The 57,671-nt window shown below is 43.1% G+C and carries 51 protein-coding genes (1 of these 51 running past the window's edge); 27 read left to right on the forward strand and 24 right to left on the reverse strand.

Features of this window, described 5'->3' with window-relative positions:
• Positions 1 to 91: 91 nt before the first annotated feature.
• From glgC to R7O03_RS12580, 4 genes are all read right to left on the reverse strand, one after another.
• A complete protein-coding gene (gene glgC, locus R7O03_RS12565; RefSeq protein ID WP_239938383.1) occupies positions 92 to 1,309 on the reverse strand; it encodes a glucose-1-phosphate adenylyltransferase in 1,218 nt (405 codons plus the stop codon).
• Positions 1,310 to 1,846: 537 nt separating this feature from the next.
• The gene (locus R7O03_RS12570) at positions 1,847 to 3,595 is read right to left on the reverse strand and encodes a formate--tetrahydrofolate ligase (protein WP_318131735.1); all 1,749 of its coding nucleotides are present in this window, start codon (positions 3,593 to 3,595) and stop codon (positions 1,847 to 1,849) included.
• A 236-nt stretch (positions 3,596 to 3,831) separates the two neighbouring features.
• On the reverse strand, positions 3,832 to 5,136 hold the full coding sequence (locus R7O03_RS12575) for an inosine/guanosine kinase (RefSeq protein ID WP_005376376.1): 1,305 nt from the start codon (positions 5,134 to 5,136) through the stop codon (positions 3,832 to 3,834).
• 233 nt (positions 5,137 to 5,369) lie between these two features.
• Positions 5,370 to 5,840, reverse strand: a complete 471-nt coding sequence (locus R7O03_RS12580; protein WP_005397614.1) for a CreA family protein — start codon at positions 5,838 to 5,840, stop codon at positions 5,370 to 5,372.
• 145 nt (positions 5,841 to 5,985) lie between these two features.
• Here R7O03_RS12580 and R7O03_RS12585 point away from each other — a divergent pair, with 145 nt between their 5' ends.
• Both R7O03_RS12585 and R7O03_RS12590 read left to right on the forward strand, forming a co-directional pair.
• Positions 5,986 to 6,495, forward strand: coding sequence for a hypothetical protein (locus tag R7O03_RS12585; RefSeq protein WP_005376378.1), 510 nt, complete (start codon positions 5,986 to 5,988; stop codon positions 6,493 to 6,495).
• Positions 6,496 to 6,689: 194 nt separating this feature from the next.
• The gene (locus R7O03_RS12590; RefSeq protein ID WP_047103569.1) at positions 6,690 to 7,358 is read left to right on the forward strand and encodes an HAD-IA family hydrolase; all 669 of its coding nucleotides are present in this window, start codon (positions 6,690 to 6,692) and stop codon (positions 7,356 to 7,358) included.
• Positions 7,359 to 7,788: 430 nt separating this feature from the next.
• On the opposite strand, the gene R7O03_RS12595 is transcribed toward R7O03_RS12590, so the two are convergent.
• On the reverse strand, positions 7,789 to 9,219 hold the full coding sequence (locus tag R7O03_RS12595) for a methyl-accepting chemotaxis protein (RefSeq protein WP_025767793.1): 1,431 nt from the start codon (positions 9,217 to 9,219) through the stop codon (positions 7,789 to 7,791).
• Positions 9,220 to 9,533: 314 nt separating this feature from the next.
• Here R7O03_RS12595 and R7O03_RS12600 point away from each other — a divergent pair, with 314 nt between their 5' ends.
• The 3 genes from R7O03_RS12600 (at position 9,534) to R7O03_RS12610 (ending at position 11,718) form a co-directional block, all read left to right on the forward strand.
• Positions 9,534 to 9,707 carry a hypothetical protein gene (locus tag R7O03_RS12600; protein ID WP_017820948.1) on the forward strand — a complete coding sequence of 58 codons (174 nt, stop codon included), beginning with the start codon at positions 9,534 to 9,536 and terminating at the stop codon, positions 9,705 to 9,707.
• A gap of 81 nt (positions 9,708 to 9,788) precedes the next feature.
• On the forward strand, positions 9,789 to 10,391 hold the full coding sequence (locus tag R7O03_RS12605) for an ACP phosphodiesterase (protein ID WP_085569047.1): 603 nt from the start codon (positions 9,789 to 9,791) through the stop codon (positions 10,389 to 10,391).
• A 67-nt stretch (positions 10,392 to 10,458) separates the two neighbouring features.
• The gene (locus R7O03_RS12610; RefSeq protein WP_005376383.1) at positions 10,459 to 11,718 is read left to right on the forward strand and encodes a DEAD/DEAH box helicase; all 1,260 of its coding nucleotides are present in this window, start codon (positions 10,459 to 10,461) and stop codon (positions 11,716 to 11,718) included.
• 27 nt (positions 11,719 to 11,745) lie between these two features.
• Here the strand turns inward: R7O03_RS12610 and R7O03_RS12615 are convergent, their stop codons facing one another.
• Complete coding sequence (locus R7O03_RS12615) at positions 11,746 to 12,534, reverse strand: EAL domain-containing protein (RefSeq protein WP_318131736.1); 789 nt, start codon at positions 12,532 to 12,534, stop codon at positions 11,746 to 11,748.
• 187 nt (positions 12,535 to 12,721) lie between these two features.
• Positions 12,722 to 13,354 (reverse strand): hypothetical protein, encoded by a 633-nt coding sequence (locus R7O03_RS12620; RefSeq protein ID WP_005376385.1) that lies wholly within the window; start codon positions 13,352 to 13,354, stop codon positions 12,722 to 12,724.
• A 183-nt stretch (positions 13,355 to 13,537) separates the two neighbouring features.
• Between R7O03_RS12620 and R7O03_RS12625 the strand changes: the two genes are divergently transcribed.
• The 3 genes from R7O03_RS12625 (at position 13,538) to R7O03_RS12635 (ending at position 15,060) form a co-directional block, all read left to right on the forward strand.
• Positions 13,538 to 13,780 carry a DUF2164 domain-containing protein gene (locus R7O03_RS12625; protein ID WP_042520836.1) on the forward strand — a complete coding sequence of 81 codons (243 nt, stop codon included), beginning with the start codon at positions 13,538 to 13,540 and terminating at the stop codon, positions 13,778 to 13,780.
• A 174-nt stretch (positions 13,781 to 13,954) separates the two neighbouring features.
• Positions 13,955 to 14,494: a cytochrome b gene (locus tag R7O03_RS12630; protein WP_318131737.1), complete on the forward strand. Its 540-nt coding sequence runs from the start codon at positions 13,955 to 13,957 to the stop codon at positions 14,492 to 14,494.
• A complete protein-coding gene (locus R7O03_RS12635) occupies positions 14,491 to 15,060 on the forward strand; it encodes a YceI family protein (RefSeq protein ID WP_017634178.1) in 570 nt (189 codons plus the stop codon). The genes R7O03_RS12630 and R7O03_RS12635 overlap by 4 nt, the downstream gene beginning before the upstream one ends.
• A 137-nt stretch (positions 15,061 to 15,197) precedes the next feature.
• Here R7O03_RS12635 and focA read toward each other — a convergent pair whose 3' ends face one another.
• The gene (gene focA / locus R7O03_RS12640; protein WP_318131738.1) at positions 15,198 to 16,649 is read right to left on the reverse strand and encodes a formate transporter FocA; all 1,452 of its coding nucleotides are present in this window, start codon (positions 16,647 to 16,649) and stop codon (positions 15,198 to 15,200) included.
• A 301-nt stretch (positions 16,650 to 16,950) separates the two neighbouring features.
• On the opposite strand from focA, the gene R7O03_RS12645 reads away from it, so the two are divergent.
• Positions 16,951 to 17,856: a LysR substrate-binding domain-containing protein gene (locus R7O03_RS12645; protein ID WP_005376369.1), complete on the forward strand. Its 906-nt coding sequence runs from the start codon at positions 16,951 to 16,953 to the stop codon at positions 17,854 to 17,856.
• 228 nt (positions 17,857 to 18,084) lie between these two features.
• Positions 18,085 to 18,567 carry a DUF1097 domain-containing protein gene (locus tag R7O03_RS12650; protein ID WP_017634175.1) on the forward strand — a complete coding sequence of 161 codons (483 nt, stop codon included), beginning with the start codon at positions 18,085 to 18,087 and terminating at the stop codon, positions 18,565 to 18,567.
• 153 nt (positions 18,568 to 18,720) lie between these two features.
• Here R7O03_RS12650 and R7O03_RS12655 read toward each other — a convergent pair whose 3' ends face one another.
• Complete coding sequence (locus R7O03_RS12655; RefSeq protein WP_017634174.1) at positions 18,721 to 20,355, reverse strand: ATP-dependent endonuclease; 1,635 nt, start codon at positions 20,353 to 20,355, stop codon at positions 18,721 to 18,723.
• A gap of 268 nt (positions 20,356 to 20,623) precedes the next feature.
• On the opposite strand from R7O03_RS12655, the gene R7O03_RS12660 reads away from it, so the two are divergent.
• The 3 genes from R7O03_RS12660 to R7O03_RS12670 all read left to right on the forward strand — a co-directional run bounded on the left by R7O03_RS12660 (position 20,624) and on the right by R7O03_RS12670 (position 24,479).
• Entirely contained in the window at positions 20,624 to 22,366 is a 1,743-nt protein-coding gene (locus R7O03_RS12660) for a bifunctional UDP-sugar hydrolase/5'-nucleotidase (RefSeq protein WP_318131739.1), read from the forward strand.
• 622 nt (positions 22,367 to 22,988) lie between these two features.
• The gene (locus tag R7O03_RS12665; RefSeq protein WP_154204355.1) at positions 22,989 to 24,008 is read left to right on the forward strand and encodes a TerC/Alx family metal homeostasis membrane protein; all 1,020 of its coding nucleotides are present in this window, start codon (positions 22,989 to 22,991) and stop codon (positions 24,006 to 24,008) included.
• Positions 24,009 to 24,287: 279 nt separating this feature from the next.
• Positions 24,288 to 24,479 carry a hypothetical protein gene (locus R7O03_RS12670; RefSeq protein WP_005376351.1) on the forward strand — a complete coding sequence of 64 codons (192 nt, stop codon included), beginning with the start codon at positions 24,288 to 24,290 and terminating at the stop codon, positions 24,477 to 24,479.
• A gap of 185 nt (positions 24,480 to 24,664) precedes the next feature.
• Here the strand turns inward: R7O03_RS12670 and R7O03_RS12675 are convergent, their stop codons facing one another.
• From R7O03_RS12675 to R7O03_RS12690, 4 genes are all read right to left on the reverse strand, one after another.
• Positions 24,665 to 25,222 (reverse strand): PhnA domain-containing protein, encoded by a 558-nt coding sequence (locus R7O03_RS12675; protein ID WP_005376350.1) that lies wholly within the window; start codon positions 25,220 to 25,222, stop codon positions 24,665 to 24,667.
• A gap of 289 nt (positions 25,223 to 25,511) precedes the next feature.
• Positions 25,512 to 25,721, reverse strand: a complete 210-nt coding sequence (locus tag R7O03_RS12680) for a YgdI/YgdR family lipoprotein (RefSeq protein WP_005376349.1) — start codon at positions 25,719 to 25,721, stop codon at positions 25,512 to 25,514.
• A 136-nt stretch (positions 25,722 to 25,857) separates the two neighbouring features.
• Positions 25,858 to 28,266 carry a VolA/Pla-1 family phospholipase gene (locus R7O03_RS12685; protein ID WP_318131740.1) on the reverse strand — a complete coding sequence of 803 codons (2,409 nt, stop codon included), beginning with the start codon at positions 28,264 to 28,266 and terminating at the stop codon, positions 25,858 to 25,860.
• A gap of 20 nt (positions 28,267 to 28,286) precedes the next feature.
• Positions 28,287 to 29,522, reverse strand: a complete 1,236-nt coding sequence (locus R7O03_RS12690) for an outer membrane protein transport protein (protein ID WP_262658326.1) — start codon at positions 29,520 to 29,522, stop codon at positions 28,287 to 28,289.
• Between the two features lie 422 nt (positions 29,523 to 29,944).
• On the opposite strand from R7O03_RS12690, the gene R7O03_RS12695 reads away from it, so the two are divergent.
• Positions 29,945 to 30,973 (forward strand): site-2 protease family protein, encoded by a 1,029-nt coding sequence (locus R7O03_RS12695; RefSeq protein ID WP_054575173.1) that lies wholly within the window; start codon positions 29,945 to 29,947, stop codon positions 30,971 to 30,973.
• Between the two features lie 76 nt (positions 30,974 to 31,049).
• On the opposite strand, the gene R7O03_RS12700 is transcribed toward R7O03_RS12695, so the two are convergent.
• Entirely contained in the window at positions 31,050 to 31,838 is a 789-nt protein-coding gene (locus R7O03_RS12700; protein ID WP_155487280.1) for a M48 family metallopeptidase, read from the reverse strand.
• 201 nt (positions 31,839 to 32,039) lie between these two features.
• Here R7O03_RS12700 and R7O03_RS12705 point away from each other — a divergent pair, with 201 nt between their 5' ends.
• The 5 genes from R7O03_RS12705 to cutA all read left to right on the forward strand — a co-directional run bounded on the left by R7O03_RS12705 (position 32,040) and on the right by cutA (position 35,085).
• Positions 32,040 to 32,474 carry a hotdog fold thioesterase gene (locus R7O03_RS12705; protein WP_005376340.1) on the forward strand — a complete coding sequence of 145 codons (435 nt, stop codon included), beginning with the start codon at positions 32,040 to 32,042 and terminating at the stop codon, positions 32,472 to 32,474.
• Positions 32,475 to 32,480: 6 nt separating this feature from the next.
• Positions 32,481 to 32,714, forward strand: a complete 234-nt coding sequence (locus tag R7O03_RS12710) for a DUF3389 domain-containing protein (protein WP_005376338.1) — start codon at positions 32,481 to 32,483, stop codon at positions 32,712 to 32,714.
• A 79-nt stretch (positions 32,715 to 32,793) separates the two neighbouring features.
• Positions 32,794 to 34,503 carry an SgrR family transcriptional regulator gene (locus R7O03_RS12715; protein ID WP_318131741.1) on the forward strand — a complete coding sequence of 570 codons (1,710 nt, stop codon included), beginning with the start codon at positions 32,794 to 32,796 and terminating at the stop codon, positions 34,501 to 34,503.
• On the forward strand, positions 34,487 to 34,738 hold the full coding sequence (locus R7O03_RS12720) for a hypothetical protein (protein ID WP_318131742.1): 252 nt from the start codon (positions 34,487 to 34,489) through the stop codon (positions 34,736 to 34,738). Before R7O03_RS12715 ends, R7O03_RS12720 begins: the two co-directional genes overlap by 17 nt.
• A gap of 14 nt (positions 34,739 to 34,752) precedes the next feature.
• Complete coding sequence (gene cutA, locus R7O03_RS12725) at positions 34,753 to 35,085, forward strand: divalent-cation tolerance protein CutA (RefSeq protein ID WP_318070869.1); 333 nt, start codon at positions 34,753 to 34,755, stop codon at positions 35,083 to 35,085.
• Here cutA and R7O03_RS12730 read toward each other — a convergent pair.
• A complete protein-coding gene (locus R7O03_RS12730) occupies positions 35,047 to 35,643 on the reverse strand; it encodes a DUF2238 domain-containing protein (RefSeq protein ID WP_005376330.1) in 597 nt (198 codons plus the stop codon). The two genes, cutA and R7O03_RS12730, sit on opposite strands and share 39 nt — an antisense overlap.
• 242 nt (positions 35,644 to 35,885) lie before the next feature.
• Here R7O03_RS12730 and R7O03_RS12735 point away from each other — a divergent pair, with 242 nt between their 5' ends.
• Both R7O03_RS12735 and R7O03_RS12740 read left to right on the forward strand, forming a co-directional pair.
• The gene (locus R7O03_RS12735) at positions 35,886 to 36,725 is read left to right on the forward strand and encodes an isopenicillin N synthase family dioxygenase (RefSeq protein ID WP_005376329.1); all 840 of its coding nucleotides are present in this window, start codon (positions 35,886 to 35,888) and stop codon (positions 36,723 to 36,725) included.
• 128 nt (positions 36,726 to 36,853) lie between these two features.
• Entirely contained in the window at positions 36,854 to 37,474 is a 621-nt protein-coding gene (locus R7O03_RS12740) for a DNA-J related domain-containing protein (protein WP_005386286.1), read from the forward strand.
• 79 nt (positions 37,475 to 37,553) lie between these two features.
• On the opposite strand, the gene R7O03_RS12745 is transcribed toward R7O03_RS12740, so the two are convergent.
• The 4 genes from R7O03_RS12745 to tesA form a co-directional block, all read right to left on the reverse strand.
• Positions 37,554 to 39,209: an ABC-ATPase domain-containing protein gene (locus R7O03_RS12745; protein ID WP_318131743.1), complete on the reverse strand. Its 1,656-nt coding sequence runs from the start codon at positions 39,207 to 39,209 to the stop codon at positions 37,554 to 37,556.
• A 71-nt stretch (positions 39,210 to 39,280) separates the two neighbouring features.
• Positions 39,281 to 41,191 carry an EAL domain-containing protein gene (locus tag R7O03_RS12750; RefSeq protein WP_213866348.1) on the reverse strand — a complete coding sequence of 637 codons (1,911 nt, stop codon included), beginning with the start codon at positions 41,189 to 41,191 and terminating at the stop codon, positions 39,281 to 39,283.
• 180 nt (positions 41,192 to 41,371) lie between these two features.
• Positions 41,372 to 42,571, reverse strand: a complete 1,200-nt coding sequence (gene fabV, locus R7O03_RS12755; RefSeq protein ID WP_258480279.1) for an enoyl-ACP reductase FabV — start codon at positions 42,569 to 42,571, stop codon at positions 41,372 to 41,374.
• An 82-nt stretch (positions 42,572 to 42,653) separates the two neighbouring features.
• Positions 42,654 to 43,256, reverse strand: coding sequence for a multifunctional acyl-CoA thioesterase I/protease I/lysophospholipase L1 (gene tesA / locus R7O03_RS12760; protein WP_005376324.1), 603 nt, complete (start codon positions 43,254 to 43,256; stop codon positions 42,654 to 42,656).
• Here tesA and R7O03_RS12765 point away from each other — a divergent pair.
• The 3 genes from R7O03_RS12765 (at position 43,255) to R7O03_RS12775 (ending at position 48,195) form a co-directional block, all read left to right on the forward strand.
• Positions 43,255 to 43,947, forward strand: coding sequence for an ABC transporter ATP-binding protein (locus R7O03_RS12765; RefSeq protein ID WP_047101137.1), 693 nt, complete (start codon positions 43,255 to 43,257; stop codon positions 43,945 to 43,947). The genes tesA and R7O03_RS12765 overlap by 2 nt on opposite strands.
• A complete protein-coding gene (locus R7O03_RS12770; RefSeq protein ID WP_318131744.1) occupies positions 43,947 to 46,403 on the forward strand; it encodes an ABC transporter permease in 2,457 nt (818 codons plus the stop codon). Before R7O03_RS12765 ends, R7O03_RS12770 begins: the two co-directional genes overlap by 1 nt.
• Positions 46,404 to 46,755: 352 nt before the next feature.
• On the forward strand, positions 46,756 to 48,195 hold the full coding sequence (locus tag R7O03_RS12775) for an FAD-dependent oxidoreductase (RefSeq protein ID WP_064376835.1): 1,440 nt from the start codon (positions 46,756 to 46,758) through the stop codon (positions 48,193 to 48,195).
• A 28-nt stretch (positions 48,196 to 48,223) separates the two neighbouring features.
• Here R7O03_RS12775 and R7O03_RS12780 read toward each other — a convergent pair whose 3' ends face one another.
• Genes R7O03_RS12780 through R7O03_RS12790 form a run of 3 tightly spaced genes read right to left on the reverse strand, consistent with a single transcriptional unit; the run spans position 48,224 to position 50,594 of the window.
• Positions 48,224 to 49,159 carry a biotin-dependent carboxyltransferase family protein gene (locus R7O03_RS12780; RefSeq protein WP_005376316.1) on the reverse strand — a complete coding sequence of 312 codons (936 nt, stop codon included), beginning with the start codon at positions 49,157 to 49,159 and terminating at the stop codon, positions 48,224 to 48,226.
• On the reverse strand, positions 49,156 to 49,839 hold the full coding sequence (locus tag R7O03_RS12785) for a 5-oxoprolinase subunit B family protein (protein ID WP_005386313.1): 684 nt from the start codon (positions 49,837 to 49,839) through the stop codon (positions 49,156 to 49,158). Before R7O03_RS12785 ends, R7O03_RS12780 begins: the two co-directional genes overlap by 4 nt.
• On the reverse strand, positions 49,839 to 50,594 hold the full coding sequence (locus R7O03_RS12790; protein WP_262665001.1) for a 5-oxoprolinase subunit PxpA: 756 nt from the start codon (positions 50,592 to 50,594) through the stop codon (positions 49,839 to 49,841). Before R7O03_RS12790 ends, R7O03_RS12785 begins: the two co-directional genes overlap by 1 nt.
• 319 nt (positions 50,595 to 50,913) lie before the next feature.
• Here R7O03_RS12790 and R7O03_RS12795 point away from each other — a divergent pair, with 319 nt between their 5' ends.
• Together R7O03_RS12795 and galE are read left to right on the forward strand one after the other, a co-directional pair.
• On the forward strand, positions 50,914 to 52,872 hold the full coding sequence (locus R7O03_RS12795) for a diguanylate cyclase domain-containing protein (protein WP_213963757.1): 1,959 nt from the start codon (positions 50,914 to 50,916) through the stop codon (positions 52,870 to 52,872).
• Positions 52,873 to 52,926: 54 nt separating this feature from the next.
• Positions 52,927 to 53,943: a UDP-glucose 4-epimerase GalE gene (gene galE, locus R7O03_RS12800; RefSeq protein ID WP_005376309.1), complete on the forward strand. Its 1,017-nt coding sequence runs from the start codon at positions 52,927 to 52,929 to the stop codon at positions 53,941 to 53,943.
• Between the two features lie 335 nt (positions 53,944 to 54,278).
• On the opposite strand, the gene R7O03_RS12805 is transcribed toward galE, so the two are convergent.
• A complete protein-coding gene (locus tag R7O03_RS12805; protein ID WP_053303617.1) occupies positions 54,279 to 56,417 on the reverse strand; it encodes a TonB-dependent hemoglobin/transferrin/lactoferrin family receptor in 2,139 nt (712 codons plus the stop codon).
• A gap of 231 nt (positions 56,418 to 56,648) precedes the next feature.
• Between R7O03_RS12805 and R7O03_RS12810 the strand changes: the two genes are divergently transcribed.
• Positions 56,649 to 57,536 carry a LysR family transcriptional regulator gene (locus R7O03_RS12810; protein WP_017634152.1) on the forward strand — a complete coding sequence of 296 codons (888 nt, stop codon included), beginning with the start codon at positions 56,649 to 56,651 and terminating at the stop codon, positions 57,534 to 57,536.
• 77 nt (positions 57,537 to 57,613) lie between these two features.
• Here R7O03_RS12810 and R7O03_RS12815 read toward each other — a convergent pair whose 3' ends face one another.
• Positions 57,614 to 57,671 carry the 3' portion of a bifunctional acetate--CoA ligase family protein/GNAT family N-acetyltransferase gene (locus R7O03_RS12815; RefSeq protein WP_065275287.1) on the reverse strand. It continues 2,576 nt past the right edge of the window, so the window shows 58 of its 2,634 coding nt (coding positions 2,577–2,634); its start codon lies beyond the right edge, outside the window; its stop codon occupies positions 57,614 to 57,616.

Consider the following 57,671-nt stretch of genomic DNA (forward strand, 5'->3'; position numbering starts at 1 on the left):
TGGCGCTGGACTAAACAAAGGCCCCCTTTTAGGGGGCTCACACAAAGCCACCTTCTTTAGAAGGTGGTAATTTACTGTGATAGTTTGTCGTTTAATCGAATTGGTAACTTTCGGGTATGACGACAATACCTTTGTCTGAGATTTTAAATCGCTTCGCATCTTCAAGTTTGTTGATGCCAATTTGAGTATGTGGCGGAATACGAACATGTTTATCAACTATGCAGTTGACCAACTGACTTCCTTCACCGACTTCTACGTCATCAAAAATGATGGAATCGACTACCGTTGCACTATCTTGAATGCGTACATTAGAAGAAATAATGGAGTGCTGTACCGAGCCTCCGGAATTGATGACACCGGTAGCAATGATGGAGTTAATAAAAATACCTTCATTGCCTGTAGCAGAAGAAACGGTACGAGCTGGTGGAAACTGCGGCTCGTAAGTACGAATCGCCCAATTAGACTGATAAAGGTTCATTGGCGGCACAGGTTCTAGTAGATCCATATTCGCTTCATAGAAGGAATCAATGGTACCCACGTCGCGCCAATAGCAATCTTTATCGACGCGCCCTTTACTGCCACAGAATTGATAGGCGTAAACGGATTCGGTATCAATCAGCTTAGGTATGATGTCTTTTCCGAAGTCATGGCTTGATGAATCGAGTTTTGAGTCTTCTTCAAGCGCTTCTTTCAAAACATCCATATCAAAGATATATATTCCCATAGAAACGAGGCTTCTGGTCGTGCTTCCAGGAAGAGTAGGAGGGGTTTCAGGTTTCTCTATAAACGAAGTAACGAGCCCGTTTCCTGCGGTGCCCATTACACCGAATGCTGAAGCATCCTCTACGGGAACATCCATACAGGCAACGGTGAGCTTAGCACCTTTCTCTTTATGCTCTTCAAGCATTGCGGCGTAGTCCATTCTATAGATATGATCGCCGGATAACACAACCACATACTTTGCATCATTTCGCGATAGCAACCACATGTTGTGATAAATCGCATCGGCGGTTCCTTCATACCATGCACCACCTTTGCGCATTTGTGGTGGAACAGCAGTAATGTACTCGCCTAGCTCTGGATTGAATATCGACCAGCCGTCTCGTAAGTGTTTTTGAAGTGAATGAGATTTATATTGGGTTAAAACAAGGATCTTGCGTAAACCCGAATGTAAACAATTGGTTAGTGTGAAATCTATAATTCTATATTTTCCGCCAAAAGGTACGGCTGGCTTGGTTCTGTCATCGGTGAGTGGGCTGAGTCTAGACCCCATCCCTCCTGCTAAAATTACGGCGAGTGCGTCTTCCATAGTATTCCCTTTCCCTTTTCTGACATGCATCAAAACGGTGCTAACCTGAAGGAGGTGGTATGCAACGCAGAGGTTTTGAAAAGCATGTGCTAATGTGCTTATTAGTGAAAAGTCTACTACAAGAATCGAGCCATAGAATATCTCCTTAAAAATCAAGGAGGTTAAAATTTCACTGTAAGACAACTGCACCATATTAGTGAAGTGCTAAATAGCCCGTGCATCAAATTGGCGCAAAATTGTAGAAAGGAGAAGTCAACAAGTATGGATTTACAATGTAAAGTGGCGACAAAACAAGAAGATAAATAGGGTTTTCTAGCTTAATAACCATGGCTAAACAAGGCTTAGGGTTAGCGTTTTAACTCTAAAGGTCTAAAACAGGCGCGTTGATGTAAGGCAGGAGAGCTTTGTATCAACGATTCAAGAGTAGAAGGCCTGAGACAACTCTTTTCACAGTTGTTGAGAGTGAGTGGATAGGTAAGTAGACCACTCACTCAATGAAGATGTTCACTTCACTGATAGCGATACGTTATCACTGCACTAAGAGAGACCGACGATATTTCCTTCATCATCAAGATCTAAGTTCATAAATGCGGGTTTATCAGGTAAGCCTGGCATCGTCATCACGGTACCAGATAATGCATAAACGAACCCTGCGCCCGCACACAAGCGCAGCTCACGGATTGGGACGGTAAAACCAGTTGGTGCGCCTTTGACTGCGGAGTCTGTGGTTATCGATAGTGGTGTCTTCGCGATGCAAACCGCTAAGTTGTTAAAGCCTAATTGCTCAAAATGTTTGAGCTGTTCAGTCGCGATAGGAGTCATTTCTATATTGGTTGCTCCATAGCCCGCTTCACATACTGCCATGAGCTTTTCGAGTAATGATTGCTCTTTGTTGTATAACGGACAAAACTCTACAGGCGTGTTACACGCATCAATAACATGTTGAGCTAGTTCCGTTGCGCCTTGTCCGCCTTGCGAAAAAGCGGTGCTGATGGCTACTTTAACTTCGGGATTAAATTGGTGAATTAGATCTTCAAGAGCTTTAAGCTCTTTCACACAATCTTGTGGAAACTGGTTAATGGCAACGACAGCAGGTAAACCGTATTTATGAACGTTATTTATGTGCCATTTTAAATTTTCAAACCCAGCCTCCAATGCTGCTTGGTCCGGATTAAAAATGGAATCTGGAATAGCCATACCTGGCCGTAAATCGTAGTGTCCAGAATTCGCTTTGAGGCCGCGTAATGTTGCTACAATCACTACACAGTCTGGAGCTTTGTTGGCGGCAGCAGCTTTAATGTTACACGCTTTCTCAAATCCCATATCCGAACCAAAACCGGCTTCAGTTACCGTGTAACCTGATAGTTTTAGCGCAATATCGTCCGCGATAATGGATGAATTTCCATGGGCGATGTTTGCAAATGGACCTGCATGGATCAACGTAGGAACACCTTCTAGAGTTTGCATCAGTGTTGGTGCAATCGCCTCTTTTAGTGTTACTGCCATTGCTCCTGCAACTTGTAGATCTTCCGTAGTGACGGGGTTTCCGTTCAAATCGTACGCTACGACAACTTTCCCAATACGTTGACGTAAATCTTTTAAATCTTTGGCTAGTGCAATGATAGCCATTAACTCAGAAGCGGCTGAAATATCGAACCCTTCGTCACGCTCGAAACCATTGATGGTTTTTCCTGCATCATTGAGGCCAATTTTGACTTTACGTAGTGCACGATCATTATGGTCCATCACTCGTTTCCAAGTAATACTGGCCGTGTCGATTTTAAGTGCTCTTAACCCGGTGCGTGATTCAAAGGCATCATAACCCTCGCGTTGTTCATGGAACAAGCGAGCGTCAAGAGCGGCTGAAGCAAGGTTGTGCGCCGCTGTCACTGCGTGAATGTCACCAGTAAGGTGTAAGTTTAACTCTTCCATTGGAGCTACTTGAGAATAACCGCCGCCCGCAGCGCCACCTTTAATACCGAAGACGGGTCCCATCGAAGGTTGCCTTATACATGCAATAACAGATTGATTAAGCTTTGCTAAACCTTGCGCCAAGCCTATCGTCGTAACGGTTTTTCCTTCGCCAAGAGGAGTCGGCGTGATCGCAGTGACGAGTACAAGTTTACCGTCATCATTTGCTTTGAGTCGTTCCAAACATTTTGGGTGGACTTTGGCTTTGTGCTTTCCGTGAGTGTCATACTCTTCGGGTGATAGTCCTACTTTTTCCGCGATAACATCAATAGAAGAAAGTGGTGTGTTTCGGCAAATTTCGATATCTGACTGCATGGAGAATCCCCAAAGTGGCACACAGGTAGCGTTGAAAAACTAACTGAGTTATAACGAGTATTATTGTGAGGCAAAGGTCTGCTTGGTGATGGTACTGTTTCGGTTAGGCTTGTAAAGAGTTTACTGCTTCGTATTGTGCGACATACTAACAAAATCTACTCGTTACAGTGCTAGATAAAAACAAAAAGGCCACCAAATGGTGACCTTGATATATTTTCAGCTTTAAAGCTGTCGTTTTAACGATCCCAATAAGTCTCTTCTAAGCTATCTTCTCGTTCAGGAAGCGCTCGCGATAGGCGAGGAGAGTGCTGCGTCAACACTTCATAGCTTACTCGGTTTGCGTATTTACAGATCTGAGAAAGCGAGGAGTAGGTTAAGCATCGTACTTCGTGCTTTTCTGAGTTAGGCACTTCTTTTTGGTGGAAAGAGTTTGCTGCCATGTCATGCAGTAAGGCTGAAAGGGCTGCATCACCTGCACCATTAGTGTTCTTAATCTCTAATGGTCCACCAAGGTAAGGGCCGATGTGAGAGTAGACCTTCATTGGGTTTTGACAGTCTTCTTTACGCATCGCACGACTAAACTCGTACTGGTTAAAGGCTTCGAGGGAGCTTTCAAGGATGTCGTGTGTGGTTTCTCGTTTTACTTTCTCGTCGGTGTAACCAGCCATGTACAGACCATTTGGTCCTGCCGTACACAGTACGAGATCAACCCATTCAAGTGCTTTATCAGCAGCAGCTAGCGGCTCTGTTTCACCTGTTAGCGCCGCACCTTCTTCTTCATTCATCGCGACAACAGAAATGTTTTCGCGAATGTATTCTTGCCACCACTGTGCGTTACCTTCGATAACGTACTTTGTCCCTAACGTAAGTACAACAGGGACATCGTGCTTCTTAGCAAAGTCGATCGCTCTTTGTACCGCTTTAGGCATTGGATCTTCTTCTTTACCACGCATTAGGTAAGAAGAAACAACCAGGGCTGATGCTTTCTCAAAGATCTCTTCAGGAATGCTTTCCGGAAGTAGTTGATTCATATGACCTTCGTTGATAGCAAATGTACGCTCACCGTCTTGAGAAATTAGGGTGTAGCAGCGACCAATAGGGCCATCTACCGTTTGTAAATGGTTAAGGTTCATGCGTGAAGACGTACGGCAAAGGTAGCGATAAGCAAAAGAACCGACTTGAATGTTCTTAGACATCACACCGAGCAAAACGGATTTGCTATCGGCTAAAACTGAGTAGTTGTGAAGAGTATTGCCAATCGTGTCACCTGGGTATTGGTGTGTGATCAGGCCTTGCTCAACCAGTTCTTCGTAAAGTGCATCTGCTTTGCTTTCTTCAAGAACGAGCGAATGTCCTTTACTCAGGTTGTATTTCTCTAAAAACGCGTCATCTACACGTGCTTCGATATCTACAATGGTTTGACCGACACCAACAATAGTTGGGCGATATAGCTTAGGTGCCTGTCGGATTTGGTTTACTAATGGATCTCGAGCGTGAGTTGGGAAGTAGTGTTTAGATTTACGCTGACCAGGAAACTTCATGCTTGTTCTTGAGTGAGAAAAAAAAGAGGCGGGATTGTATCACAAAAAAATGAAAATCGTGGCGATTTATTACAAAGAAGTCTGCTCGCTGAAAAAATCAGCGAGCTGAGTAAATAGCAACCAAAGCAGCTGCAATTTATGACGCTTGTCGTATTGCAATGGGTTGTTTTTTAAACTTGTTGCTCAGCAGCGCCCGGAAAGAGCCAGCTCCGCGCTAACTAAATTTACCCGCGTTACTTTTTCACTTCAGTTGGCTCAACGTAAGCCTTGGTACCCCAAAGTGGGACTGTCGAAAGGCTATGCTTAAAACTACCATCGGTCTCTTTTGTTGTATAAGACAAGTAGAGTAAGGTTTGGTTATCGGCATCATAAATACGGCGAACCTTCATTGTTTTGAAGAAAATGCTTTTTGACTTCTTAAATACAATTTCACCGGACTTACTCTTATCTATTTTTGCAATCATTTCCGGTGTGATTTCGCCAGTCTGACGACATGATATTGAGCTATCACTTGGATCTGCTAAGCTGAAATCCGCTTCGATAGAGGCGATGTGACATGTGACACCTGTTACCACCTCGTCTTTCAACTCACCGACTTTGATGTCTTTCAAAGTAAACCAACCGAGCCCCACGTCAGCAACATCGTTATCTGAACAACCAACTAGAGTAGTAGCAAGCAATGCACTTAACAGCATCTTTTTCATTATTTTTGTCCTTAACTAGGAAAGATATTGATGAAATCTATCAGAGGTTTGCACCTAAAACAAAATTTAGCCACGGAAAGGTCTATGTGCGCTAGGTTTGTTGCGGGCTTCATGCTAATGTACTGCTCTAAACGAAGGTATCAAGATGAATGAACAACAGTTAGCCAGTATCGAGCGTAAAAATACATGGCTGTATGATCTGGTCGAAGTTGAATTTCCGACACCAGAGAGTTTGAAAGGGCGCGATGTCTATTTCAAAACGCTAGAAAAAGCAACGTATCAAGTAGTCGACAAAGACACACTACTGGAAAGTGACTCTGAATTTAACCCCGACGATATTTTTCTGGTCGATTTTCATCGACTGACCATTATGTTCTCTATCTTGCAATCTCAGCGCTGGGAACAGCAGTATGATAAAGATATGATCATTGAATATCTGACACAGATTATCCTCACGCCAGATTTTGAATTATATGTTGGTTTTAAATCTGGAGTCCCAATTGGTGCTGCTATTGTTAGCCATCTCGAAGGAAATACACTCATCTCTGATGTTGCTGTTTCTGAATCAAAATACAAAAGCTCGTTTGTGGCTGATCTGGCTAAAAGACTAAGCACCGAGCAAAAACTGTTAGACTCAGTGGTTATCGAAAACTAACTTACACATCAATGTGCATAAAAAGTAAAGCAAGATGACGTTGGGTGATCTTGCTTAGAAAAACTGTAATTGCTCCCTTCTATTTCCATGAAATGCCAAGCTCGTCGTTTCAACAATCCCAAACTCAAATAAGATTAATCCAAACATTCTTAAAATCGCTTGGGCTTGAGCCTTTAAGACGTCTGGAGATGGCTATGGCAATTACCAATATTAAGTGCGTGATATTTGACTGTGATGGTACGTTGGTCGACAGCGAAAGACTGTGTTGCCAAGCGCTCGTCAATGTATTTAACCAGCATGGGGCTGAGTTAACGATGGAAGAGTGCGTTTCTCACTTTAAAGGAGGAAAGCTCGCTGACATCCTTTTAGATACTAAAGAATTGAAAGATATCAAAGTCCCAATTGATGTTTTAGAGCCGCAATACCGAGAAGAAGTCCAGTCTCTTTTTGTGCGTCACTTACAGCCGATGGATGGCGCAAAACGATTAATTCAGTTTTTGGATTCGCATAATATCGAATATTGTGTGGCGTCTAATGGACCTAAAGATAAAATTGAATACGCTTTGGAGTTAACCGGTTTACTCGATGCTTTCCGAGGGAAAGTGTTCTCGGCATTCGATGCGAATAGTTGGAAGCCTGAGCCCGATTTAATCATGTACAGTGCTATGAGCATGGGCTTTTTACCAAGTGACTGTCTTTATATTGATGACACTCCTAAAGGAGTTGAGGCGGGACTAAACGCCGGTATCAAAACGGTGCAGTTATTTAATGGTGAAGCTATCAATCGTGTTGATGACGAGCGTGTAATTCGCATCCATCATTTAGATGAATTAAAAGAGCAGCTGTGTGGCTGCTCTGTTTGACCTATTAATGGCAAACCGGACTTAAGCTGTGGATGTGCTTAAGTTTAGACTGTAGGTAAGGCGTTTGATGTAGACATTGGATAGATGAGAAGTTTTTTGTATGAAATCCGCAAGCAGCGCATGTGAATTTCTCGCCATCCGATGAAATGAGATATTCATCTCCTTGGCAGAGTGGGCAATTCAGGTTCTCTATGTCTTTTGTGTCTTTGTAATTATTCATATTGTTTTCCAGCAGCAAATTGGAATTGGCAAGATCAAGCATAGCGGAACGCTTTGTTTAAGAACATTATTTCATCCGGTACAGCGAGAACTTGAGATTCACTTCAAATATCCACTTGGATGTCGTAGAAAATATCGAAGGTAATAGTTGAACACGGTCTAAAGAAAAGGGCTCCTTAAGGAGCCCTTGTTGATCATAAGCCTCACAACGTTATGCGGTGCGGTAGCGTTGTAATATCTCACCAAGAGAAACGGAGGCTTGCGTGAGATTAGCGACGCCAGCGGTAGATTGCTCCGCCACTTCTCTGATTGTGCTTGATTGACTGCGAATTTCTGAAAGTTCCGATGCAATATCGTTAGCCACTGCGCTTTGTTCTTCAGCAGATGTGGAAATCTGAATGCTCATGTCCATTAATGAGCGTGCTGACTCGGCAATAGAGGTAACATCATGGCCGATTTCATCAATAAGCTGGCTGCTGGTTTGAGCTTGCTGAACGGTTCGGTTGGTGATTGAAGCAATGTTCTGACTCTCTATTTGAAGCTTCTCAATCATGGCTTGGATCTCTACTGTTGCCTGTTGAGTTCTGCTTGCTAATGTACGTACTTCATCGGCAACCACTGCAAATCCACGACCTTGTTCACCAGCACGGGCTGCTTCGATTGCTGCGTTTAGTGCCAACAGATTAGTTTGTTCTGAAATGGCGTTAATCGTTGTGATCACGTCATTAATCTGCGTCGTATTCTCGTTTAAATTGGTTACTGACGTAGAGGCTTGTTCAATATAGCTAGATAACGTCTCTATCTCGCCAATCACGTTTTGTACACGGCTTCTGCTTAGTTCGATCTTCTGGGCATCTTGGTCTGACTGCGTCGTTGCTTGTTGAGAAATACTTGATACCTCCTTTGCAGAGGCTGTCATTTCTTCCATTGCCGTCGCGACTGAATCAAGCGTTTGATATTGATGAGATATCTGGGTTTCACTCAACTGCATATCTTTTTCGAATGCAGAAGATGTCTCGCTCAACATCGTTGCATTATTTTTAACACTATTAACCAGTTCACTTAAGGTATCCATAGACTTGTCTAGCGCACAGCCGATGGTACCGAATTCATCTCGACCAGGGTGAAAACCAAGACGAGAGGTTAAGTCACCGTCACCAATTTTTTCGGTTGTTGTATATAAAACCCACAGAGCTCCTCCGATAAACGTTGCCACCCAGTAAGAGAATAGGGCAAAAGGAATAACCCATAAGAAGCTGAGTAATAGTGACGATAGAGCTGATGATTTTACCGATTCGTATTGTGTGGACACATTTTGAGTCAGCTTAATCACTTCTCCAGAATGCAACTTGGCATAAGCGGTGACAGACCCATCGACAAAAGAACTCTCGCTTACGCGGTTCGATTTCGATACGCCGTCAATTTCTGTAGCGCGGTTTGATTGAGCATCAACGATACCAGAAAGCTTCGCTTCGCTCGCCGAGATGGCTTGCTGCTCAAATTGTTGTATTTCATTGAAGTAGCGGCTTCCAGCCACTGAAGTGAGGGCTACTAAAAACAGTAGGAATATAACCCACATTTTGTCGTTGATAGACATCTTGATAAACAGCCTGTCTATCGTTCTAAACTCAACTTCTCTCATTTAAAGCTCCATTAGAGATAAAAGATATTGACCAAATCTATTGCTATATCGAAACAAAATATGCGAAGTTAATCAGCAAAATATGTAACGAATACTAAATTTAGTTTAAGAAATGAGATCTAAGGACGCCTATAACAGTATGTTATATCTTTAAATTGACATGAATGTTGATAAAAGAGTCATTTCTCTAAAGTGTTAAGCGGATATGAAATCTAATTGCAATCGTTTACTTTTGATTATGCTCATAGGTTTTTAAATCTTTACTTCTCGCTGTCATGAATGTGTCATATAAAGACTATAAAAAGGAGTTGCTGATGTGGATATGGCAAGAGCCAGGCCGTCAGCAAGTAAAAGCAAGAGAGCTTAAAATAAAGGAGGTCACAATGAGCGACCAATACCAAAACGATGAGAGCCTAGAGCTGCTAGATGCGCTTGAAATTGGCATTATCTTGTCGGAATACGTTGGCTCAGACAACGAAGCCGAATAGCGGAACACTCTCATCTCGTCGTAATTGACGTTATACTAGGTTCATGTCACACCAAGCCCTAGAGGCCAAAACTGGCGTCGAATGAACTTTCTAGCCCACCTGCATATCGCAGATCACAGTAACAGCCATTTATTGGGAAACTTGCTTGGAGACTTCGTAAAAGGAGATCCAAGCAAGCTGTATGATCGCGATATCTCAAATGGTATCAGATTACATAGATTTGTTGACCGTATTACTGACCATCATCCAATCGTCAACGAATGTAAGCCTCATTTCACTGGTATTGCGAGACGTTTTGCACCTATCGCTTTGGATATGTTTTGGGATCATTGCCTCGCAAAACACTGGAACGACTTTCATTCCGTGCCTCTCGAACACTTTGTCCAAACGGCATACGAGCGAGTAAACCGAGAGGTTCATGAACATTTGCCGCCACGTTTTTTGGTGCTCCACAGCAGAATGTGGCATGGCCGATGGCTTCAATCCTATCAAGATCTAGACAATATAGAATTTGCACTACATCGGATGTCGCAAAGAAGCCCTAGAATGGCAGACTTAACCACAACATTTAAAGTGATTGAAAGTGATTACACCGAATTAGAAGAGAAGTTCTCGTCACTTTATCGAGATGTTTTGCGCCAGTCGTATGACTTTCAGCAACAGCTTAATGACTCAACTCAATGAGATAGAAAAGTAGTATGGCTTTAGGGGCTCTGGTAAACTCTGCGCTCCAAAAATAATGAGGTTACACATGTCTGTTAATTTTGCTGATTTAGGCATCGAACAAAAGCTAATCGAGACGCTAGGCAATCTAAATATCGTGACGCCAACACCAGTGCAAGAAAAGTCAATTCCACACGTCCTTGCAGGAAAAAACTTACTTGCTGCTGCACAAACTGGTACGGGAAAAACGGCTGCGTTTGGTTTACCTATCATACAAACCGTTCAGCAAAAGAAACTTAACGGCACACCTCAAGCATTGATTTTGGTTCCAACACGCGAGCTTGCACAGCAGGTATTTGATAATTTGAATCAGTACTCGGCAGAAACAGAACTTCGCATTGTGTGTGTTTATGGTGGTACAAGCATTGGCGTACAAAAGAGAAAGTTAGAAGAGGGCGCTGATATTTTGATTGCCACGCCAGGCCGCCTTTTGGATCACCTGTTTAATGGTAACGTAAACATCTCTAAAACCGGTATGCTCGTGTTAGACGAAGCCGACCGTATGTTAGATATGGGATTTTGGCCTGACTTGCAGCGCATCTTCCGACGTTTGCCTGCTGAGAAACAGATCCTATTGTTCTCTGCGACATTTGAGAAGCGAATCAAAACTATTGCGTATAAACTCATGGAATCGCCAGTTGAAGTCGAAGTTTCACCAGCAAACACGACTGCTGAAACGGTAACACAAATGGTTTATCCAGTGGATAAAAAACGGAAACGTGAACTGCTAGCGTACTTAATTGGCTCGCGGAATTGGCAGCAAGTGCTTGTATTTACAAAAACGAAGCAAGGCAGTGATGAGTTAGCGAAAGAGCTCAAGTTAGATGGCATCAAAGCGGTTTCTATCAACGGTGATAAATCACAGGGTGCCCGCCAAAGAGCTTTGGATGAATTTAAACAAGGTAAGGTACGTGCTTTGATTGCAACCGATGTGGCAGCACGAGGGTTAGATATTCAAGAGCTAGAACAAGTCGTGAACTTTGATATGCCATTCAAAGCAGAAGATTATGTCCATCGAATTGGCCGCACTGGAAGAGCAGGAAAGTCAGGTTTGGCGGTTTCTCTGATGAGTAGAGATGAGGAGTACTTGTTGCAAGCTATCGAGAACCTGCTTGATCAACGCTTACCCCAAGAATGGCTGGCAGGTTTCGAACCAAGTCTTGTAGAAGAAGTTGAGCCTGAACAAAATGGGGGTGGGCGCCGTCGTAGTCGTTCATCAGAGAAGCGTAAGCTAAAAGCAAAATTGGCGATTCATAAGAATCGTGGTAAATCACGTAGCTCTCGCTAAACCGCGCAAACTTTTGTTCTTACATAATCAGGCTGTTTTTGCCTCTTCATAGACGTCTAACGTTTGGGGGATAGCAAGTAGGTACCCTTGATACATATCGAAACCGAGCTTTTTCATTAAGCGAAGTTGATGCTCGGTTTCAATTCCTTCGATAACGGTTTTAGAGCATAACGCTTTTGCGAGTGATAATGCATCGTTAAGCGCTTTAAAATCACCGTTTTCATACCTTAGCAATAAAGAGCGATCCATCTTGATTATATCTGGGCAAACGCTTCTCACTCGCTCAGTTGTCGATGCATTGACGCCATAATCGTCAATCGCTAATTTAAATCCTTCAAGACTTAACTCCCGAGCAGCTTGAGACAAAGAGAGTTCATCCTCCACCTTCAATTCAAGTAACTCCATGACGATTTGTTCATTCATCAAATGCGATTCATAAATGGTTTGTTTTAGCAGTCGGTTATAAGTGATGTCTTTGACTAGTATCTCTGCCGCTACCGGTAATACATTGAGAAACAATTGTTTTGTGTGAAAGCGAGACTGAGAGAAATTTTTGATATGGATTAGGCGACTTAAGCGTTCAACATTGAGCAAATCTTGAGTGGGATTCGCTTTGGATTGGAAAAACTGATCTGGCCTAACCATGGTGCCATTGGCATTGCTAATTCTTACCAGTGCTTCAAGGCCAACGATGGAAATATCGTTCTTATATATGGGTTGAAAGACACTGCGGAGAGTGAAGTTCGCGTATTTCGCAATATACTGCCCGTCGGCTTCTTTCCGGATGCAACTAAGTAGTTGCGAGATGTTCATCATTGTTACCACAACCTAAATCAATGTCTCAACATCAGCGTTATCGCGCTAATTTTTCTATTTCATTGGCAATGAATCTAAGTGTGCTCATTAACTCAAGCAAGAACGATGGTAATGGATGGGTAGTTTTGTCGAGTGATATCAAACAAATTGATGAAATAATTGATAATCTCAGCACTTCAATTTGATGCTACCATTGCAGTACGGCATACAACTGCAAATATTTTCTGACTAACTGCTGTTTGTTCGAACGCCGTAAAGGATGCCCAAACTTAATGTAACAAGGGCTAATACCGAATCGAGTGTCCAACGATTGCGTGAGTTGCGACTCGCTGGTGTACAGTGTGATTCCTTGTTCTGTGTATTCGTTGATCTGATCGGGTAGTTCCCCCATCCACCAATGAAGCAATTCTCGGCTCGTTTTGCTGCGACTTATCCAATGATCACAAACCAAAAAGAGTAGGTCATTAGGCTGTAAGGCATAGCCATATTCACTCTGCCATTCCGTAATTGATGAGAGTAAGTTTTCCCGGCAAGATTTTCCGGCACTGACCATATGGTGACTCAGAACCCAGACAGTGCCGATGTCGGATGAAATTCGATAGTGATGGGGAAGGTCTGGAGAATCCAACACTTCGATTGGCTTTATCACGCAGTTGTATCCAAAGTGACGAAAAGTATGTTCCATCCTTCTTGAAAACGCGAGACCAAGATGATGCTCACTCATGCCTTGGTTATGCACCGCAGGGTAATGCTTTTCACACAGCTTAAGACAGTCGTCTTGAAAATCATTAACACTTTGAATAACTAGGTCGAGTAGCAAAGAATATCCCTTAATAATTACAAAACGAACTGCAAAAGGTTAGCATAGTCTTTTGAGAATAGACTAATTTACTTCGGCAACTTCTTGATCTAAACACCAAATTTCTCACAAATGACCGTGTCTAATCTTTAATAGAACAACACGAAAGAAGCAGAAGTTGAACAAAAATTTGAAAGGGAAAAAATGATAAAGCTAGAACGCGCACAAAAAGAGGCGTTGGCCACCGCCATTCAAGATTACATGCAAGACGAGCTAGATGTTGAAATTGGCCAGTTCGATAGTGAGTTTCTAATTGATTTTATTACAGAAAAACTAGGGCCAATTTATTATAACAAGGGTGTTGAAGATGCTAAGTTACTGGTTGAACGCAGAATGTTAGAAGTTTCCGAAGAGCTGTATGAGATAGAACAAGAAATTAAGCTGTAAGTTTCAGTTTTACAAACGATTTAAAGTTCCTTCAAAAAATTCGAACAACTTGATAGATACGGTACCATTGGCTGGATGTAAATGATGGTAAATAATCTGTTTCATATGACGTAAATAGGTTAATGTAGTGTTTCTTGCTCAGCATTAACTTAGGAATATATCTAGGAACTTGAGATGGATACACTGGTAAAGAATTACAACCTTACTGCACGCGTGATGCATTGGTTATCAGCGCTGTGCATTATTGGTCTATTTGCAGTGGGTTTGTGGATGGTCGACCTTAGCTATTACAGCGAATGGTATCGAACTGCGCCGCATTACCATCGCTCTGTCGGTATTTTACTCGCTATTTTAACTTTGGCACGCATCGTATGGAAACATGTGACGGCGTCACCAAAGGTAGAAGGCGAACGTTACGAAGTGCTTGCTGCTAAAGCAGCGCATGGTGTCATGTACCTACTATTGGTCACCATCTTTGTTTCAGGTTACCTCATTTCAACGTCTGATGGACGCGGCATCGAAGTGTTTAATTGGTTCACCGTGCCAGGAGCGGGAGAGTTATTCCCAGGCCAATCAGATATTGCAGGTGAGATTCACTTCTATGCAGCTTGGGCAGTCATCCTGATTGCAGGTTTACATGCTATTGCTGCACTAAAACACCACTTTATCGATAAAGACAACACATTAAGAAAAATGTTAGGAGCTTCAAAATGAAAAAGTCACTTTTCGCTACAGGATTAGCTATCGCTATGGCACTGCCATTTGGTGCGCAAGCTGCAGATTATGTCATCGATACCAAAGGTGCTCACGCTTCAATCAACTTTAAAGTTAGCCACTTGGGTTACAGTTTCATCAAAGGTCGTTTCAATACATTTTCTGGTGACTTTTCTTTTGATGAAAACAACATTGCTGACTCAAAAGTAAATGTTGTTGTTGATACAACCAGCCTAGATTCAAACCATGCTGAACGTGACAAACACATTCGTAGTGGTGACTTCATCGATGCTGGTAAATACAGTGAAGCAACCTTTACGAGCACAAAAGTGGTTGATAAAGGCAATGGCAAACTAGATGTAACTGGTGATCTAACGCTACACGGTGTTACTAAGCCTATTACTATAGAGGCTGAATTCGTTGGTGCTGGCAGTGACCCATGGGGTGGCGAGCGCGCTGGCTTTGTTGGCAACACTCGCCTAGAGCTTGCTGACTTTGACATCCCAGTAATGGGTGCTTCAAGCTACGTCGATATGGAACTTCATATCGAAGGTATTAAGAAGTAATCAGTTCCTTTTAGATACACTAAAAGCGCTCTTCACTTGAAGAGCGCTTTTTTATTATCTTAATCACATCACTAACATCGATAAACCCGTCAGTGATAGCGATTGAAAGCCAATAGACGTTGTAAATGTTTAGCGAATTACGCTGTTTCTAACTCGCTTTTTTCCACTAGGTTTAAACGCTCACCAAAAATCGGGCGTAGTGCTTTTAATACTTCAGTACGAGTAACCACCCCGACCATCTGCCCATTTTCAAGCACAGGAAGCACTTGTGGCTTACTTACTTTGATACTTTTAGCGCGTTCTTCGAGAGACAAAGACGTCAAGCGAGTGGCAATACCCATACTGCTCGCTGGGTACAACTGCTCTTTATCGATACATAGGAACTCCACAACATCAACGAGGCGATCATCAGCGTCAATTGCGACCACATCTCTGCTCATGATGTCGACAACTTTTTGTTCTTTCACCGGAATATAGTCTTCACACCATAGTTCTACCATTACATCGTGAGCAGAGAAAAAGCCAACTAGGCGATCATGTACATCGACCACAGGTGCGCTCGTTACGTGATTATCAAGTAACACATCCAGAGCGGCTGCAATTGGCGTTTCTGCACGAATGGTGACTGGTTTTGGGTTCATAATGTCTTTAACAAAAGAGGCATTTTTCATGGTGAAATCCTTAACTGACGACAGTGTTGTAGTTGTAGTGATAGAAGAAATATTCGCTGCTTTTAGTTCTGGTCGGCGAAAAATACACCAGTTTGAAAGGCCAACTAATACAGCTCCGCCGACGATGTTGCCAAGCGTGACAGGAATTAAGTTAGCGGTAATAAAGTGGCTAATGTTTAGGTCTGCGTATTGTGACGCAGGCACACCGACAGATGCCCAAAAAGATTCAGGTGCAAAATTAGCGATAACAATACCAAGTGGAACCATAAACATGTTCGCAACACAGTGCTCAAAACCGCTGCTGACAAACATTGCCACAGGCAAAATTGTCATTGCTGCTTTTGTCATTGCATTTGCAGAACTAAATGTCAGCCAAATCGCTAGGCAGACCAACAGGTTACAGAGAATACCGAGTGCAAACGCTTGAATAAGAGTGTGGTGAAGTTTGTGTTGTGCGATGTTAAGCGCATTTAATCCCCATTGACCGCCATCCATCTGATAAAGACCAGCAGCAGTAACCAGCGCAAGTAGGAACATCGCACCAATAAAGTTACCAACGTAAACTTTGCCCCAGATCGAAAGCATCTTACCGAACGAGATTTGCTTATTGGCCCAAGAAATACTGGATAGGACGGAGCTGGTAAATAATTCACCACCGCAGATCACGATGAGGATCAATCCCATGCTAAATGCGAGTCCACCAGCTAGGCGGCTCAAGCCCCAACCAGCGCCCGTACTGCCGGTGGTCACCGTGATGTAAAACAAGAATGCTAACCCGATGAACGCGCCGGCCATAATGGCGAGGCTTAATGTCATACTGCTGGTTTTGTTTGCCTTACTTAACGCAAATTTTTCCGCTTCAACCATCATCTCTTTTGGAGAAAAATACTGGTGATTTTGAGAACTGGTCACCGCCATATTGACTCCTTAATTTGTAATCGCATAAAAAATCCTTGGTTATTAACTCAAAAATGAAATTGTTGTTTTTATTAAGAGCCTCAATGACTTCGGTTTCAAAACCATTGAGGCTTGCGGTGTTCCCGAACCGCGTACTCAGAATAGGGAGAACGGTTAGTAAGGTAAAATTGATAATATTTAGAAACCTCATCAAATTAATTGATAACTTTACGGGGCTAGGTAAAATGAACTCTATTGCTTATTGGGGCATGCTTTAACAATTGTGGGGATTGGGAAATACCCACTAATAATGGAGGACACTTTGCGCTACTCACTTAAGCAATTAGCGGTTTTCGACGCAGTTGCAGATACCGGCAGTGTAAGCCAAGCCGCAGAAAAATTGGCTTTAACACAATCAGCGACGAGTATGTCGCTTGCGCAATTAGAGAAGATGCTTGGCAGGCCGTTGTTTGAGAGGCAAGGCAAGCAAATGGCGTTAACCCATTGGGGGATGTGGTTACGACCAAAAGCAAAACGCTTGCTACAAGATGCATTGCAGATTGAAATGGGCTTCTATGAGCAACATTTATTGAGTGGTGAGATTCGTATGGGAGCGAGTCAAACCCCAGCAGAGCACTTAGTTCCCGACCTTATCAGTATCATTGATAATGACTTTCCAGAAATGCGTATTTCCCTCGGTGTACAAAGTACAAAAGGGGTGATTGATGGGGTATTAGATTACAAGTATGACTTAGGGATTATTGAAGGGCGCTGTGATGATAACCGTTTACACCAAGAAGTATGGTGTCGTGATCATCTTACTGTTGTCGCAGCTTCTCATCATCCTTTTGCGCGTAATCAGTCTGTTAGCCTTGCGCAGTTAGAGCAAGCGAAGTGGGTACTAAGAGAGCATGGCTCTGGCACACGAAAAACATTTGATAGTTCCATTCACCACCTTATTGAAGATTTGGATGTGTGGCGCGAGTATGAACACGTTCCGGTGTTACGTAGTTTAGTTGCTAATGGTCAGTACCTTACTTGCTTACCGTATTTAGATGTAGAGCGATATATAGAAGCAGGTCATCTTGTGGCATTAAATGTACCTGAGTTAAAAATGGAAAGGACGCTTTCATTTATATGGCGCTCAGATATGGCAGAAAACCCATTAGTCGACTGCATTAAAAGAGAGGGGCTGCGAATGATGAAAGGGAAGCCTTCAGTTCTTTAAAGGTTGATTAAACATGCCTACGAGATGAGTTGGGTTTATTCCCCAAATCTGTTGATTTATCGTTTGCGTCAAACTTTTAATGTAAATTGTGAAAATAATAATATCTTATTGTGATCAATATCACCGATAAGCTGAGCTGATGTATCTAACATGTGTCCTTGATTTCAATGTATGAAGGCAGTTATTGAACCATATAGGTACGATAATAGCCGAGTAGGTGTGACTACCATGACGACACTTTTAGCTATTTCTATCACTACTGGAATTTTATCTGGCGTATGGGGTTGGATCGCCATCTCTTTAGGTTTGCTTTCTTGGGCTGGTTTTTTAGGTTGCACTAGCTACTTTGCAGCGCCAACGAGCGGATTGAAAGGACTAGGCATCAGCTTAATCACCAATATGACAGGCGTATTCTGGGCAATGGTAATTATTCACGGTTCCACTTACGTTGGGTTGGAAATTATTGGCTATGTGATTACCGCTATTGTGGCATTCTTCATGTGTATTCAAGCTAAACAGGCTTGGCTCGCGTACATCCCTGGTACTTTTATTGGTTCATGCGCAACATTTGCGGCTGATGGAAACTGGCAACTTGTTATTCCATCGTTGTTGCTAGGTGGTGTGTTTGGCTATCTAATGAAAGCGACAGGGCTATGGTTGCATACGAAATCAACCGCTACTTCATCTTCGCTTGCTGAGCAAGCACAGTAGTGAACCCCCGATCTTATTGGTATCCACTGTGTATTGAGTTTTATCCCTCTCAATACCCTTAATCAAAATTAATGATGTTTGATACAAGCACACCAAATTGGTGTGCTTTTTTTGTATTACAAGACAATACGCTGAGTGTGAAATACGCCTAACTCATGTATTGCCGTTGGCCATGGTAACAACGCGTTTAAGTGTCCAGCGCAGAAGTACAGGAATACATTCCATGCCTTTCTCTTCACAATGAGAAACAATAGCCAAAGCTAAGTCCGGTTTTGCATGTTTTTTCAAAACACGATTTACGACTTTTTTAGCAGGGATAGGGTGGTCATGAGGAACTTTGATGATGTCCTTAAAGAAAAGTTCAAAACCATTGTTGTACAGAAAGTGCTCGATGTCTCGGTCGGGTAACTCCGTAAGTCGATGCCTTTCCTGATCATGGTCGAGCTGTGCTCGCACTGCATGCGCGTACTTTTTCCCTGCTGGGTCGCCATCGGTAACGACATGCCAATCAATACCAAACTCTTTTGCTACTTTGATGAGTGATTTTAGACCTGATTGAGCAAACTCAACGATTTGAACCCCTTCGGCAGCCAAGTCATACCCGCATTGACGAGCCAGTTCATGAAAAAGCCAAACTTCGGTTTCGCCCTCAACAAGTAACCAGCACCGCGCAAATAATGCTCCTGAACGATGAAAACGAATATGGAAACCAATTCGGCGCAACTCATCTCGACCAAACTTTGTTGAGTTTAAACTCTTAGCGATGGTTCTGTCTGATAGCCGAATTAAACGTCGAATTGAATACAGTGGAACAGAACCGAGTAACGTGCCACTGTTGGTGGTTAATATCTTTTGCATTGGCAACAATTGCAATAAGGACCACGCTCTCGCTAGATGAGTTGGATGCAGTCGACCTTCTGGATCTTCAATAATCAGTATTGGTCTCGCGCAGCGCCTTAAATCGGTGGGACCCTTAGCTTGAAGATAGGCATTGAGTAACCCCATTAAAAGCAAGCGGCTTTGTTTGTCATTGGTTTCTTTCAAGAACTGACTCAAGCCTTTATCAGAGGAAGGGCTTGTATAGAAAAGACCATCACGAGGTTTGCGTGGGTTGCCTTTACTGACACTTCTGAACGCGAAATAGTGTTCAACAAGCGTTTGCATTGAGTCGAGGCTACTACGAATCTCACCTTTATTCACATGGCCAGGCATAGCCAATAAGCGTCGACAGGTGTTGTTGATTCGTTTTTCAATCCGAGCATTTTTACCATCGCCGTTGACATGGTTTAAATCTGGGAAGCGTCGGGAGTCACGTAGTCGGATTACAGGATGAAGTGTCATTAACTCAATAGCGAGTTTCTCTGAGTGGTGAAGTTTTTTGGGTTTGCCGTTATGATCCAAAAACGCGTACTTTGTATTAATGCCGTGCTCATCGCGAGACGCACTAATACGATAGTAAATGACTTGCTCACCATCTTCGTTGGTGCACCATGTAGGCTTTATGCGTCTGTAGCGTCCCGCTTTTACTTCGTTTTTATCCTGTGCTTTAAAACAAACAATGATCTGTAAGTGTTGTGTTTGTGGATGAGAAATTGAGTAGTCAACGTGAAAATCTTTCAGTTTGAATTGATACAATGAGCCATTGGCAGGTAGTGCGATGGAAAGGGCATCGAGCAATGATGATTTGCCCCACGTGTTTTCACCGATAAGCGTGGTGAGTTCGTCAAAAGAGAGTGAAAGGCGTTTGATGCCTCTAAACCCGGAGATTTCGATGCGTTCTAGTCTCATCTCAATCCTCCTTGCAATTATTTGAATTATCGAGAGTTATTTTGCTACTCCTAAGCATATATGAATTCGGAATTTTTGAGTTAAGCTCAGTTCACAAAATTACGAGAGCCTCTTACTGAATAGAGACCGTTACAAGCGAGGCTTGCTTTCAAAGCTGGGGGACAGCATCGTGATCACTTAAACATGAAATCCTAAATCGCAGTTTCATAAAATTCATGATTCTGTCATGATTCACTTCTTATTATTATAAGGAATGAAAAAAGAGAAGATGAAGATGAATAACAATCATAAGCCAGTGAGAATCAAACTGGCACACATCAATGACACACATTCCTACTTTGAACCAACGTCATTACAGTTAAAGCTTAAGATAAACAATGAACTCACGCTAGAACCCTATGTCAGTGCTGGCGGCTTTTCTCGTATCGCAACCAGAGTCGAGCAGTTAAGAGATGATGCTCAGCGCCAAGGTCATGGGATGTTGTTCCTCCATGCCGGAGATTGCTTCCAAGGCACGCTGTATTTCTCACTATTTAAAGGCAAAGCCAATGCCGACTTATTGAACGCATTAAAGATTGATGCAATGGCGTTAGGTAACCATGAATTAGATATGGGGAATGAGCCAGTTGCATTGTTTTGCCAACGTACTCAGTTCCCATTGCTTGCTGGCAACTGGGATTTATCCAATGAATCACTTAAAAAAATTCACCGTATCAGTGATTGCAAGGATGTATATAGTTACCAACCGGATACACAGAGCGCTCAATACATTGTTAAAGAATTCCATGGTGAGCGGGTCGCGATTTTCGGATTATCCATAGATAAAATGAGCGACATCGCAAACCCTGATGCAGACACGCCTTTTCACTCAGCAATTGAAACCGCCAAGGCGACCGTAAAACAAATCCATTCATCAGGTATAAAAAATATTATTCTTCTGAGCCACTTAGGTTATGAAGGTGATTTAGAGTTAGCTGAGCAAGTCGCAGGTATTGGTATAATTGTTGGTGGACACAGCCACCGGTTGCAAGGTGATTTTTCATCAATAGGGTTAGGACAAGACGATCCCTACGGTATCAAAATTAATGATACCTATGTGGTGCAAGCGGGTTTCCATGCTTTGACAATGGGGCACTGCGTCATTGAGTTTGATGAACACGGTAAAGCAACGATGTTGAGTGGACAAAATGAACTGTTGCTTGGTCGACGTATTTTTTGGGACTCGACGCTAAACCAACAGCTCGACCAAGGTGTATTCGAAACCGCGTGCGACTTCATCCATGGTCAACCGAATGTCGTGGTTTGTAAGAAACACCCGGAAACTCAAGCGATCCTGAGCGATAAATATATTCCTCAGGTCAGGCAGTTACAGTCACAAGTCATTGCTAGTGTTGACACCAAAAAGCGTCATGTGAGAATTCCCGATGAATTTGGTGAGAGTGAGTTGGCTTCCTCCGTTGCCCGATCATTTCTGCACTGTTTAAACAAACGTGGATATGACGTTCAATTTGCAATTCATAATGCGGGTGGCGTGCGAACCTCTTTGAACCCTGGCAACATTACAGTGGCAGACATTGCCGGACGGCTGTTGCCTTTTGCCGTTCCTATCGGCTTTTACGATGTAAAAGGCAGCGCTATTCGCCGTGCACTTGAAGGCGCGATAAATAATGCACTCAACAATGGCGTAGAAGGCACTGGATCTGGCAGTTATCCGTACACTTACAATTTAAACTTCGAGTACCACGCAGATGCCCCAAAAGGTGAAAGAGTTCAATCATTAGTGATTTTTGATGGCAAACAATGGGTTGGTGTTCAAGATGATGTTTGGTATCGAGGGACTTCTTCTGCCTATACGATGAAAGGGAAAGAGGGGTACGACGCATTGCAGGAGATGAAAGGAGAAGGGCGTGTGACCAGTTTGTCCATGGCTGATTGTTTTATTGAACTCCTGACCGATGAGCCAAACTGTTTGAATCAAAGTCACAAACTTTACACAAAGCGACGTCGATAATAGATACTGGTATTGATTTTGCTGCTCTCCACTTACTACATGGGTTGATGAGGATGGCAGTATGTGGAATAAAGATTGGGCAGATACGGCAGTCGTGGTTGCCTGGATCGCAATTTGGTCAACACTGGTCTACTTTGTGCCTCTAAGCGGCTTTTGAATTGCTAAGAATGTGGATGCTACAAAAGGGAGCAGTAATGCTCCTTTTTTGTATCTATCTTCCCCGTTAGGGCTCTAACCAATGAAGAGTTTGTCTTCAGCCATTTGCTGCTTTTTGTCTGTTTACTAAAGTTCAGGTGGTTGAATCCATTTCTTTCTTTTTATAGTGCTTCCTGATTTTTGATAAGAATTTTATTTCGATAAGACAAGGCTTTTTTGTTGGAAAGCCTGACGCTCGGCGTTATTATGTCGGCGTTTGGGGAGTAGTTAGCGCAAGTTTACTTATCGTCATCTCGTTAAGCATCAGCTTATCCGGTAAGTAAAGGTGTTACGTGGTTCATTCACGTCAACACTTCAACGAGACCAACGCATTCATTGACTAGCAGCACATAATCGTTATGTGGCTGTTGGTTGTTATTGTCTGCGGAAGGTCACCAAACGAAGTCCTTCCGCCATGGGAGGAAATATGTCTCTTATCGAAAATACCACCCAATTGAGCCAATCGGTGCCTCTTCAAGAATCATTAGCGATGTATGGTGCTTTTGGTTTATTTACCCTTGTTCTTGTTACGCTTGATATCTATCAAACACGTGGTGGCATTATCACGATGAAAAAAGCCATCGTTTGGAGTGTTTTTTGGTTCTTGCTTGCCTTTGTTTTTGCAGGTTCTATTTATTTATTCTGGGACTTTTACGCGCCACATAGCGCTTATACGAACGACAAAGCAACGATTTCATTCTTAACTGGTTACTTACTAGAGAAGTCGCTAAGCGTGGATAACTTGTTTGTGTTTGCCATCATCTTTGCACAATACAGTGTGCCGGAGCACTTGCGTCCGAGAGCATTGCTTTGGGGGGTGATAGGTGCGCTAGTTTTACGCGCTGTCATGATTGCGGTTGGTGCTCAGTTACTTGCACAGTATCACTGGGTATTGTACTTATTTGCTGCTTTCCTTATTTGGACGGGTGTTAAGTTAGCTCGCGACAAAGGCGAAGCAGAAGAGGTTAATCCATATCCTGAGCAGTTGATTCGAAAGGTATTGCCAGTTACAGATGACTACCAAGGAAATTACTTAATCTTAAAGCAAACTGGTAAGTGGGTGGCAACACCGATGCTGATCGTTGTCGGTGTCATTGCAGTAATGGACGTTATGTTTGCGTTGGATTCTATACCAGCTATATTCGCGGTAACGCGAGAGCCATTTTTAGTCTTAGCCGCGAACGTATTTGCATTATTGGGTTTGCGATCGCTGTACTTTGTTCTTCAAGCAATGTTAGACAAGTTTGTGTACTTAAAACCAGCATTATCAGTAATCATGATGTTTATCGGGGTAAAAATGCTATTGGTTGGAACAGAATATGAGATTCCGACAACATGGTCTCTCACATTTTTAGTTGTTGTGATGACATCGGCAGTGGTGGCATCACTCCTAAAAAATAAAGCGAAGCGTCAAACTAGCGTTAATATTACTAATCAAAAAATATAAAGTAAGCACTAAAATCAAAAGAAATAACGAAAAATATTGTTAAATATATGTTGTTGATTAAGGGGCGATTATGCAGGTAATGTTCAGTTATTCAATGTAATTACAGCAATTGTGATTATTTATGCCGTTATTATTCATTTGTATTTTTGAGTTTTGTAATGAGTTTGTTTTATTAGAAATTCTAATTTGAATGGGTAAAATTTGTCATTTCTTAAACAATAAGAAACTGACTAATATACAACCAACTAAACAGACTACTGCTTTTAAAGAGAGGCAATCATGGCACAAGCAATGCAAATGACAAATGTAGCTTTACCAACCTCTATGGATAAGAAAACCTACGCGGTTAACTTCAAAGGACTGATTGCTCACTTACTGGACATTCTATTTGTAGATAACACTGCGCCACGCAGTTACTACGCAGAAGACTTGTCAGCACATATTCAAAAAGACATCGGTATGTACCGTTAATATTGAAATAGTGTAAGAAATACCGGCCTATGAGCCGGTATTTTTTTATTTGTAAAACATGCCTACTCAACCTACGCCCTAGAAAAGAAACACTCTAGAGGAGGTAGACATGATAGTAGATTAAGTGTTGTATAGAAAAACGGGGCACCATTGGTGCCCCGTTTTGACATGACTGAAGTGCGATATTACTTCTTGCGGCAGTATTCTGCGATCACGTACATCGACTGACCACCATTTGCCTTACCCGAAACTAGCTTTGGATCATCGCCAAGGCTAATACCACGAATCACTGTACCTTGTTTGATTACTTGGTTAGTGCCTTTTACTGGTAGGTCTTTAATTACTGTTACATCGTCACCTTTCTTAAGTTCAGTGCCGTTACAGTCAACCGTTTTATCGTCAGCAGACATCCCTTTCATTGCCCAGTTCATTTGCTCTTCTTCCATGTACATCATGTCAAGAGCATCTTGAGCCCAGCTTTCTGTGTTTAGGCGAGTGAGTTGGCGCCATGCAGTCACTTGTACAGCAGGAACCTGGCTCCACATGCTTTCGTTTAGACAACGCCAGTGGTTAATGTCTTTTGGCTCATCGATCTCACCCAGACACTTATCACAAACCATGATGGCAGTATCAACCGTCACATTACCGTGAGGTGGGACAGCGTATGCAGTTAGTTGAGATTCAGAAGAACACAGTTCACATTTTGACTCGCAGCGCGCAAGCAGAGTAGCTTCAATAGACATAAGGACTCACCTTAGTAATGTTATTTTGTGGCGGTATTATCCACTTTATCCTGAGAAATAAAAGGGTGTTAGCGAATTAAAGACTAGATTTTACAATACTCCAACCTGATTAAGGTGAAGATGTAAAATATTCGCTAAATAAATAATACGGAAGTATAAAAGACTCTATTAATTGTTTTGGCTTATGAATTGGTTGTGTCAATTTCTACAACGATTACAAGCCTAAAAGAGGTAAATGTAGAGAGAGGGTGGCTAGAACATAGCCCTCTAATTTACAGAGGGCCTGTTGTTAACGTTCGACAATCTGGACAATTTGCTCTTTTGAAATGCTCATTTCTTTACCATCCATGTCTTCATACTCGTACATACCCGTTTCCTCGTTCAGGTCTGGTTTACCGTAAGAGGTAATAATTTTCCCTTCATTTGTCGACATCAGATATTGGCTACTTCCGCATGCAGCAAGAAGTAATACAGTGGCAATAACAGTCAATACGCGCATAGAGTTTTCCTTTTAAACAAGTGAGTTAGGCAAAGACATCGATTTAACTATAGCAGAGGAAATATGAGTGGGTTTGAATACAATTGAAATGAAAAAGCCCAGTAGAAACTGGGCTTTGGTAGGAAGGGTGTTGCGATTACTTCAAAACAGAAGTGTTAGTGACACCTGTTAGTGCGTCATCCATTAAGAAGTCAGTGTTTTCCATCTGCATCTCTACATGATGATCAATATCAGACAAAGTGCCATTTGGCGAAGCAAAAGTACTGTGCGATGCAGTAGCATTAAACTGTACAAAGCTCGCAGTTGCATTCACAGTAGTGTCCGTACTGTTCACAGTCTTCAACCCTAGCTTATTAGCGAGCGGTTCAGTACCCGCGAATGGTGCATTTGGAACGCTGTTTGGTACTGTGCTATCGCCATCCACTTCTGTCATAAAGAATGGTGTCGTTAGCGAACCAGATGCCACTAAATCTGAAGCGTTTGTGAACGGATCGACAGTGTCTAGTGTAGTCTGTGCTGCATAGATAAATTGTGAAAAACCTGCTTCTAGCGCTGCTACTTGAGCTTCCGTTGCCGCAGCCTCAAATGCTTCGTAACATGTTTTATCTTCTAGATCCGCACATGATGCATCAGCGTAACTCGCATAGTCTTTAGATGCTGCATAAGCGAGGTTATGTTTGATCTGAGGGCCGTAATTGTCTGAACCCAGTAACAAATTACCAATTTGTCCACCAGAGTTCTGTACTGATGCAGAACTAAAGGTGTACAGTGCATCCGCAGTAGGGCTGCCCAATGTATTGTTTGCTGCTGCGACGGCAGATGTAGCGACAATACCGCCAAGTGAATGACCTAGCATTTTGACTTTTGAACCCGTCATTGGGTTGAAGCCTCGCAGAGGACCTCCAGCTAAAAGACCGCCTTGAGCAGATACTACCAAGCTAGCGCGCAAACCTAACACATCCAGAACACTTTGACGTAGGTTGTCACGCGCAACGGCTAAGTTGGAAAGATTTAGATAAGCCAGTACATTCGCATTTGCGGAACGTTGTTCATCTAAGCTGCGCGTACCATGAATAGGTAAGTCAATAGCGATAACTGCCACACCTGCTTTTACCATATTGAACGCGAACGCGTACGCATTCTCTTTCGCAGAGGTGATGCCGTGTTGATAAATCACAACGTCTGTCGCGACGCCAGATTTAGGTGTGAAGACCAGTACTTCGACATCTTCAACCGATTTCACTACGGGAACAGGCGAGTAGCGAGTAATAATACGCTCACTATCAAGCTGGGTACCATCGGTAAGAGTAAGCTTAGCTCCAACAAGTTTTAGCTGCTCTGTAGGATCTGTAGCAAGCTTTGTCACATCAACAGGATCATTTGCAAAAACGCCTGTTGATAGCTGCTGAACCATGTTTGCTTGCTCGTTCGGATCCGCTAATGCTGCGCTTAGCTTCGCTAGGCTTGGCATCGCAGATACCATTGGTTGCATGTTCCAGCTTGCGCCTTTTTCCAAGTAATGAGGCAGTCTTACCACACCTTGTGTCACGCTTACATCGGCACCTGATTGCATGTAAAGGCCTTTAATTGCCGTTTTAGCTGCGTCTAGATCGCTAATGTATTTACTAAAGTCATCGTCAGAGTCTAGCGCAGTGCTAAAGTCTTGGGTTTCACCGAGCGTTATTGTGTAGGCCGTTGATAAGTCTACTGAACCTTCGTTTGAGTCATTTTTGTAAACGGTATTTAGTGTGTTTGCGCCAGTAGAAAAACCAGTAGCGGTTACTCCTTTGACTGCCGCTAACGTATCACCTACAGACTGGGTACTGAACCATGAGGAGTAAACGATGTCGTTAGGATTAACTTGAGCTAGACCAAAAATGCCTTCAACCGCCTGAGTGACTGCTTGAACAGAAGCAAGGTCGCCAGTTTCATAAACGATTTCTTTCGATTTACCTGTCGCATAACTGGCTGATGTACCAATTGGCTCACCATTCACGTCAGTAACATCTTGTGTAACCGCAAAAATGTACTCGCTTGACTCATCAAGTGCAGCCAAGAACTGGATGTATAGAGAGCTACCTTTTGCTTGAACTACGTAGTCCTGATTCTGAACGAGTACCTCTTCGATTGGGTTAGATTTACCGTCCCACTCGGTTAAGCGTTGGTTAATCTTGATGACTTTAACACCAGACGACAGCATGCCCGTTGCAAAACCGTCGCCGTTGAAGTTAAGAACGATTGGCATAGACGTTGACCATCCATCCATCGTGTTCATTGAGGCTCTAGGGTTGGTTAAAGCATCATCGCCATCAGTTGGCAGACCAAGCGTACCATCGCTTGTGTCCATTAATAAGTAAGACGGTGCCGGTACATCTGCGTTCGCTCCTTGAAGCGTAAAACTGATGGATGTTTCGCGATCAAGCAATGCTTGGACTTCATCTTCAAATTGAACTTTGTCGGAAGTACCAGAGCTGGAGGTATCATCACCACAACCAGCAAGAAGGATTGCAGAACAAAGCATTGATAATTTAAACGTGTGTTTCATTGGTTTACTCCGTAATCCCATTATTTGAAGGTGTAGTTCATCTGTACCGCGCTGATGTAAGCAGTACCTTCTGAGTCAAACTTAATCTCTTCACCCAGAGCATTTTTCTCAGTGAAAGAGCCTGATTTACTCTTAACAAGTGCAAAGCCTGCATCGAAAGTTAAATTCTCATTCATTGCGTAAGTTAGGCCCGCGCTGTACCAAAAACGGTCACTGTCAGGGATACTCAATGTTGCTTCACCTGCTTGTTCGTCGTACGCAAAGCCTGCACGGAATGTCCAGTCTGTATTAAGTATGTAAGTTGCACCAATGGAGTAGCGATTGTTGTCTTCATATTTCTCAGGTTTAAAGAAACATACTCCGTCATTACATTCGTTACTGGTCGCTTTTAGTTCTTTAAATGTGCTCCAGTCGGTTTGTTGCCAGCCGTAATGTACAGCCCATTGTTCATTCAATTGATGGAAAGCCGATAATTCGATAATTGAAGGGAGAGAGATTTTTAAACGGCCATCAACTTTTGGTGATGAAGCTCGACCAGAGTCGTAACTACTAAACTCACCGTCATCAAAATCTAGATCAACCTTAGAGCGGTAGCCAAAGCCAAAACGGTTGTTTTCATTTAGCTCAAATAAAGCGCCGACATTCCAACCCCAAGCGAAAGTTTCACCTTCCATGCCGACAAGGTTATCGGACTTATTACCACCTAAAATACCGGCGAGTGCGCCTTTGTGGCGAGTCAGCTCTGCTTCAGCGTATACGAGGTTAATACCACCACCGACACTGAAAGACTCGTTGATACGGTAAGCGACATTAGGGTTGATGTTTACTGAAAGTAGGGAAGTGTCACCCGCCATATCACCAGCGGAAATATCATTTGGATAGTCAGTAGCAACACCGTATGTTGTGAACATACCGATACCCCAAGCCCAGTTATCATTGATAGGGCTGATGTAATAACCTGCTGGCACGATCTGTAAAGGGGCGACATCTTTCGCGTGTTCATTGTTTACAGTGTCGTACACATCGACTTCAGGGTCGATGATAGATAACGCGCCCGAAAATTGAGCTTCTTTGAAAAGTGTCATTGCTGCAGGGTTACGAGCAAGGACGCTGGCATTATCTGCGACAGCCCCTTCACCTGAAAATGCTCGACCAAGACCAGATGCCGAATGTTCAGCTACCTGGAAGCCCGCTGAGTGGGCATTACACGCAAACAATATTGAAATTGTAAGCAGAGAGCAGTGCTTCTTGTTCATCCTTGACCCTCCTAGGGTGTCATAATGCTGGACCGAAGTCCTTGTAATTGTTGTGTGGTACTTACACCAATTGTTAATACGCGAAATACAACGGTGATGTAAATGTAATGTTAATTGTATGTTTAATAACTTGTCAAAGTTTGAGCGTATTTTGCGTTTTAAATATGATGCATAGGTCAAACGATGGCTTGTAAGGGCATGTATTATCGTTATATTTTTGAAGAGAATGGTACGACCAGAATTGTTTTGCGAGCTTTATAGTTAAATGACGATCAAATCAAGAGATAGCTCGCTTTGCTGTTTCTTCACTTCACAGGCATAATTCGCGCTCGCTATGTAGTTATTCAATAGACGCAATAGGAACCGCATTGGAATTACTGAATGTTGAATTTTTAGGTCGTTCGCTAAGGCTCGAAGGATCGATGGCTGGGTGGCAGCAGTTATATTGGGATAATACGTTGGTGTCTCAAATCGATGCCAGTGACAATACCGCAGAGACTTGTCTACATCAGTTTAGGCTCTCTGCGGGTGAGGAAATCCTGAACTGTCATTTAGAGTGTTCTTTAACATGGCAACCGTTTGAATTGAGTTACAAGGTCACAATTAACGGTGAGCTCATCAATGAAGGTTGTCGAAATGAAAAAGACATCGAGCGCCAAGTGCCAGAAGTTACGCCACCATCCGAAAAGCGTTTAAGTGTAATAGGCCTCGTATCTCTTGGGATGAAAGCACTTAAAAGTGCGAAAGTTATTAAAGTGGCGTTAGCGTCTGCAAGTCTCGCTGCATATTCTTGGCTATTTTCCATCGAGTTCGCGCTAGCGTTGATCGCTTGTTTGGTTTTTCATGAATATGGTCACATTAGAGCGATGAAGTATTTTGGAATGAAGACCAAAGGAATCTATTTGATTCCATTCCTAGGTGGTTTGGCGCTAAGTGACGAAAAGATAAACACGCGCTGGCAGGATGTGGTTATCTCAATCATGGGACCATTTTTCGGTTTAGTACTTAGTATTGTTTTTACTTTGCTTTATTGGATGACTGGTGAGGTAATCTTCGCTGGGCTTGCTGTGTTTAACGCCTTGCTTAACCTATTTAATCTGCTGCCTATTTTACCATTAGATGGTGGCCATGTGCTCAAAAGTATTACCTTCTCAATGAATACTTGGGTCGGGTTAGTTGGCAGTATTGCGACCGCTTTATTAGGCATTTTTATCAGTTACTATTTCGGTCTGACGTTGCTAGGGTTTTTATTGTTAATGGGAATGTTGGAAGTGGTGATGGAATGGAGAGCTCGACATCAAAGCCATTTATTGCCATTAACCCGTTATGGGCAGCTATTCTCACTGGCTTGGTACTTGGTCTCTGTCGGAGGTTTTGTTTCTATCATCTGGTATTTTGCCACTCTCGGAGATAGTTTGTTAAGTTTGCCGCTACAGATATTGGGCACTTGATTAGAATCATTAAAAAGCTCCCTAGGGAGCTTTTTGTTATTTGGCAAGTAAGTAGGTAGACGATAGTAGCAATCAATTAGCCGCATCTTGGTGCTTTCGCGTTATACGCAGGCAGCTTATTTATGGTTGCTTGTAAATCTTTAATGCGCGTACTGTGCGATGGGTGGGTTGAGAAGAATTCAGGTGGTTGAGAACCACCTGATGCAGCACTCATATTTTTCCATAAATCGACACTTTGACGTGGGTCGAAACCTGCTTTTGCCATGAATTCCAGCCCGACAATATCAGCCTCGGATTCCTGAGTACGACCGTATGGCAAGATAACACCGTATTGAACACCGACACCAAGTGCCGCCATCGTCATTTGTTGATACTGTTTGTACTCGGAAGCGCCAATGGCAACGTTTGCTAGAGACAACCCTGCATTTGCTAACTGACTTTGTGAGAGACGTTCATTACTGTGGTCAGCGAGGACGTGAGCGACTTCGTGACCAATGACTGTTGCCAACTGATCTTGGTTTTTCGCGACATCTAAAAGCCCGGTATACACGCCGATCTTCCCACCTGGTAGAGCAAACGCATTGACTTGTTCACTATCAAAAACAACGACTTCCCAGTCTTTAAATCCAGATTGAGCGGGAATGCTGTCAGTGATGTGTTTGGCAACGCATTGAACGTAGGCATTCGTTTTGCGATCTTTGCTGATTGGGATATCTTTCTTCATTTGTTCGAAAGATTTAGCGCCAAGCGATGACATTTCCTGATCTGAAAACATCAGGATCTGGTTGCGACCCGTCGGTGATGCGCTACACGCTGTTAAACCCGCGATAGTTAAAAGAGCAGAGGCTTTCATCCATACCTTCATAACAGGCTCCATTTAATTTTTTGTTTTGAAGCAATAGTATATACCCAAATAGTAACATGATGCATGGATCAAGTTATTCATCTGATTAATAAAGAAGGTGAGATGTTACGTCTTGAAGTTATGCCCAAGTAGCGTCTATGCTAGCTTCCTAGCACATCGTTACAACCTAACAAACCAGTTTGTGAAACTAAGAGTAAAACAATGAGTATATGGAAAAAGCCCGTAAGCATAGAGATTCTGAATGCCACGTCAAAAAATACCCTGATCGAGCACCTACAAATTAAATATACAGATTTCACTGACGACTCCCTTACAGCAACCATGCCCGTATGCAGCTTTACTCATCAACCTTTAGGAATGCTTCACGGTGGTGCATCAGTCGTGCTCGCAGAAACATTAGGCTCATTGGCTGCAAACTTCTCTGTCGATGAGGGCAGCTACTGCGTCGGTTTAGATATTAACGCGAACCATGTGCGAGCCATGCGAAGTGGTCATGTGATTGGTACGGCAAAACCGCTTCATCTGGGTATTTCAACGCAAGTGTGGCAAATCGATATCACTGATGAGCGAGGCCGTTTAGTGTGTACCAGTCGCTTGACCATCGCTGTGAAACAACACAAAACAAAGTCGGTATAAACTAAGATGGTGATTGAGTTTTCATTAGGAAAAATCATTGCAACCCAGCGTGAAATAGTGATTAAGCTCTCCGGTAGTGCAATGGTAACCTTGCAAGCGCAAACCGATGCAATTCAGTTGCTGGGTAGAGGAGCGAACGTTGTTTTATCTCATGGAGCAGAGTGCAAATGGTCTATCAAGCTGGACAACGAGGAACAACTGGCTGAACTTTCGCGAGAAATTGGTATCGATATTCAATAATTTATAGTGTGATGTTTGCACTTTTTGGAAAAAATGAGGAAACTTAGCTTATCGACAACAAGATAAGAATTTCCTCTTTATGAGTAGCCCTCGTTTACGTGTTCAGTTCGAAACACTGTTTGAAAAATTTTCCGGTCACGATACGGACGTTCAGCTCGAAGACATCACCGAAGCGTTGTTTTGTACACGTCGTAATGCTCGTATTGTTCTAAATAAACTTGAAGAAGAGGGCTGGATTGAGTGGCATCCGGCAGCGGGTCGAGGAAAACTTTCGAAACTCGTTTTTAAACGTAATCGAAGCGATGTCAGCGAAAACCTCGCCAGGCGTTATCTCGATGAAGGGAAAATCGGTCAGGCTCTAGATGCGCTTGATAACGATGCGGCACGATTGACGCAGGTTATCCAAGGTTACTTAGGGCTTCAACATCGACAGGGCGAGCAGGTCGTGCGTTTGCCTTATTATCGACCATTGTCGATGTTAAACCCGCAGAAACCGATGCGGCGTTCTGAACAGCACATCGCCAGACAAATTTTTAGCGGACTCACTCGCCTTGATGAAAATGAACAACTTCAACCAGATTTAGCCCACACGTGGGAAGCAATTTCTGATACTCATTGGCGTTTTTATCTTCGTCGTGGAGTACGCTTTCATAATGGTGAACCGTTAACAACCAGTTGTGTTCTTGAAAGTGTGCTTGCGTTAAATGGCTTGAACTTGTTTTCTCACATAAAGCGGGTGTCTTCACCACAAGAGTGGACCGTTGATATTGAGCTCGTCCGTCCTGATCGCTACCTGCCTCTGGCTCTGAGTGAGTCGCAAGCAAAAATTTTGCTACCGAGTGCTTTGCGTTCTGAAAGCTTCGATAGACAACCGATAGGGACAGGGCCGTTCCAAGTTAAAATGAATGATGATAAGCGTCTTATTTTGACTGCTTTTGATGGCTACTTTGGTTTTCGCCCTTTACTTGACCAAGTGGAGGTGTGGGTAATCGATGAAGCCTATTCCTCAATGGTTTATCCAAGCCTGTCAAAACCGAAGATGGATAAACAAGGTTCATCCGATGAAGTCGAGCTGGACCCTGGCTGTACATTCCTATTACTAAACAAAAACACTGGGATTGCAAAAGATCCTCGTTGGGCAGAGTTCCTCTCGCAAACCCTCAACAGTCACCAGATTTACGCGCATGTTCCACAAGATAAAGTGATGGAACTGGGAGTATTGCAAGCGTTTGGCCTTAAGCCCGGTTGGATTGATCTTAGGCCAGCAGAAGCGGGCAGCGTACCACAGGCTAATAAGGTAATTTCCGTAGCGTATCAGAAAAAGCATCCGATGTTTCCAGTAGTTGCCAAGGCCATCAAGACACTCTTAAAACCGCACGGTATCGAGGTTGAGTTTATTCGTTATGATTCTCAACCGCCCGCGCCGGAGGAAGTGGATATCTGGGTGAAAGCTATGGGCATTGCAACGAACCGAAATGACGCGTTGGCGGGCTGGCTCCTGGATTACAGTGATATTGAGAAGTTCAGTTCAGGTTACGATTTTAGTGAATGGGCTAAACTTGTCGATCAATGGCGTGCCGGCATGCACACAGACTTTCCTGCGCGTGAGCTAGGACGACAATTAGTAAAAAGCTGTCAGGTGATTCCTATGTTTCACTGCTGGCTAGGCGTGAATAAAGACCACAGCGGTGCGTTACAAAATGCAAAGTGTAATGCCTTAGGTTGGTTTGATTTTAATAATGTATGGGTCAAACCGGATATAGAAAGTAACCATGGCGAACCCGAATAAAAAACAACCGACGAAAACCGTCGATATCTTTTGCTCTAAATGTAAAACTCAACTATTTGAGTACCGTAAAGGCGGGAAAGGCGCACTGGTCAAGTGCTTCAAAGAGCGCATTGTTGACGATTTCACACAAACCCCATGTATTTGCCCCGCTTGCGGACAAGAGTTTGCAAGAGATACCCTAGTAAGAGGAACCCCCGCTTACAAAATGATTGGCGGCAAAGTGACGATGAAATAATAAAGGGCTAGAAAATGAGTATGAAACATGACTATTGCATGGTTTTAAGTACAACCAGTAATGAAAAAAATCGAGATCAGATCATTAAAGGTTTGCTAGATGCCCAATTAGCCGCGTGTATTCAAACAATGCCTATTGAAAGCCACTACGTTTGGAAAGGGGAGGTTTGTACTGACAACGAATGGTTGCTAGTCATCAAAACTCGTCGAGAACTTTATGAATTGGTGGAAGAGAAAATAGAAAACCTGCACGAATACGAGGTAGCTCAAATCGTACAGGTTCCAATTGTTAATGGGTTTAACCCTTATTTAGAATGGTTGAGAGAATCGACGTTGAGCCGACATTAAGAATAACGATAACACTGCACCAACGGTATCGCACAACATATCTTTCTGGGCATCCCATATGTCACCTTGCGAGCCCAGAAAGGCAATTCCCTCATCGCCACCAGCCAATTCCGCATACCACCATTCGATAATCTCATAGCCAGCAGCAAGTGACATGATAGCAAACAAAGCAAACCAGCAAGAGAACGCTTTGTTGAACCGTTTTTTGTTTATCAAGTATTCAGCGATCGGATATGCGTAAAGGCCAATTGAAAAGTGCGCAACGCGGTCAAAATTATTTCGCTCTGAACCAATCATGTCGTTAAACCAGTCAAACGGCACTTCGGAGAACGTATATTTCGCACCGATAGTGTGCAAACAGAGCCAGATGAACATTAAAAAGTAAGCCGTATTACTGAACTGATAGCGAATCGAAATCGCCCAAATAGCAACAAGAATACCAATCGCCGGGATAATCTCCGCAAACCAAACTGCACGTGAGTTAGGTTCCAACGCAGAAAATAAAAACACGATGGCATAAAAAATCGTTAATCCTAAGAGTGTCGAGGTGCTTTTCATAGAGTTACTTGATCCTTCAATTTATCTTACAGTGGGACTCCATAGATTGTGTTAATGATTACACTTAATTGAACGGTGTGCAATTGATATTTTAATGGGTTTTTTGATCACTGAAAATGTTGATTTATTGGCAAACTGCTCAACATTAAAACGTTTGCGCGTGCACTTTTCATTAAAGTTTGATTTACAACATGCCCATCCATAGAATCCATGATTCAGTCTAATAAAAAAGAAGTAAAGCCATGAAACTGGAAACTGTCGATTATCTTGCTGACGATGCTGCTCAACAGTTCGTTACCTCTCTACGCGAAACGGGGTTCGGTGTGTTGAAAAACCACCCGATTCCTCAAGAGCTTGTAGAGTCAATTTACAAAAACTGGCATGAGTTTTTCTGTTCAGATCAAAAGAATGATTTTCACTTTAACGTAGACACCCAAGATGGCTATTTCCCACCTTCAGTGTCTGAAGTGGCGAAAGGGCACAAAGTGAAAGACATCAAAGAGTACTTTCATGTTTACCCTTGGGGGCAGATCCCAGAGCAGCTCAAAGCTGAAATCTTAGAGTACTACGAGCGTGCCAATGCATTTGCTCAAGAGCTATTAGGCTGGGTTGAAGCGTACGCACCTAAGGACGTTCAAGAGAAGTTCTCTATCGCGTTGTCAGAAATGATCAATAACAGTGACAAAACATTACTACGCGTGCTTCACTACCCACCGATGACAGGCGAAGAAGAGCCAGGCGCTATTCGTGCTGCTGCGCATGAAGACATTAACCTGCTAACGGTTTTGCCTGCTGCCAATGAGCCTGGACTGCAAGTAAAGAGTAAAGAGGGTGATTGGATCGATGTACCATGTGACTTCGGGAACTTAATCATCAACATTGGTGATATGCTTCAAGAAGCGTCAGGTGGTTATTTCCCTTCAACGACTCACCGTGTAATCAACCCTACGGGTGGCCGTCAAGAAAAGTCACGTATCTCATTACCGTTGTTCCTGCATCCAAAGCCGGAAGTGGTGTTATCTGAGCGCTACACTGCACATAGCTACCTTATGGAACGTTTACGTGAGCTAGGGGTTATTTAACCTTTACGTGATCTCCTTACAAAGGCCGATGGTGAATGACTATCGGCCTTTTTGCATTTATGCTACAAAGTGGAAACTATGTTTTTTGTGCCGTGAATGGGGCCCTAAACTCGTGTCAGAGAGGATGAATGGAAGGACAACGTACTGTCAATAGTATTGAGCCTCATGCAATAGAAAATCCGCTGCTTTGGCCAATGCTAGAAATTCTGAGAAAACAGCCCTCCAATTGGAAAGTGCACACCTTGGCAAGCTCGTTGGGTGAACAAGGTTATATTTCAAAGCTGGACGACTCTCCCGATAAGGATTTATTCAAAAGAAATTTCCTGATCATGAATGCATTATATCAACTGCAAGACACTCTGTATCCGGATAGCTGGCTTCAAGTCGAAGCCATGGATATTCAGCTCATGTCTTCGATGGAAGCTTTGAGGCATAAGATCGATATTCATGATCCTTTGCGTGAGTATTACTTAGATTGGCGCAATTACGAAGCGGACGAAGATGAAGTGCGTCGACTGTTGAATGAATTTTGGACAACTTATCAAAAGTTCATCGGTGGTTCGTCGGTAGCCAGCGTAGATAAGACAAAGGCACTGTCACTCTTTGAACTTAACACTGACGCTACGCCTGCGGAAATTAGAAAACAATGGCGAAAACTCGCGCTTCGTTGGCATCCTGATCGGGAAAATGGCAATGCAGAAAGATTTAGAGTTCTTTGTGAAGCGTGGAATGTACTGAGAAACGAATGATTCGCTAAGAATAAAGATAAAGGAAGGCAGCTAACTATAGCTGCCTTTTGATTGCACTGTCTCTGTCAGCGTATCAAAACTAGCATGATGGCTTAAACTGAGATTTTCGCATTCGGTTGAGGGCAGCCATAACGTCTAGTGTGCGTGGTTTGGCTAAGTCGCCTTGCTTAGGAAGAGCGGCATGCCACTCACCAGACAGCATTTCTTCAATTTCCTTCGCTGGATGATTACACCAACCTGGAAGTTGAGCAATTTGGAACCATAACCAGCCAATTGTGTTGACTTCATCGGCTGACTCTATCTGTTCCAAAGCGCTGAGATCAGTAAACTCTTTACCAAATCGAAGTGACTCTTTGCCTTTCGCATTCACACGGAACTTGCCGTCAGTGAGAATATTCATCAACGCAACGCGGTTCAGTGCTCGAGGTGGGAAGGTCTGTAAACGTTCTTCCGACTCGTTATGACGTTGAGTAGGGTGCTGAGCGATAACTTCTTTCGCTTTTTCAGTCACGTCAACGGCTTGGTAGTCGTGCATTTGAATGACGGTATCGGCAACGTCTAAGTAGTCGCCTGACCCACCCATAACGATAATGGTAGAGATATCAAGATCATCTCGTAATTGACCAATGCGGTCGACGAGAGGAGTAATTGGCTCATCACCTTTTGCCACCAATGCCTGCATACGCTCATCTCTAATCATGAAGTTGGTAGCAGAAGTATCTTCATCAATCAATAATGTGCTTGCACCCGCTTCAATAGACTCTTGAAGCCAAGCGGCTTGCGACGTTGAGCCTGATGCGTCTTGAGTAGAAAAGTCCGCCGTATCTTTACCCATCGGTAAATGGTTGATGTAGTTCGAGAGGTTCAAGTGGTGTACGCATCGGCCATCTTCGGCACGAATCTTCATAGCCTTGTTATCGGCAACAATGTATTCGCGACCATCTCCTGGAATATGATCGTAAATTGAACGCTCTATTGCATTTAATAAGGTAGATTTACCGTGGAAGCCGCCACCTACGATCAGTGTGATACCTTTTGGAATTCCTAATCCTGTTACATGGCCCTTGTTTGGCGCATGTAAAGTGACTTGTAGAGATTCAGGGGCTTTAAACTCAACGGCTTCTTTCATAGGAAGGTCGCAATTACCTGCAATTCGAGGAAGAATACTGCCGTTTGCGACAAACGCGACTAAGTTATTGGCCTCCAACTGTTCTCGCAGGGCATCTTGGTCTTCAACAACTTGGCAGTGCTTAATTAAAGCGGCTTTGTCGAGTTCACGCTCTAAAGTTGCTCGACGGATAAACTTAGGCAGGTGGAAAGTCAGTATGTTGTTGGCTTTTTTCCCCAATACTGAACGACCTTCGGCTGGTAAGTTAACTCGAAAACGCAGTTCAATACCTTCTTCAGTAAACAACACCGCGGTGCTATCCAGTACAGTTTGGCCTGTCAGTGAAATTGATACTGAGTTTTCTTGTTTAGCAAACTGTTCAAAACTACGCGCAATAAAATCACGTGCACCTCTTTGAAATGCAGGAGACTCGTCTCTTAGCCACTCAAGACCAGTCAAAGACCATGCGCGAGTCGCACGAAAACGTGACGCCGATGCATAAGGGTCACCCTGTACATGATCGATAAACAAAGTGAAATCAGTGAAGTCGTATTGACCTTTGATTTGCTGATAAGCTCGGTAGTTCTGCTTTTCAATTTTCTTAAGCGTGGCAGTCAACTGATCCATGAAGATATTGGCCTTTTAATAGAAGCGGGCGGCGATTATAGAAACCACCGCCCTCATAGTAAAGAGAATGCTTAGGAAGAGTAGGCGTATTGCCCGCCAGAAAGGCGCTGATTAAACAAACTTTGCTCAAATTCATTACAAGGCATAGGTTTACCATAAAGAAAACCTTGTCCGATATCACAGCCCTCACCAATGAGAAACTGTTCTTGTTGGGGAGATTCAATGCCTTCGATCACGACTTGGAGTTCCAGTTTTTTCGCAATGTGTATGATAGAGCAAATTATCGCGCGGTCATCGTCCGACTTTTCCATTTGCTGGACGAAGCTTTTATCAATTTTGATGGCATCAAATGGATATTTCTTTAAATAGCTGAACGAGGCATATCCTGTACCAAAATCGTCAAGTGACAATGTCACGCCTAGTTTGTGCAGTTTATTTAATGTAGTGCGTGCTACGACCTCATCGGCAATTAAGGCGCTTTCGGTCACCTCGAGCTCGAGAAAGTGTGCTGGCAAATGAAAAGACTCGAGTAGGTGTTGCACTTGTTCTGCAAAATTTACGTTTTGTAATTGAATGGGAGAAACGTTGACGGCCATTTTGAAGTTATCGATTAACTCAGACCATTGTTTTGCTTTGTCTATCGCGGTTCGAAGAACAAAAGAGCCAACTTCAAAGATAAGCCCGTTTTGTTCAGCCATATGTATTAATGCTTCGTTGGATACGTCGCCAAGTATTGGATGCCTCCAGCGTAATAACGCTTCTGCGCCAATCCACTTGTGGGTTTGAGGGTGCACTTTGGGTTGAAAGTAGAGCATTAGGTCGTCGTTTCTTACCGCTTGCAATAAGTAGCTTTCCAGTTGATTGTGGTTGTTGAGTTCATTTGAATGGCTTTCACAGAAATAACTATACGCTTCGCCAGATTCTTTACACAAAAGCATGGCATAACATGCGTTCTGGAGTAGTTGTTTAGCATTGCTGGTTCGGTGAGCTTGTACAACACCAATGTAAGAGTTTAGGTGAACCTCTGTGTCTTTTACATAAAAACTTCCCATACCAATATCGGTAATATCATTCAGTAGCTGATGCAATTTTATATCGATGTCTGTGCCCCAAACGAGCAATACGAGATCATTGGAGCTAGGCCTCCCCGTAACAAAATGTCTGGACTCCCGCTTACCAAGACGATACCGAAACTCTTTCAATATTTCGTCGAAAGCTTCAAAGCCATAACGGGTTTGGATACTGCGTGCATTGCTAAAACCAATGTTTATTACGATTAATGATTGCTGACTGTGATCTAACGTTCTGAGTGTGTCACTGACTATATTTTCGAGTGCTGCTCGGTTTAGGAATCCAGTTCCTTGATCGTGTGTTTTTTGGTAGCTCACCTGCTTTTCAGCGGCTCTGCGACGATCAATCTCTTGCGTTAGGGAATAACTTAACTGCGCCAAATCTGTAGTGCGATTCTCAACTCTATTTTTGAGTTCGTTGTTAAGACGCTGAAGTTTGTGTTGCTGATGCACGATGGAAAGCTGCGCTTCGATTGAATCTTTAAAAGTCCCAAGCAATTGCCGGTAAGTGTCGCAGTATTCATTCTCCTTAAAATCAAGCATGCAAATAGTTCCAAACGTCTCTCCATTTGGCCAGAATAGCGGTAAGCCGCAATAAGAGATCATACCTAGTTTGATATCAGGGTTATTTTGCCACTCTTCATCTTCAAGCGCGTTTGGGACAATAAGTTCACTTTTGTGTTTTATGACATGCTCACAATACAAACCGTTGCCAAGCAACTCAGTATCGCCAGTACGATAAGGATTACCTATAGTTTCGCTGGATGTATTTACTTCTATGCGATCTGGATGGATACGCATAATTAATGTGGTGGGTACGTGCGTTATTTGAGCCAGTAAGTTGACGATTTCCTGCCAACTTCTTCGCATAGACTCAGGGATTTCGTAGTCTAATGTTTGCAATCTCCCCATATAGGTCATCCTTTACGTGGTTTCACTTCCTGTGAATTAAAAATGCAGACTGCTCTATTTTGTTCTCGCTTTTTAATTAAGTATAGGGTGGCTAGGGCTCGAAACAAAAAAAAGTCCTGAAAAGTGTTCAGGACTAGGAATAGTTGTCACATATCTCATCCTTGAAACAGATAACAAGCATCAAGGCTTAAGCGACATTAACGATTCAATAGAAATGTCTTGCGAATAGTCGACATCTTCAAAGTTAAAGCCATTGAGCTTCATAAACTCATCTTTAAAACCTTGGTAATCACCAATCTCTTTAAAGTTATCAGCATTCATTTGTTCTAAAAGAGCGTGGACTTCTTGTTGAACTTGCGGTTCAAGTTCCAAGTCATCTATTCGAATCAAGCGTTCACCGTCAACTGGCACTTTCTCTTGATCGTATAACTTCGTAGTAAACAGTCGCTGCATTTGTTCAATACAGCGTTCGTGAGTACCTTTTTCCTTCATCACTCGATAAAGCGCTAACAGGTAAGGACTTAGAGCAGGTATGAATACACTGGCTTTCGTCACCAACGCCTTACACACGGTTGCGTAAGCACCGCCGTCAAAGTTGGCGAGTTTGAGGTTTAATGAATGACTGGTTTGGTGTAAATCGATTTTCGCTCGACCTAACGTACCATCGAGATAAATTGGGTGCGTAATGTCAGGGCCCATGTAAGAAAAGGCGATGGTTTTGCAGCCGTTTGCGATAGAGTCGTTATTGATGAGTGTGTCAATCCAGCTTTCCCAGTCTTCGCCTCCCATTACTTTAATGGTGGCATTGGCTTCCTCTTCTGTTGCAGGCGTTAAGGTGGTTTCTATCCACTTATCGTTCTCCAGCATGATAGAAGCGCCAGTGACAGGTTCACCAATAGGTTTAATGACACTGCGCCAAAACTCATCAGATTCAGGTTTAGGTCGAACACCGGTTGCCAAGCTATAGATGACTAAGTCAACTTCACCCTCAAAGTACGTTTCAATGGCTTCAATCACTTGATTGCGCACCGAACCAGAGAATGCATCGCCAACAATATTTATTGCGGTACGCCCGGCTTGATTTGCTTCTTGCTTAAAAAAGACGTTGTTATACCAACCCGCACTCCCAACCCCTTTCTCTGAAGGGCCACGCTCAAATGAGACGCCAATGGTATCGGCGTTAGCGCCACCGAACGTTAGGGCTATTCGTGCCGCTAGGCCGAAACCAGAGGAGGCACCAATAATCAAAACCCGTTTTGGGCCTTTTTTGATCTGTGGGGCGTACTTTACGTATTCAATTTGCTCTTTAATAGATGCATGACACCCTTTGGGGTGCGCAGAGCGAGCAACAACACCTTGAATTAACGGTTCTATTCGCATGTTGTTATCTATCCTCGATGAGTGGAATTGAAAATAGATTAACGTAAAGTTACGTAAAACTTATTGAGCTAGACCATTAAAATTAGAGATGTTTAATTAATTCTTGAGCAACGAAATCAGCGATCCAAGGTTGTGCATCTGGTTTTGGGTGAAGGCCATCATCCATCATCCATTCTGGTTTGGTGACAACATGCTCTAAGAAGAATGGCATCAAGGCAACTTGTTGATGCTGTGCAAGCTTAGGGTAGATATCGTAAAACATATCGCTATAGCGCTTACCATAATTAGGTGGAACCCGAATTTGCATCATGACAACGTCCGCACCAGAATCTTTTATCATGGTAATCATTTTTGAAAGATTCGACGTAATAAGTTTAGGAGGGAAACCTCTTAGGCCATCGTTGGCACCTAACTCAATAAGTACCATGTCAGGGCTATGCTGAGTTAGCAACTGAGGTAACCGTGCTAAGCCATTGCCGGTTGTATCGCCAGAAATGCTGGCATTAATAACTGTTACATCTTGACCATGTTCTGACAACGCATCAGGGAGTAAGCTAGGCCAACTCTCTTCGATCGGCATCTGATAGCCTGCACTCAAGCTATCACCCAAGACAAGTAGCTTTTCGCTCGCATGTGCAGTAGCGGAAAAACAAAAAAATAGAACTAAGGAAAGTATACGAATCATGCAAACACCTGTACTTAATGCACCTATTGTTCAAGCCAATTTGGTTTCTAAACAAGTCTCTACTAATCAAGAACAATTAACAATCCTCAAAGACGTAAATGTTGACATCCGAAAAGGAGAAAAAATCGCCATCGTCGGAACTTCCGGTGCAGGTAAGTCAACATTGATGACGTTGCTAGCTGGTCTTGATACGCCGACATCAGGCGAAATTACTTTATTAGGTCATGAATTATCAAAACTGGACGATGAAGCACGTGCGAAAATTCGCGCTGACTCTTTAGGTTTCGTTTTCCAAAGTTTCCTGTTAATCCCGAGTTTGAGTGCATTACGTAATGTCACACTTCCTTGTCTTTTACGTGGTGAAGCCGAAGATGAAGCAAGAGCAGCGGAATTATTAGCTGCTGTTGGATTGGAAAAACGTGTCGACCATCTACCAAGCCAGTTATCTGGTGGTGAACAACAGCGAGTTGCACTAGCGCGCGCATTTATGACACAACCTGAACTGTTGTTCGCAGACGAACCTACCGGCAATCTTGACCATCAAACCGCAGACAAAGTGATTGAGCTGCTATTCGATCTTAATGAACAGCACGGGACAACTCTGATTTTAGTAACACACGATGGTCATCTAGCAAGCCGATGTGACCGTATTTATCGTATGGAGGCGGGTGAGCTTAAGGAGGAGATGTAATGTCTGCAGTATCATCAAGTGAAGCAACATCCACAGAGCAAAACAGTACATCACAGCACTCGTCGAATAAAAGTTTGATACGCTGGAGTTTCGGCGAAATAAGGCAGGGGAATCTTTGGCCTATTAGCGTTGCTCTTATTCTCGTGATTGCGAGTATCTTTGCGCTTTCTGCATTAGCAGAACGAATGGAGCAGGTGATCGTCAAGCAGGGGAAGGACGCATTAACGGCAGATGCGGTGTTTGTGTCTGCTAATCCCATTCCGGACACGTTGTTAGCCTCGACTGAAAGTCTTGACCGTTCGACGATGACACGCTTTGCCACTATGGCATTTAGCGATAATGGTATGCAGCTTATTTCTGTAAGGGCGGTGGATGATAATTACCCTTTAATGGGAGAGCTCGTTCTTGAAAATAATCCAGCCGGTCGCGTTAAAGAGAACCAACTCTGGCTTGATGAACGGATTATGACTCAACTAAGCGTAAAGTCAGGTGACAGTGTCACGATAGGCGATGCCGAGTTTACTGTATCAGGCGCAGTATTGATGGAACCTGGCTTGAGCTTTAATCCATTTCAGCAAATGCCTTCTGCATACATTCATCAAAGTGACGTAGATAAAACAGGAGCAATTCAAGTTGGGAGCCGAGTTCAATACCGTCTGTTTTTACAAGCCGATGATAAAACACTAAAGAGCTTACAAGATGATACGCGGCTTTCTCCGAGCGATCGCTGGCGCACGCAAGATACTGCCAGTCGTAGTAATGAGTTTTTTGAACGCACGACGCAGTATCTGTCTTTGACCGTAGCAATTGTCATCATTATGGCGGCGACAACATTGGTTCTTACTTGTCAAAATTACGTGAACAGCCGGACACAAACTATTGCGATGTTGAAAAGTCTTGGTGCGAGCCGCCGATGGATTGAAAAGTGGTTATTTATTCAAGTCACAATCCTTCTCATTAGTGCCAGTGTCGTCGGCCTACTGCTAGGGAGCGGGCTGGAGTATTTATTACGCATTCCACTCAAAGACTTATTACCCGATCCACTCCCTAGTTACGGCGTCACACCATTTTTGGTGGCATTTATCTCAGCAGTCTTGATTACGGTGCCCGCTCTCGGTATACCATTGTTAGGCTTGATTAAAACTCCCGCGTTAGAAGTGCTACAGCAGGGCAAAGCGCAACGTTCTTGGAAGCGAATGTTACTTGTTCTAGTTCCCGTTGTTCCATTGCTTTTACTGTATGCAGACAACACCTTAGTTTGGATCGTGCTCACTGGTATAGCGGTACTGTTTGTGGTACTCGCAGCAGTTAGCGTCATACTCACAAAACTGTTTGCACGTGTTTCAACCCATCCTGCAATGAAGCTTGCGTTGAGTCGTATCAACCGGACGCCAGTAACCAGCGGTCTACAGTTTGGTGCTTTGGCATTATCTTTGATGTTGCTGTCTATCATTTGGCTTGTGCGCAGCGATATTCTCGCGGATTGGGAGAGAACCTTACCTGCAGACGCGCCAAATGTGTTCGCTTTGAACATTGGTGATTATGAGCTCGATAACTACCTAGAAACCCTAGATAAAAATGGAGTTACGCGGTCACAAGCTTATCCAATAATTCGTGGACGACTAACAGAGATTAACGGTCAAAACGTCAAAGAGATTGATTACGAAGGAGAAGGTTCTGACGCGATACGTCGAGAGCTAAACCTGACATGGGGAGATACCCTACCAGAATATAATGATGTGCTTTCGGGTGAATGGACAAACAAAGGGAGTGTATCTGTAGAAGCGGATGTAGCAAATGACTTAGGCATAAAACTCGGTGATACGCTGCGCTTTGTAATAAACAGCCAGAATTACGATGCAGTAGTAGATACCATCCGTTATGTCGAATGGCGTGACATGAAGCCTAACTTTTATTTTATTTTCTCATCTGACGTGATGGCTAATTTACCTGGTTCTTACCTCATCAGTTATAGGATTGAAGAAGGAAATGAAGCGTTGTTGACGTCAATGTCACGTGCTCACCCAACGGTCTCTGTTTTAGATATCCGAACTATGGGCGAGAAAATTCAGGCTTTGATTCAGCAAATCGTATCAGCAATCACCATCCTTGCTCTTTTAGGCGTTGTTGCTGGTCTGCTGCTCATCTTTACGCTACTGAGGTTAAGCTTGTCCCAACGACAACAAGAGATTCGTTTGTATCGCACATTAGGTTCAAGTAAGAAACGGATCAACACAACCCTGTGGGCCGAGTACGGAATTATGGCGTTGATTGCTAGTGGTGTTGCGGTATTCGCTGCGGAAGTTTGTGTGGCCGCAGTCATGACATATGGATTCGATCTCAATGCACAAATTCACCCCGAATTGTGGATAGCTTTACCGCTTGCAACATTTGTTACGTTGGCACTTGTAGTGATGAGTTTGTTGAAAAGATTGTTAACTCCAGTAAACACTTAATCGCAGCGAGTGTTATCAAGTTTGGAACACTCCATGACACTTTTATTTTAGTTATCCACAAAAACAGTGGATAACTTTTGGGATAACTAAATGGGGTAAAAAGTGGGGTGTTTCTGCAGGCTTTGCGCCATGGGTCTTACAGTGAAATTCTTATTCACATAGACACAAAAAAGTGTCTTCTTAACCATGTCGTCAAGTACTTTTTCGCAAATTTTTTCTACTTTAATGCACTTTACAGGCGCTGTTGGATATTTCGCAAACCCATGAACTTTTTGTGATTTTAATCAAGTCCAAACACGAGTAGAATTCACCGTTTGTAAAGAATTTTCCTTATAAAATTTTTAGTGAAGCAATGAAGTCTGAGTTTCCAAGTTATAAAGATAAGCATATCGCTGTTGTTGGTGGCGGTGTAGCAGGTGCAACAGCAGCAATTCATTTTGCGGAGCTGGGTTTTAAAGTTTCCGTAATAGAGAAGGGCGTATCACTAGTAAATGGTCCACCCATTTGTCATTTGCATGCTGGTGGTAATTTATATCGAGAGATTTCCCAGCAACAATGCTTAGACTTGTTAGCACAATCTATCGATACTGTTCGCCTGTATCCGCTTTCACTGAATATTCGTCCGACAATCATCGCGGTTCCTCATTCCGATGGTGGAGACCCATCCACACTAATTCCGCGATTAGAGGTTGTGAAAAGTGCTTATCAGACGCTCGTTGATAAAGATGAGAGTAATAAAGTGCTCGGCGAGCCAAGCGAATACTACAAACTGTATTCAAAAGCGGAGCTAGAAGCTCTCGCGCAACGTACTCAACCAAGTCATCCTACAAACTTCGATGAGTGGTGCATTCCTTTTGCTCAACATGCTGATCTTGAAGCGCTAAAGTATCCGGTTGTCGCAGTTCAAGAATATGGTTGGAGTGTTTTTCGCCTCGCCGCAATTGCCAACTTAACACTAGATACGCTTCCTAATGCTTCGGTCTTCACACAAGCAACGTTTAAGCAAGCCGATTGGATGGGGGAACACTGGCAACTTGGCTATGAACGTGAAGGTATCGATTACCTGATGACATGCGACTACTTGGTTAACGCGTGTGGCTTTGAAACAGGCTCAATTGACAACACAGTTGGTGCCAAGCGAGACAGGTTGGTGGAGTTTAAAGCCGCTTACGTTACGAGGTGGGCAGACTGTCAACAACAATGGCCAGAAGTTATTTTTCATGGCCCGCGTGGAACCGATAAAGGAATGGCTCAATTGACGCCTTATGGCGATGGTTACTTTCAACTTCATGGTATGACAAAAGGAATCACGCTGTTTGAAGATGGTTTAGTGGAGAGCACGAACTCATCTGCTCAACCTGAACTGCCTATGCCTTTACTCTCGAAGATCCGTTACGGCTGGAGAGAAGAAGTGTTAGAAGAGCGAACGAACAACGCCATCAAACACATGGCGCAGTTTATTCCCGACTATCACTCTGCTGTAAAAGGAGGAAAAGCATTGTTTGGCGCTCAGCAAATTCCCGGAACAGACCCAGTACTCAGAGCGGCAGATGTGACTTTTGAAGATAACCACTACGCGAGAATAGAGGTGGTAAAAGCGTCATCGACACTACTCGCAGCGCAAAAAATGCTTCAATTCTGGTTTGACATCGATCCTAACCAAAATGTGGAAACACAGCATCCGGTCGCTGTAAAGTGGTCTGAACAAGAGGTCGAGCAGTACGCGATTAAACTCACTCAAGAGCGAGGCTATCCACAAGCTTTAGCAGTGCGTTATGGTATGCCTGCATAATCGGCTGTGTTTGGGCTCAGTGGTTGTATTAATACCCAAAAAACTGAGCCCATTGGCACCATACTTCTTGCAAGCCTAGTCTATCTCCTTTCACAAAATTGACTTTTTGTCCGGGTTTCGCCTGTGCTAGTCTAGGTAAGTCAATACGGGCTACGCAGCCAAATTTAGGATACCCGCCAATAGTCTGGTGATCGTTGAGCAGCACAATAGGGTTACCATCGCTAGGTACTTGAATTGAACCTAATGCAATTCCCTCTGATAGGACGCCTTCGTAAGGTGGACGAATGTTATTGCCCTCAAGACGGTAGCCCATGCGATTCGAATTTGGGGAGATGATGAATGCTTTGTTATAAAATGCTTGGCGAGCGTCTTCATCAAAGTCCTCGTTCTGATAGCCTTCAATCACTCTCAGCTTAATGGGTAAGTTGTAATCTGGCTTAAAGCGAAACGTCATTTGCCTTGGTTTACGTTTCGGTAAGTTATGAGGGACAAAGGGAAGAATATCACCAGCTTTCAAAGCGCCACCATTTGAATCATAACCACCTAGAGATTCTCGCAAGACGGTCGATGCGCTTCCTAAGTGCTGAGCAACATTGAATCCACCTTTAACCGCTAGGTAGGAGCGAAGTCCATTCCTTGCGACTCCGAACTGAAGCTTCTGTCCTTTTTTCAACGTAAAGTCAGACCAATTTGAAATAGGTTCACCATCTATTTTTGCATTTAAATCACCGCCACATATAGCAAGGTGGCAGTTATGCAATGCAATAAAACAAGCGTTACCCAGAGTAATTTCAATCGCAACGCAATTGACTACGTTACCAAGCAAATGGTTGGCCCAACTGTAAGCATAGTCGTCGACCGGGCCACCTTGAGTCACACCGACATGCGCTAAGCCAAAACGACCAAAGTCTTGAACTAAAGAGAGCGGTCCTGGCTTTTCCACCAGTAATCCACCGTAACTCATAGTACGCCTCCTAAATCGATAAACTCTTGTTTTGAAATAGCATTAAAGGTGACCTTGTCACCCACTTCAAACGGTATAAAAGGAGGAGAGTCGGAGAAGAGCGCAAGCGGGCTTTTACCAATAATGTTCCATCCGCCAGGACTATCTGATGGATAGACGGCCGTTTTAGAGTCTGCGATTCCTACACTTCCGGCCGGCACTTGAGTTCTTGGTGTGGCAAGCCTTGCCATGTGCAATTGAGTATCAACGTCAGAGAGAAATGCAAAGCCTGGAGCAAATCCAATTGCAGAAACCGCGTACTCGGTTTTCGTATGTAGGGTAATAAGATCGTCTAATGACAGACCTCGCTTTTGAAAACGAGATAGATCTAACGCGGTTTCTTCAGAGTAATATACAGGGATAGTAATGTGATTCGGCTGGGAAAGCTTAAGTGATTGAGTATCAAACTGGCTCACGATTTGTTGCAGCTCATTGACTAAGTTCTTTTCGTTGATTCGAAAAGGTAAGTAATCAATGAGAATAGTTTGATAGGAGGGGACAACGTTCATAACAATTGAAGCGAAAGTTTCTCTTATGCTGCGAGCAAGCTCTCCGACTGCATTTTCAGAAATACTCTCATCAAACTTAATGAAAATACTGCACTCGGAGATCAAAGAGATATTAAATTTCTCTTTATGCATTAATTTCCTCCAGCGGATAGGCTTTGGCGGATCTTTTGGATCAGCGCGATCGACTCTTCATTGTCACCATGAACACAAATTGTGTCGGCTTCCAATAATATGTAACCGCCTGAAGCGGTTTTGACACGCCCAGAGTCAGCTAAGGTCCGCACTTGCTCAAGTATCGCGTGTTCGCTTTTTAACATGGCATTGGGCTGTGTTCTAGGAGTCAGTAAGCCGTCATCTTGGTATAAACGGTCTGCAAATGCTTCAAATAGCAAGGGAACATCATAATCGTCTGCGATTTCTAAGTATTTTTCGTTTTCCTGTGAAGCTAGGATCATTAACGGTACTTTGAACAGTGCTGCCGCCTTTACTACCGCTCTAAATATCGCATCACTTTTCATCATGTCGTTGTATAGAGCACCATGAGGCTTTATGTAACTGATGTCTGTGTATTGCGCCCGGCATAATGCTTGTAAAGCACCAACCTGATATATAACCATGTTCGTAATTTCATCACCCGTCATGCTTATGCTTCGTCTGCCAAAGCCTTGTAGGTCGGCGTAACCTGGGTGTGCGCCAATATCAACATCGTTGTCATTCGCTAGGGTGATGGTGTCGTGCATGACATTAGGGTCGGAGGCATGAAAACCACACGCGATGTTCGCCATATCAACATGGGGCATCACGTCTTCATCTGCGCCCATACTCCAAGAGCCAAAGCTCTCGCCCATATCACAGTTCAATGTAAGTTGCTGTTTATTCAATGTCATACGTTTTATTTCTACACAAGCAATGGGTTTACGATGCAGGAAAATGCATCTAGGTTCAGTGACTCACTTCATTCTTCTATCATGAAAACGAAGCTTTTTGAGCAGATAGCTGACGAAAAAGATCACGTTAGTCCATAAAGATGTTGCCGTTATTTGAGTTGATCCGAATTTTAAGGTATTTCGTTTCTTTTCCATCCAATTTTTGAGAATTTAAGGTTATTTTGCATTAGCATCGTGTTAATCTTGTCGCCCTTCATGGGTGATAGATTGCATAATGGTTCTTCTGTCATTTTTGTGGTTGTCTGCGACAGGAATATATATGTCATTACGAGCGAAGCTTATTTGGCCTCTTCTGGTCTTTTTAACGGCTATCTTTGTTATCTCAAAAGGTTACACCTCGTATACTGTATACCAATCGTCTAAGCATGAACTGGTCGAGCAGACAAGAAAGTTGATTAACAACGTTTCTTTCTCAATTAAAGATGCGCTGACGACAAAGGACAAGCAAAAAGCTCAAACTATTCTCGCCAACTTTTTAAACCAGCCAAATGTAACGCGGGTCAAACTTTATGACCAAGATGACCAACCATTCGCTGTTATGGAGATAAGTGGGGCACTGGCACCCGTTCCAAGTCAAACCGAAAGAAGTAGGTTGCACGCTCTAGGGTATGCCTTATCAACCAAATTTCTTTATGTTCTAGAGCCGATTATCCATGATGGCTATGTCATTGGTAGCATGAGAGTTACGCTTTCTCATCGCCCAATTGTAGAAGCCATACAATCTTTACTTCAAGATGGCGCTTTACTTCTTCTGTTTCTTATCGCTGGTGGCACTGTTTTTTACATAAGTATCGAGAGGCTTGTTCTCAAGCCCGTGATGGAACTCAACCGCGTAATAGAGAATGTGACACACGGACGAAACACGGAACATCAAGCTCGCTATTACGTCAAGGATGAAATTGGAGACCTCGCGAGCTCTTTCAATCAAATGATGAATAGGTTAACAGTACGTGAGAAGCAGCGGCAACATTCGCTAGACACACTAGAACAAAAGCGCGCATTTTCAGAAGAGGTTATCGAATCTGTTCAGCATGCATTAGTTATTACAGACAATTCCGGACGTGTTATTCATTGTAATACGGCGACCCAGCAAATATTTCAAAAAAAATTAGATGAACTTAAATATGCCAATATTCGTGATCTAATTAAAACCAAAACACCGAATGAGCTGAGTCAGATCCTGAGTCGAGGCCTAGAGTGCGATGATATTCACCTCAAAAATGCAGATAACGAACAGCAGTTGAGCCTAACCAGTCGTCGCCTCTCGACACATGAATACTTACTGTTTTCGATTCAAGATATCACCGAAATTGAAGAAGCCATAAACCGGCAACGTGTTGCGGGACGTGTTTTTGAAAGCAGCCAAGATGGTCTCATTGTTCTTAATCATCGCGGTGTCATTACGATGGCAAACCCTGCCGTCACTAAGTTAGTCGGCTTAGAGGTGGATCAGCTTATTGGGAAATCATTCATCCAAACGCTAAAGTGGCGCAAGTTACAGGAAATGATGCCTAGTATCATCGAGTCGATAGAAAATTATGGCGTTTGGCAAGGTGAAGTTATCGAGAAGAACCATATTGGTCAGTTTGTACCGATGTTTGCTCGAGTCAATCGTATCGTTAAGTGTGAAGACTATGGTTTCTATGATCTGGTTATTGTTCTTACCGACCTTTCCGGCGCAAAAGAGATGGAACGATTGGAGCATTTAGCTCATCACGATGCTTTAACGGGGTTAGCCAATCGATCTAAGTTCCATTTAGAGTTGGAACAACTAGTACAACGCTCTGGATACTTGCGTGACGAATTTGCAGTTTTGTACCTCGATCTGGATGGATTTAAAGAAGTTAACGATACCTACGGTCATGATGCAGGTGATGAAGTTTTGAAAAAAGTTTCCGAGCGTCTAACATCTGCGACGAGACATAGTGATTTAATCGCAAGACTTTCTGGTGATGAATTTGTCATGTTGGTAAATCCCGCCAATCAAAAAGTGGTCACCCGAATAGCAGAACAGTTGCTCGAGAGCATATGTGCTCCAATTGAGTACAAAGGTCACTTACTCAAAGTTGGCGTTAGTATCGGTGTAAAATTAGTTGGCGTAAATGAGCGCGATGCTACTCGAGTTTTAAAAAGTGCGGATACGGCAATGTATCAAGCAAAGAAAGCCGGAAAAGGCCAAGCAATATTAATGGGATGCGAATTACAAGAGACAGTTTAAATCGTAACGTCAAAGCTTTAAACTAACCCAATTCGCGTCAGAAGGAATAATAAAATGAAAGTACTCGTTACGGGTGGTATGGGCTATATCGGTAGTCATACGTGTATTCAAATGATCGAAGCTGGCATGACGCCAGTGATTCTAGACAACCTGTACAACAGTAAATCTACGGTATTAGATCGAATTGAAAAGGTATGTGGTGTAAAGCCAACCTTCATTAAAGCCGATATCAGAGATAAATTGGCGATGGTAGAAGCACTAAAGTCGCACAATATTGAAGCTGTTATCCATTTTGCAGGTTTAAAGGCCGTCGGTGAGTCTGTAGCAAAACCTTTAGAGTATTACGACAACAACGTTAATGGCACTTTAGTATTGGTTGATGCAATGCGTGAAGCCGGAGTTAAATCGTTGGTATTTAGTTCATCAGCGACTGTATATGGTGATCCTGCATCTGTACCCATCACAGAGGACTTTCCAACTAGCGCAACTAACCCATATGGGCGCAGCAAATTAATGGTAGAAGAGTGTTTAACCGACTTCCAAAATGCGAACCCTGACTGGAGCATTACACTTCTTCGTTACTTTAACCCGGTAGGTTCACATCCAACAGGCGAGCTAGGTGAAGATCCTCAAGGTATTCCAAACAACTTAATGCCGTTTGTTTCTCAAGTTGCGGTAGGGCGCAGAGAGTTCCTTTCTGTGTTTGGTAGTGATTATCCGACCAAAGATGGCACAGGCGTACGTGATTATATTCATGTAATGGACTTATCTGATGGTCACGTTGCTGCATTAGAAAAAGTAGGTAGCAAAGCTGGCCTTCATATCTATAACCTCGGTACTGGTAACGGCTACAGTGTACTGGACATGGTGAAAGCATTTGAAGCCGCAAGTGGTAAAGATGTCCCATACCAACTTGTTGAGCGTCGTCCAGGTGATATTGCAGAGTGTTGGGCGGATCCATCAAAAGCGATGAATGAGTTAGGTTGGAAAGCAACTCGCACTCTAGAAGAAATGACTGGCGATACATGGCGCTGGCAGTCTACTAACCCTCAAGGTTATCCAGACGCCTAATCTTTAATTTACATAATAGTAACAAAAAGGCGCGTGATTGCGTCTTTTTTGATCCAAATCGGAAAAAATCGTAAATTACTGGTTAAAAGGTAGCAAGTATATATAGAGCTGTTAAACTATGCCCGACTCTTAATTTGGGTTATAAATTTTCTCATAGCTATTGGGGTAGTTCATGGAACTCGGTCTGATCATCACTTTCATCATTGCAGCAGCAGTAATGGTGAAAAAAGAGATGGCAAAACAGTAAACTTTCATTTTTCATACTTTTCTTTACATTTTTGAAATGAAAGCCATAAAAAAAGCCAGCATTACGCTGGCTTTTGTGTTTTTAAGGTTTAGAACTCGTATTTAACACTAATGTTATAATTACGCTCAGCTTGCGTTTTGTCTCGACTTAACTCAGTCTTACCGCGAACATCGTTCCAAAGATGGTATTCTTCATTCGTTAGATTCATAACACCAGCACGAATGGTTATATCTTTCATTGGTTTGTAGTACGCCGTTAAGTCAACGACTGTCGCAGACGGCAAAGCAACTTGGTCTTTGATTCCGCCTTTATCACCATCAGAGTTGATATCACTGTTCGATTTCTTAGCCGTGTAGTTTACTTTTAGGCTTGTCCCCCAAAGTGCATTTGGTGAATCGTAATTTACAGCAGCTACGGCATTCCATGGGTTTACACTGTTCAAAGGATTACCATCACCATCTTCACCTTCTGTGTATGCTGCAACAAAGCGAGTTGTCACGCCTGATGGAAGACCAGCAATGGCATGCCAATCAAGACGGTTAGAGAGCTCAACCCCTTTAATGTTTGCTTCACTAATATTGATATTTGTGAATTCAGTTAAACCACCATTGTTTGATGACGTTTGCTCAATAAAGTCACTGTAATCACTGTAGTAGAACGCTACTTCAGTTGCAGACGCTGCAGTGTTATGACGGTAACCAAGTTCATAAGACAAACTCTTTTCAGATCCCAAATTTGGGTTAGGGCGGTTGGTATAGCCATGAGCCGGATTATCGTAGGTGTAGTAAAGCTCGTCGAACGATGGCGCTCGGAACCCTTGGCTCACTTGCGCGAAGATCGTGCCAGGTTGCGATACAGAGTAAGTTGCTCCTAAACGACCAGTTAATGCAGAGTCGCTAAACTTCTCGAATGACTCTTCAGAAGTATTTGAAGGATTAGTAGAGAAGTAATCGTAACGCACACCTGGAGTCAGAATTAGCTTGTCATTAAGAAGCGAAATTTCATCTTGCAAGAATAAACCAAAGCTTTCTTCTTTTGCATCCGGTGTGTAAACGTAAACAGTATCTGGCGTGCCAGGATCGGAATTAAACTCGCGATTGGTATTACTGATGTCACTATGTTTGTACGATATTCCGTAAACAATATAGTGATTTTGAATCTCTTTATCTAACTGAGTTTCGAATTCAAATTTGTCTTCAGTATATTCGTAATCTTTTTTCTGTTGGTTGTCACCACTAGGCGGTACGTAAGGTGGGTAACCAGGGCTGGCTTCGATAAAGCGATTAGAGACGCCGTTTTCTTCTTTACCAATCCATGTAAGCTTGGACGTGATCGTATCCGAGATAGCTGCATCTGCAAACCAAATGTGCTTGAGCCCAATGCGATTTTGCTTGGTTGTGTCTTCAGCGTTGAAGTTTTTGTAACTTTTATGTGCGATCTCTGAGTCAGTCTCGTTGTAAATAACTTCTCCCAAGAACTCCAAGCGATGAGCGTCATTCAATTGAGATTGAAGTTTTACCAATAGATCGTTTTTGTAATAATCTTGGTTGTCCACAGAATAGTTATCGTAAGGCGCCTTAGAGAAATTTTGTAGCTCTGCACCATCACGGCGTGTAAAGGCTATAAGTGCTTCTGTATTACCGAAACGCTTTGCTAAAGCTACATGCTCACTAAAAGAGTTATCTTCCGATGAATAAGAGAGTTTAGCTTGACCACCAAAGTCTTTACCATCTTTGAGGAAATCCTTCGGATCTTTTGTTTCGAATGCGACAACACCGCCAATTGCATCACTACCATGTAGGCTAGAAGCTGCTCCTTTAACAATTTCGACACTCTTTAGCATATCGGGGTCGACAGTAACGGCACTAGAATTGATAAACGAATATGGTCCACCGCTGAATACACCTGGTTGAGATGCACCGTCTACTAAGATTTTAACTCGTTTACCTTCCATCCCGCGAATGTTAATACTTTGGACGCCTTGGCGTTGAGTGCCATTAACAGTAACACCTGGCGTATACTCGAATAGATCATTCAAGTCCTTTACCATGTTTTCTTCGATGTCTTTCTCTGATACAACAGCAACAGAAGCAGCAACAGTGTTTATGGTTTGGTTGGTACGGGTGGCCGACACAACGACTTCTTCAAACTTAGAAGCTTCTTCCGCATAAGCAGTATGGGAAAGGGCAACTAAAATGGAGGCTGACAAAATTGATTTTTTATACATTGGCTTCAATACCTTAGATCCATAATAGGTAACAACACGCGGATATTAATGGATCTAAATGGTAATTACTATCATTACCATTGTCATTTATTGATTTGTATTGAATCTTCTTCTTAGGCTATGAGCATTCCTAGTCTTTAGTTATCAATATGTTATATTATTTGTCGTTAGTTCTTGATAAGCTCATCCAAATACAACGAATGTGATGAATGTCACATTAAGAGAGGCCGTGTGCAGAGTCCAATTACGTTAGAAGCACTCCATATTCTAGATGCTATTGATCGAAGAGGGAGTTTTGCTGCTGCTGCGAATGAGTTAGACAGAGCCCCGTCATCGCTGAGCTATCAAATCCAGAAACTCGAGCAAGACTTAGACATTATTATCTTCGATCGCTCTGGTCACAAAGCCCATTTTACTGAAGCAGGTAAGCTTATTCTTGAAAGAGGAAGAGCCATTTTACAAGCCAGTGAAAAGTTAGTGAACGATGCAACGTTATTGGCGAATGGCTGGGAACTGGATATTACCATTGCCTTCGATGGCATTATTCCTATATCCAACTTTTTCCCGATGGTTGATGCGCTGGCCGAGGTCAGCTCAACTCGAGTCAGGCTGCAAGAGGAGATTCTGGCTGGTAGCTGGGAGTCGTTGAATACGGGGAGAGCTGATTTACTGATTTGCCCATCACTGGATACGCTTCCTCAAGAAGTTAAGTCAGAAAAAATTGGTAAAATGAGTATGTATTGGGTAGCTTCCGCTGATCACTATGTTCACAAGCGTAGTGGTAAGTTTGATGAAGCAGCGCGAGAAAAGTATCGGATTATTGCTATTGCAGATACCGCACGTGAGCAACCCGCGCTCTCAATTAATATCATTCAAAAACAGCCTCGCTTGACCGTCACCAACTTTACGGCAAAAGTAGAAGCGCTCACTGCAGGTTTAGGCATTGGTACATTACCAAGCCAAATTGCGCAACCTCTTATTGATAGTGGTGTATTGAAACGAATCGAAGGCACTGAAGAACAGCCGATGGATATTATTTTGGCATGGCGCCGGAACACTATGGGTGAAGCAAAATCCTGGTGTATTCAGTACCTAAAAAAGAATTGGAAACTAAAGTAACAACGTAACTTTTACTTCTTAAATTCCCATTGATTATCGAATGTAAGAAGTAAAAGTCATCGCTAATGCTGAGCTTTTCAATTTAAAGGGAGCACCATATCTGCCGTACCGTCTGCAAACTGGACATCGATCTCA

The organism is Vibrio sp. Vb2960 (genome assembly GCF_033337665.1).
Lineage (GTDB): Bacteria > Pseudomonadota > Gammaproteobacteria > Enterobacterales > Vibrionaceae > Vibrio > Vibrio alginolyticus.

Excerpts from the sequence above, each read along its gene's own strand:
- glgC (WP_239938383.1), bottom strand. The coding sequence starts at position 1,309 with ATGGAAGACGCACTCGCCGTAATTTTAGCAGGAGGGATGGGGTCTAGA.
- R7O03_RS12570 (WP_318131735.1), bottom strand. The coding sequence starts at position 3,595 with ATGCAGTCAGATATCGAAATTTGCCGAAACACACCACTTTCTTCTATT.
- R7O03_RS12575 (WP_005376376.1), bottom strand. The coding sequence starts at position 5,136 with ATGAAGTTTCCTGGTCAGCGTAAATCTAAACACTACTTCCCAACTCAC.
- R7O03_RS12580 (WP_005397614.1), bottom strand. The coding sequence starts at position 5,840 with ATGAAAAAGATGCTGTTAAGTGCATTGCTTGCTACTACTCTAGTTGGT.
- R7O03_RS12585 (WP_005376378.1), top strand. The coding sequence starts at position 5,986 with ATGAATGAACAACAGTTAGCCAGTATCGAGCGTAAAAATACATGGCTG.
- R7O03_RS12590 (WP_047103569.1), top strand. The coding sequence starts at position 6,690 with ATGGCAATTACCAATATTAAGTGCGTGATATTTGACTGTGATGGTACG.
- R7O03_RS12595 (WP_025767793.1), bottom strand. The coding sequence starts at position 9,219 with ATGAGAGAAGTTGAGTTTAGAACGATAGACAGGCTGTTTATCAAGATG.
- R7O03_RS12600 (WP_017820948.1), top strand. The coding sequence starts at position 9,534 with ATGTGGATATGGCAAGAGCCAGGCCGTCAGCAAGTAAAAGCAAGAGAG.
- R7O03_RS12605 (WP_085569047.1), top strand. The coding sequence starts at position 9,789 with ATGAACTTTCTAGCCCACCTGCATATCGCAGATCACAGTAACAGCCAT.
- R7O03_RS12610 (WP_005376383.1), top strand. The coding sequence starts at position 10,459 with ATGTCTGTTAATTTTGCTGATTTAGGCATCGAACAAAAGCTAATCGAG.
- R7O03_RS12615 (WP_318131736.1), bottom strand. The coding sequence starts at position 12,534 with ATGATGAACATCTCGCAACTACTTAGTTGCATCCGGAAAGAAGCCGAC.
- R7O03_RS12625 (WP_042520836.1), top strand. The coding sequence starts at position 13,538 with ATGATAAAGCTAGAACGCGCACAAAAAGAGGCGTTGGCCACCGCCATT.
- R7O03_RS12630 (WP_318131737.1), top strand. The coding sequence starts at position 13,955 with ATGGATACACTGGTAAAGAATTACAACCTTACTGCACGCGTGATGCAT.
- R7O03_RS12635 (WP_017634178.1), top strand. The coding sequence starts at position 14,491 with ATGAAAAAGTCACTTTTCGCTACAGGATTAGCTATCGCTATGGCACTG.
- focA (WP_318131738.1), bottom strand. The coding sequence starts at position 16,649 with ATGGCGGTGACCAGTTCTCAAAATCACCAGTATTTTTCTCCAAAAGAG.
- R7O03_RS12650 (WP_017634175.1), top strand. The coding sequence starts at position 18,085 with ATGACGACACTTTTAGCTATTTCTATCACTACTGGAATTTTATCTGGC.
- R7O03_RS12655 (WP_017634174.1), bottom strand. The coding sequence starts at position 20,355 with ATGAGACTAGAACGCATCGAAATCTCCGGGTTTAGAGGCATCAAACGC.
- R7O03_RS12660 (WP_318131739.1), top strand. The coding sequence starts at position 20,624 with ATGAAGATGAATAACAATCATAAGCCAGTGAGAATCAAACTGGCACAC.
- R7O03_RS12665 (WP_154204355.1), top strand. The coding sequence starts at position 22,989 with ATGTCTCTTATCGAAAATACCACCCAATTGAGCCAATCGGTGCCTCTT.
- R7O03_RS12670 (WP_005376351.1), top strand. The coding sequence starts at position 24,288 with ATGGCACAAGCAATGCAAATGACAAATGTAGCTTTACCAACCTCTATG.
- R7O03_RS12675 (WP_005376350.1), bottom strand. The coding sequence starts at position 25,222 with ATGTCTATTGAAGCTACTCTGCTTGCGCGCTGCGAGTCAAAATGTGAA.
- R7O03_RS12680 (WP_005376349.1), bottom strand. The coding sequence starts at position 25,721 with ATGCGCGTATTGACTGTTATTGCCACTGTATTACTTCTTGCTGCATGC.
- R7O03_RS12685 (WP_318131740.1), bottom strand. The coding sequence starts at position 28,266 with ATGAAACACACGTTTAAATTATCAATGCTTTGTTCTGCAATCCTTCTT.
- R7O03_RS12690 (WP_262658326.1), bottom strand. The coding sequence starts at position 29,522 with ATGAACAAGAAGCACTGCTCTCTGCTTACAATTTCAATATTGTTTGCG.
- R7O03_RS12695 (WP_054575173.1), top strand. The coding sequence starts at position 29,945 with ATGGCTGGGTGGCAGCAGTTATATTGGGATAATACGTTGGTGTCTCAA.
- R7O03_RS12700 (WP_155487280.1), bottom strand. The coding sequence starts at position 31,838 with ATGAAGGTATGGATGAAAGCCTCTGCTCTTTTAACTATCGCGGGTTTA.
- R7O03_RS12705 (WP_005376340.1), top strand. The coding sequence starts at position 32,040 with ATGAGTATATGGAAAAAGCCCGTAAGCATAGAGATTCTGAATGCCACG.
- R7O03_RS12710 (WP_005376338.1), top strand. The coding sequence starts at position 32,481 with ATGGTGATTGAGTTTTCATTAGGAAAAATCATTGCAACCCAGCGTGAA.
- R7O03_RS12715 (WP_318131741.1), top strand. The coding sequence starts at position 32,794 with ATGAGTAGCCCTCGTTTACGTGTTCAGTTCGAAACACTGTTTGAAAAA.
- R7O03_RS12720 (WP_318131742.1), top strand. The coding sequence starts at position 34,487 with ATGGCGAACCCGAATAAAAAACAACCGACGAAAACCGTCGATATCTTT.
- cutA (WP_318070869.1), top strand. The coding sequence starts at position 34,753 with ATGAGTATGAAACATGACTATTGCATGGTTTTAAGTACAACCAGTAAT.
- R7O03_RS12730 (WP_005376330.1), bottom strand. The coding sequence starts at position 35,643 with ATGAAAAGCACCTCGACACTCTTAGGATTAACGATTTTTTATGCCATC.
- R7O03_RS12735 (WP_005376329.1), top strand. The coding sequence starts at position 35,886 with ATGAAACTGGAAACTGTCGATTATCTTGCTGACGATGCTGCTCAACAG.
- R7O03_RS12740 (WP_005386286.1), top strand. The coding sequence starts at position 36,854 with ATGGAAGGACAACGTACTGTCAATAGTATTGAGCCTCATGCAATAGAA.
- R7O03_RS12745 (WP_318131743.1), bottom strand. The coding sequence starts at position 39,209 with ATGGATCAGTTGACTGCCACGCTTAAGAAAATTGAAAAGCAGAACTAC.
- R7O03_RS12750 (WP_213866348.1), bottom strand. The coding sequence starts at position 41,191 with ATGGGGAGATTGCAAACATTAGACTACGAAATCCCTGAGTCTATGCGA.
- fabV (WP_258480279.1), bottom strand. The coding sequence starts at position 42,571 with ATGCGAATAGAACCGTTAATTCAAGGTGTTGTTGCTCGCTCTGCGCAC.
- R7O03_RS12765 (WP_047101137.1), top strand. The coding sequence starts at position 43,255 with ATGCAAACACCTGTACTTAATGCACCTATTGTTCAAGCCAATTTGGTT.
- tesA (WP_005376324.1), bottom strand. The coding sequence starts at position 43,256 with ATGATTCGTATACTTTCCTTAGTTCTATTTTTTTGTTTTTCCGCTACT.
- R7O03_RS12770 (WP_318131744.1), top strand. The coding sequence starts at position 43,947 with ATGTCTGCAGTATCATCAAGTGAAGCAACATCCACAGAGCAAAACAGT.
- R7O03_RS12775 (WP_064376835.1), top strand. The coding sequence starts at position 46,756 with ATGAAGTCTGAGTTTCCAAGTTATAAAGATAAGCATATCGCTGTTGTT.
- R7O03_RS12780 (WP_005376316.1), bottom strand. The coding sequence starts at position 49,159 with ATGAGTTACGGTGGATTACTGGTGGAAAAGCCAGGACCGCTCTCTTTA.
- R7O03_RS12785 (WP_005386313.1), bottom strand. The coding sequence starts at position 49,839 with ATGCATAAAGAGAAATTTAATATCTCTTTGATCTCCGAGTGCAGTATT.
- R7O03_RS12790 (WP_262665001.1), bottom strand. The coding sequence starts at position 50,594 with ATGACATTGAATAAACAGCAACTTACATTGAACTGTGATATGGGCGAG.
- R7O03_RS12795 (WP_213963757.1), top strand. The coding sequence starts at position 50,914 with ATGTCATTACGAGCGAAGCTTATTTGGCCTCTTCTGGTCTTTTTAACG.
- galE (WP_005376309.1), top strand. The coding sequence starts at position 52,927 with ATGAAAGTACTCGTTACGGGTGGTATGGGCTATATCGGTAGTCATACG.
- R7O03_RS12805 (WP_053303617.1), bottom strand. The coding sequence starts at position 56,417 with ATGTATAAAAAATCAATTTTGTCAGCCTCCATTTTAGTTGCCCTTTCC.